General features: G+C 69.6%; 43 protein-coding genes, 4 tRNA genes and 1 pseudogene (1 of these 48 running past the window's edge). 41 read left to right on the top strand and 7 right to left on the bottom strand.

From position 1 onward, the window contains the following. Window positions 1-361, bottom strand: a pseudogene (locus tag KM933_RS17405) (hypothetical protein); the annotation flags it as partial. A gap of 252 nt (window positions 362-613) precedes the next feature. Here KM933_RS17405 and KM933_RS17400 point away from each other — a divergent pair. From KM933_RS17400 to KM933_RS17350, 11 genes are all read left to right on the top strand, one after another. After that, on the top strand, window positions 614-1,582 hold the full coding sequence (locus tag KM933_RS17400) for a complex I subunit 1/NuoH family protein (RefSeq protein WP_221353120.1): 969 nt from the start codon (window positions 614-616) through the stop codon (window positions 1,580-1,582). Between the two features lie 2 nt (window positions 1,583-1,584). Continuing rightward, window positions 1,585-2,265 carry a NuoI/complex I 23 kDa subunit family protein gene (locus KM933_RS17395; RefSeq protein WP_221353118.1) on the top strand — a complete coding sequence of 227 codons (681 nt, stop codon included), beginning with the start codon at window positions 1,585-1,587 and terminating at the stop codon, window positions 2,263-2,265. Then, window positions 2,262-2,933: an NADH-quinone oxidoreductase subunit J family protein gene (locus KM933_RS17390; RefSeq protein ID WP_221353116.1), complete on the top strand. Its 672-nt coding sequence runs from the start codon at window positions 2,262-2,264 to the stop codon at window positions 2,931-2,933. Before KM933_RS17395 ends, KM933_RS17390 begins: the two co-directional genes overlap by 4 nt. Next, on the top strand, window positions 2,933-3,367 hold the full coding sequence (nuoK, locus tag KM933_RS17385) for an NADH-quinone oxidoreductase subunit NuoK (protein ID WP_221353114.1): 435 nt from the start codon (window positions 2,933-2,935) through the stop codon (window positions 3,365-3,367). The genes KM933_RS17390 and nuoK overlap by 1 nt, the downstream gene beginning before the upstream one ends. Further along, window positions 3,364-5,358 (top strand): NADH-quinone oxidoreductase subunit 5 family protein, encoded by a 1,995-nt coding sequence (locus tag KM933_RS17380; RefSeq protein ID WP_221353112.1) that lies wholly within the window; start codon window positions 3,364-3,366, stop codon window positions 5,356-5,358. Before nuoK ends, KM933_RS17380 begins: the two co-directional genes overlap by 4 nt. A gap of 6 nt (window positions 5,359-5,364) precedes the next feature. Then, complete coding sequence (locus KM933_RS17375; protein ID WP_221353110.1) at window positions 5,365-6,951, top strand: NADH-quinone oxidoreductase subunit M; 1,587 nt, start codon at window positions 5,365-5,367, stop codon at window positions 6,949-6,951. Then, window positions 6,948-8,483, top strand: coding sequence for an NADH-quinone oxidoreductase subunit N (locus KM933_RS17370; RefSeq protein WP_221353108.1), 1,536 nt, complete (start codon window positions 6,948-6,950; stop codon window positions 8,481-8,483). Before KM933_RS17375 ends, KM933_RS17370 begins: the two co-directional genes overlap by 4 nt. Window positions 8,484-8,771: 288 nt before the next feature. Next, window positions 8,772-9,635 (top strand): zinc metalloprotease HtpX, encoded by an 864-nt coding sequence (gene htpX, locus KM933_RS17365; RefSeq protein ID WP_221353106.1) that lies wholly within the window; start codon window positions 8,772-8,774, stop codon window positions 9,633-9,635. 60 nt (window positions 9,636-9,695) lie between these two features. Next, a complete protein-coding gene (locus KM933_RS17360) occupies window positions 9,696-10,094 on the top strand; it encodes a YccF domain-containing protein (protein ID WP_221353103.1) in 399 nt (132 codons plus the stop codon). A gap of 13 nt (window positions 10,095-10,107) precedes the next feature. Beyond that, entirely contained in the window at window positions 10,108-11,298 is a 1,191-nt protein-coding gene (locus tag KM933_RS17355; protein WP_308013431.1) for a barstar family protein, read from the top strand. 69 nt (window positions 11,299-11,367) lie between these two features. Next, window positions 11,368-11,934: an SMI1/KNR4 family protein gene (locus KM933_RS17350; protein WP_221353101.1), complete on the top strand. Its 567-nt coding sequence runs from the start codon at window positions 11,368-11,370 to the stop codon at window positions 11,932-11,934. A gap of 94 nt (window positions 11,935-12,028) precedes the next feature. Here KM933_RS17350 and KM933_RS17345 read toward each other — a convergent pair whose 3' ends face one another. Both KM933_RS17345 and KM933_RS17340 read right to left on the bottom strand, forming a co-directional pair. Beyond that, on the bottom strand, window positions 12,029-13,264 hold the full coding sequence (locus KM933_RS17345) for an APC family permease (protein ID WP_221353099.1): 1,236 nt from the start codon (window positions 13,262-13,264) through the stop codon (window positions 12,029-12,031). 169 nt (window positions 13,265-13,433) lie between these two features. After that, the gene (locus tag KM933_RS17340) at window positions 13,434-13,922 is read right to left on the bottom strand and encodes a YajQ family cyclic di-GMP-binding protein (protein ID WP_099925456.1); all 489 of its coding nucleotides are present in this window, start codon (window positions 13,920-13,922) and stop codon (window positions 13,434-13,436) included. 202 nt (window positions 13,923-14,124) lie between these two features. Between KM933_RS17340 and KM933_RS17335 the strand changes: the two genes are divergently transcribed. Together KM933_RS17335 and KM933_RS17330 are read left to right on the top strand one after the other, a co-directional pair. After that, window positions 14,125-14,206: transfer RNA gene (locus KM933_RS17335), tRNA-Tyr, on the top strand. Window positions 14,207-14,741: 535 nt separating this feature from the next. Further along, window positions 14,742-14,954, top strand: a complete 213-nt coding sequence (locus tag KM933_RS17330) for a hypothetical protein (protein ID WP_055614634.1) — start codon at window positions 14,742-14,744, stop codon at window positions 14,952-14,954. An 83-nt stretch (window positions 14,955-15,037) separates the two neighbouring features. On the opposite strand, the gene KM933_RS17325 is transcribed toward KM933_RS17330, so the two are convergent. Beyond that, a complete protein-coding gene (locus KM933_RS17325) occupies window positions 15,038-15,694 on the bottom strand; it encodes an NAD(P)H-binding protein (RefSeq protein WP_221353097.1) in 657 nt (218 codons plus the stop codon). 30 nt (window positions 15,695-15,724) lie between these two features. Here KM933_RS17325 and KM933_RS17320 point away from each other — a divergent pair, with 30 nt between their 5' ends. Further along, a complete protein-coding gene (locus tag KM933_RS17320) occupies window positions 15,725-16,897 on the top strand; it encodes a hypothetical protein (RefSeq protein WP_308013430.1) in 1,173 nt (390 codons plus the stop codon). 229 nt (window positions 16,898-17,126) lie between these two features. On the opposite strand, the gene KM933_RS17315 is transcribed toward KM933_RS17320, so the two are convergent. After that, window positions 17,127-18,266: an amidohydrolase family protein gene (locus KM933_RS17315; protein ID WP_430727332.1), complete on the bottom strand. Its 1,140-nt coding sequence runs from the start codon at window positions 18,264-18,266 to the stop codon at window positions 17,127-17,129. Window positions 18,267-18,279: 13 nt separating this feature from the next. On the opposite strand from KM933_RS17315, the gene KM933_RS40285 reads away from it, so the two are divergent. The 10 genes from KM933_RS40285 (at window position 18,280) to KM933_RS17270 (ending at window position 24,084) form a co-directional block, all read left to right on the top strand. Beyond that, window positions 18,280-18,477 carry a hypothetical protein gene (locus KM933_RS40285; RefSeq protein ID WP_308013435.1) on the top strand — a complete coding sequence of 66 codons (198 nt, stop codon included), beginning with the start codon at window positions 18,280-18,282 and terminating at the stop codon, window positions 18,475-18,477. A gap of 221 nt (window positions 18,478-18,698) precedes the next feature. Continuing rightward, window positions 18,699-18,771 (top strand) — tRNA-Thr (locus KM933_RS17310). 46 nt (window positions 18,772-18,817) lie between these two features. Then, window positions 18,818-18,890: transfer RNA gene (locus tag KM933_RS17305), tRNA-Met, on the top strand. Between the two features lie 91 nt (window positions 18,891-18,981). Further along, entirely contained in the window at window positions 18,982-19,146 is a 165-nt protein-coding gene (gene rpmG, locus KM933_RS17300; protein WP_003956487.1) for a 50S ribosomal protein L33, read from the top strand. Window positions 19,147-19,245: 99 nt separating this feature from the next. Further along, complete coding sequence (locus tag KM933_RS17295; RefSeq protein WP_221353093.1) at window positions 19,246-19,698, top strand: MaoC family dehydratase N-terminal domain-containing protein; 453 nt, start codon at window positions 19,246-19,248, stop codon at window positions 19,696-19,698. Between the two features lie 5 nt (window positions 19,699-19,703). After that, window positions 19,704-20,132 carry a MaoC family dehydratase gene (locus KM933_RS17290; protein ID WP_221353091.1) on the top strand — a complete coding sequence of 143 codons (429 nt, stop codon included), beginning with the start codon at window positions 19,704-19,706 and terminating at the stop codon, window positions 20,130-20,132. A gap of 121 nt (window positions 20,133-20,253) precedes the next feature. Further along, entirely contained in the window at window positions 20,254-20,823 is a 570-nt protein-coding gene (locus KM933_RS17285) for a TetR/AcrR family transcriptional regulator (RefSeq protein WP_221353089.1), read from the top strand. A 212-nt stretch (window positions 20,824-21,035) separates the two neighbouring features. Next, window positions 21,036-22,487 carry an MFS transporter gene (locus tag KM933_RS17280; protein WP_221353087.1) on the top strand — a complete coding sequence of 484 codons (1,452 nt, stop codon included), beginning with the start codon at window positions 21,036-21,038 and terminating at the stop codon, window positions 22,485-22,487. A gap of 102 nt (window positions 22,488-22,589) precedes the next feature. Beyond that, window positions 22,590-22,967, top strand: a complete 378-nt coding sequence (locus KM933_RS17275) for a DUF3291 domain-containing protein (protein ID WP_221353085.1) — start codon at window positions 22,590-22,592, stop codon at window positions 22,965-22,967. A 61-nt stretch (window positions 22,968-23,028) separates the two neighbouring features. Beyond that, on the top strand, window positions 23,029-24,084 hold the full coding sequence (locus KM933_RS17270; RefSeq protein WP_221353083.1) for a UDP-N-acetylmuramate dehydrogenase: 1,056 nt from the start codon (window positions 23,029-23,031) through the stop codon (window positions 24,082-24,084). Window positions 24,085-24,263: 179 nt separating this feature from the next. Here KM933_RS17270 and KM933_RS17265 read toward each other — a convergent pair whose 3' ends face one another. Beyond that, a complete protein-coding gene (locus KM933_RS17265) occupies window positions 24,264-25,292 on the bottom strand; it encodes an adenosine deaminase (RefSeq protein WP_221353081.1) in 1,029 nt (342 codons plus the stop codon). A 128-nt stretch (window positions 25,293-25,420) separates the two neighbouring features. Beyond that, a complete protein-coding gene (locus KM933_RS17260) occupies window positions 25,421-26,647 on the bottom strand; it encodes a pyridoxal phosphate-dependent aminotransferase (RefSeq protein ID WP_221353079.1) in 1,227 nt (408 codons plus the stop codon). 340 nt (window positions 26,648-26,987) lie between these two features. Here KM933_RS17260 and KM933_RS17255 point away from each other — a divergent pair. From KM933_RS17255 to KM933_RS17175, 17 genes are all read left to right on the top strand, one after another. Next, window positions 26,988-27,060, top strand: a tRNA-Trp gene (locus KM933_RS17255). Window positions 27,061-27,168: 108 nt separating this feature from the next. Continuing rightward, on the top strand, window positions 27,169-27,456 hold the full coding sequence (secE, locus tag KM933_RS17250; RefSeq protein WP_055517385.1) for a preprotein translocase subunit SecE: 288 nt from the start codon (window positions 27,169-27,171) through the stop codon (window positions 27,454-27,456). A 77-nt stretch (window positions 27,457-27,533) separates the two neighbouring features. Beyond that, window positions 27,534-28,439, top strand: coding sequence for a transcription termination/antitermination protein NusG (gene nusG / locus KM933_RS17245; protein WP_221353077.1), 906 nt, complete (start codon window positions 27,534-27,536; stop codon window positions 28,437-28,439). 195 nt (window positions 28,440-28,634) lie between these two features. Continuing rightward, window positions 28,635-29,069: a 50S ribosomal protein L11 gene (rplK, locus tag KM933_RS17240; RefSeq protein ID WP_010986329.1), complete on the top strand. Its 435-nt coding sequence runs from the start codon at window positions 28,635-28,637 to the stop codon at window positions 29,067-29,069. 79 nt (window positions 29,070-29,148) lie between these two features. Then, entirely contained in the window at window positions 29,149-29,874 is a 726-nt protein-coding gene (gene rplA / locus KM933_RS17235) for a 50S ribosomal protein L1 (RefSeq protein ID WP_221353075.1), read from the top strand. A gap of 160 nt (window positions 29,875-30,034) precedes the next feature. Beyond that, on the top strand, window positions 30,035-30,934 hold the full coding sequence (locus tag KM933_RS17230) for an SCO4651 family lipoprotein (protein WP_221353073.1): 900 nt from the start codon (window positions 30,035-30,037) through the stop codon (window positions 30,932-30,934). 188 nt (window positions 30,935-31,122) lie between these two features. Then, entirely contained in the window at window positions 31,123-31,989 is an 867-nt protein-coding gene (locus KM933_RS17225; RefSeq protein WP_221353134.1) for an SCO4651 family lipoprotein, read from the top strand. A 319-nt stretch (window positions 31,990-32,308) separates the two neighbouring features. Next, complete coding sequence (rplJ, locus tag KM933_RS17220; protein WP_221353071.1) at window positions 32,309-32,839, top strand: 50S ribosomal protein L10; 531 nt, start codon at window positions 32,309-32,311, stop codon at window positions 32,837-32,839. A 110-nt stretch (window positions 32,840-32,949) separates the two neighbouring features. Then, window positions 32,950-33,333: a 50S ribosomal protein L7/L12 gene (rplL, locus tag KM933_RS17215; protein ID WP_221353069.1), complete on the top strand. Its 384-nt coding sequence runs from the start codon at window positions 32,950-32,952 to the stop codon at window positions 33,331-33,333. A gap of 645 nt (window positions 33,334-33,978) precedes the next feature. Continuing rightward, entirely contained in the window at window positions 33,979-37,467 is a 3,489-nt protein-coding gene (gene rpoB, locus KM933_RS17210; RefSeq protein ID WP_221353066.1) for a DNA-directed RNA polymerase subunit beta, read from the top strand. Between the two features lie 101 nt (window positions 37,468-37,568). Next, window positions 37,569-41,483, top strand: a complete 3,915-nt coding sequence (locus KM933_RS17205) for a DNA-directed RNA polymerase subunit beta' (RefSeq protein ID WP_221353064.1) — start codon at window positions 37,569-37,571, stop codon at window positions 41,481-41,483. Window positions 41,484-41,733: 250 nt separating this feature from the next. Then, entirely contained in the window at window positions 41,734-42,306 is a 573-nt protein-coding gene (locus KM933_RS17200) for a DUF1707 and DUF4190 domain-containing protein (RefSeq protein WP_430727331.1), read from the top strand. 367 nt (window positions 42,307-42,673) lie between these two features. Then, complete coding sequence (gene rpsL, locus KM933_RS17195; protein ID WP_003948652.1) at window positions 42,674-43,045, top strand: 30S ribosomal protein S12; 372 nt, start codon at window positions 42,674-42,676, stop codon at window positions 43,043-43,045. 2 nt (window positions 43,046-43,047) lie between these two features. After that, complete coding sequence (gene rpsG, locus KM933_RS17190; RefSeq protein ID WP_030345396.1) at window positions 43,048-43,518, top strand: 30S ribosomal protein S7; 471 nt, start codon at window positions 43,048-43,050, stop codon at window positions 43,516-43,518. Window positions 43,519-43,557: 39 nt separating this feature from the next. Continuing rightward, the gene (fusA, locus tag KM933_RS17185) at window positions 43,558-45,687 is read left to right on the top strand and encodes an elongation factor G (RefSeq protein ID WP_221353060.1); all 2,130 of its coding nucleotides are present in this window, start codon (window positions 43,558-43,560) and stop codon (window positions 45,685-45,687) included. Window positions 45,688-45,856: 169 nt separating this feature from the next. Then, window positions 45,857-47,050 carry an elongation factor Tu gene (gene tuf / locus KM933_RS17180; RefSeq protein WP_221353058.1) on the top strand — a complete coding sequence of 398 codons (1,194 nt, stop codon included), beginning with the start codon at window positions 45,857-45,859 and terminating at the stop codon, window positions 47,048-47,050. Window positions 47,051-47,290: 240 nt separating this feature from the next. Then, window positions 47,291-48,545 carry the 5' end (the start) of a glycosyl hydrolase 115 family protein gene (locus tag KM933_RS17175; protein ID WP_221353056.1) on the top strand. 1,925 nt of this gene lie beyond the right edge of the window, so the window shows 1,255 of its 3,180 coding nt (coding positions 1-1,255); its start codon is at window positions 47,291-47,293; its stop codon lies off the right edge, out of view.

Below are 48,545 nucleotides of genomic sequence, written 5' to 3'. Positions count from 1 at the left end.
CGGCGGCCGGCGACCGCCCCGCGCGGCGGACCCGTACGGCCGGGGACGGCTCGGCGAGCCAGACGGCGACACCGGCGCCCGCCCCGGCCGCGAAGCCACCCGCTACGGGCTCCGAGCCGACCTCTCCGAACGCGCAGTCGGCCACGGCCACCCCGGTGGCCGAGCCGACGACCCCCGGCCCGCCGCTGCGCGCGCGAAGCGCCGGCGGAGGCTCGGCGAGCCGGCGACGGCAGCCCCAGGACGCCACCGGCCCCGCCGGCCCCATCGACCCCGCCGGCTCCCCGGCTTCGGCGGAACCGGCTCCCTCCGCCGCACCGACCACTCCGGCCGAGGCAACGGCGTCGACCGGGACCGGGGGCACGACTGGGACCGGGAGCACGGCCGGGACCGGCAGCCCGGACGCCCCGTGGCACCGTGCCCGCCCGGCTTTCGACGAGCCCGAAGCGTCCCCGGCCGCCGAAAAGACCCCGGAGCCAGGGAACGCGCCGGAATCCGAGAAGGACCCGGTGCCGGAGGACAGCCCTCCGCACCCCCCGGCCGTCAGCGACCCCACCGAAGACCCTCCCGCCCCCCAGAGTCCTCCCGCCCCCCAGAGCCCTCCCGGAGGCCCGCAGTGAACGACGCTCTCGACGTCGCCCTGCGACTCCTCGTCGTCTTCGTCGTGTTCCTGACGTTCCCCCTTCTCGTGGGCCAGGCCGAGCACAAGGTGATGGCCCACATGCAGGGCCGTCTCGGCCCCATGTACGCCGGCGGCTTCCACGGCTGGGCGCAACTCGTGGCGGACGGCGTGAAGTTCGCGCAGAAGGAGGACGTGGTCCCGGCGGGCGCCGACCGCCGTGTCTTCCAGCTCGCCCCCGCCGTGGCCCTCCTCCCGTACCTCGTCGTCATCCTCGCCATCCCGATCGGCCCGGGCGAGGGCGCGGTCGGTGAGGTCGTCGACGCGGGCATCTTCTTCGTCCTCGCCGTGATGGGCGTGAGCGTCCTCGGCTCGCTCATGGCGGGCTGGGCCTCGGCCAACAAGTTCTCCCTCCTCGGCGGCCTGCGCACCGCCGCCCAGCTCCTCGCGTACGAACTCCCGATGCTGCTGACCGCCGCGTCGGTCGCGATGGCGGCCGGCACGGTCTCCCTCCCCGGCATCGTCGACGCCTTCGAGTGGTGGTGGCTGCCCTGGCAGATCATCGGCGCGATCGTCTTCTTCGTGGCGGGCCTCGCCGAACTCCAGCGCCCGCCCTTCGACATGCCGGTGGCCGACTCGGAGATCATCTTCGGCGCGTACACCGAGTACACGGGTCTGCGCTTCGCCCTGTTCCTCCTCGCCGAGTACGCCGGGATCGTCGTCCTGAGCGGCCTGACCACCGTGCTCTTCCTGGGCGGCTGGCACGGCCCGTGGGGCGAGGACGGTCTCGGCTGGGTCTGGACCCTGCTCAAGGCCGCGGTCCTCGCCTTCGTCGTCATCTGGCTGCGCGTCACCTACCCGCGCCTGCGCGAGGACCAGCTCCAGAAACTCGCCTGGACCCTCCTCGTCCCCCTCTCCCTCGCCCAGATCGCCCTCACGGGCATCGTCAAGGTGGTGATCGCGTAACCATGTCCCGCCCGTCGATCCCCGGTTCAGGCCTGGCCAAGGGTCTGGCTGTCACCCTGCGCACGATGACGAAGAAGACCGTCACCGCGCAGTACCCGGACACCCAGCCCGAACTCCCGCCCCGCTCCCGCGGCGTCATCGGCCTCTTCGAGGAGAACTGCACGGTCTGCATGCTGTGCGCCCGCGAGTGTCCGGACTGGTGCATCTACATCGACTCCCACAAGGAGACGATCCCACCCGCCGCTCCCGGTGGCCGCGAGCGCAGCCGCAACGTCCTCGACCGCTTCGCCATCGACTTCGCCCTCTGCATGTACTGCGGCATCTGCATCGAGGTCTGCCCGTTCGACGCCCTCTTCTGGTCCCCCGAGTTCGAGTACGCCGAGACCGAGATCCACGAACTCACCCACGAACGCGACAAGCTCCGCGACTGGATGTGGACCGTACCGGCCCCGCCGGCCCTCGACCCCGGTGCCGAGGAACCCAAGGAGATCGCCGCCGCCCGCAAGACCGCCGAGAAACTGGCCGCGGCAGAGGCACAGGTACAGGTACAGGTACAGGTACAGGCAGAAGCGCAGGCTGGGACAGCGGTCCAGGTCCAGAACAAGTCCCAGGGCCGGACCGAGCCAACCGACCCGCAGGGAACCGATCCGCAGGGAACCGACCCGCAGGGAGGCCCCTCGTGAGCCCCGCCGCGGCCGCCGCCACGGCGGCACGGGCCACGACCACCACCGCCGCCGAGACCCACGGCTTCCTCTCCCCGACCGGCGTCGAGATCGCCTTCCTCCTCGTCGGCCTGGTCACCTTCGGCGCCGCGGTCGTCACGGTCACCACGAAGCAGCTGGTGCACGCCGCCCTGTGGCTGGTGGTCGCCCTCGGCGGCCTCGCCGTCGAGTACCTCCTCCTCACGGCCGAGTTCATCGCCTGGGTGCAGGTCCTCATCTACGTCGGTTCCGTCGTCGTCCTCCTCCTCTTCGGTCTGATGCTCACCCGGGCCCCCATCGGCCGTTCCCCGGACGCCGACTCGGGCAACCGGTGGGTGGCCCTCGCCGTGGCGGTCGCCGCGGCCGCCGCCCTCGTCTGGGTCGTCGTCGACGCCTTCCGGACGACCTGGATCGACCTGGACGGTGCCGCCGCCGGCTCCACCGCGGTCACCGGCGCGAGCCTCTTCCAGAGCTGGGTGCTCCCCTTCGAGGCCCTCTCGGTCCTGCTGCTCGCCGCCCTGGTCGGCGCGATCGTCCTCTCCCGCAGGACGAAGGCGAAGGCGACGGCCACCCCGAGTCCGCCCGGCCCGCCGCGCCCCCCGGGCCCGCGCAGCGACGTCCCCCGGAGTGACAAGGAAGGCGCCCGCTGATGCACCTCGCCTACCCGGCCGTACTCTCCGCCCTCCTCTTCTGCACCGGTCTGTACGGAGTCCTGGCGCGCCGCAACGCGATCCTGGTCCTGATGTCCGTCGAGCTGATGCTCAACGCCGTCAACCTCAACCTCGTCGCCTTCGACGTCTGGCTCAGCAAGACCGCCCAGGACACCCTGCACTCCGGCCAGGCCCTGACCCTGTTCACCATCGCCATCGCCGCCGCCGAGATCGGCATCGGCCTGGCGATCGTCCTCGCCGTCCACCGCAACCGCGGCACCGCGAACATCGACGTGCTCCGCGACACCGCGGAGTCCGGTACCGCGGACACCGACGGGACCGACGGGACCGACGGGACCGACGAGTCCGACGACGACGCCGTCTCCGGGTCCGCCCGGAGCGAGCCGGCCGAGAAGGCTGAGGCCACCGCGTGACCACGACCACCCTCGCCGTCCTCGTCCCCCTCCTCCCGTTCCTGGGCGCCGCGGCCGGACTGTTCCTGGGCCGCTCGGCCGCCGGCTTCGTACGCCCCCTCGCCGTCCTGCCCTCCCTCGCCGCCCTCGCACTCGCCGTGGCCGTCGCCGTACGCCAGGGCGGCGGACGGGCCGTGGACGCGGCGACCGAGCTCACTCCCACCGGTTCGGTCCCCGTCGAACTCGCCCTGCACATCGACGGCTTCGCCGCCCTCGCCGCCGTCCTCGTCGGCCTGGTCGCGACCTGTGTGCAGATCTACTCGACGGGCTATCTGCGCGACGACCCGCGCTACCCCTCGTACGCCGCCCTCGTCTCCCTCTTCACCTCCGCGATGCTGCTCGTCGTCTACTCGGGCGACCTGATGGTGCTGCTGGTCGGCTGGGAGGTCATGGGCATCTGCTCGTACTTCCTCGTCGGCCACTACTGGGAGACCCCGGAGGCGCGCGCCGCCTCCATCAAGGCGTTCCTCGTCACCAAGCTCGGCGACGTCCCCTTCCTGATCGGCCTGTTCGCGCTCGCCGCCGACACCGGTTCGTTCCGCATCACGAAGGTCCTCGGCACCGTCGCGAGCGGCGGACTCGACCACCCGACCCTGATCGCCCTGCTGCTCCTCGCCGGTGTGGCGGGCAAGTCGGCGCAGTTCCCGCTCCACACCTGGCTGCCCGACGCGATGGCGGGCCCCACCCCCGTCTCCGCGCTGATCCACGCCGCGACGATGGTCGCCGCCGGTGTCTACTTCATCGCCCGGCTCCTCCCGGTCTTCGCCGCCTCCGCGGCGGCGCTGGTCGTCCTCGCCGTGCTGGCCGCCGTGACGATGGCCGGCTCGGCCCTCGCCGCGCTCGCCCAGGACGACATCAAGCGGGTCCTCGCGTACTCGACGATCGGCCAGCTCGGCTACATGACCGGCGCGCTCGCCGTCGGCGACCGCGGTGCCGCCGTCTTCCACCTCCTTGCGCACGGCGCCTTCAAGGCGCTGCTGTTCCTCGCGGCGGGCGTGATCATCCACGCGGCCGGCACCAACTCGCTGGCCGCCATGTCCCGGATGAAGGACCTGCGCGCCCGCGTCCCCGACGCCTACTGGACGATGACCGTGGCGCTCCTCGCGCTCGCCGCGATCCCGCCCTTCAGCGGCTTCTTCTCCAAGGAAGCCGTCCTCGGTGCCGCCGAGCACGCCGCCACCGGCCACGCCGAACACGTCCCCGGTGCCGCGGGCTGGATCGTCCTCGTCTCCGGTCTGGTGACGGCCCTGCTGACCGCCGCCTACGCGACGCGCCTGTGGCTGCTCGCCTTCCGCGGCCACGGCACCGAAGCCCCCGACCACGGCAGGCAGCCCGTCGCCATGAACTCCGTGCTGTGGGTCCTCGCCCTCCCGTCACTCGTCTTCGGACTCGCCACCGGCGTGCTGCCCGACTGGTTCGACGGCCGGGACCTCACCCCGACCCTCGCCACCGCCGTCCTCGGCACGGGTGTCGCCCTGGTGGGCGGCATCGTCACCTACGGGGCGTGGCGGCACACCACCGCCCTGTCGGGCCGCTTCCCCATGGGAGCGGTCGCGGCCCATCCGGGCGCCGACGGCGGCCTGGTCGAGGCCGAGGCCATCGCCAGTCACGAACCCGCGTACGGCAGTGCGGCCTCCGCGCCCGACCCGGCGGATCCCGGCCGGCTCCTGCTCGGCCCGCTGCACCGCCACGCGGCCGTCGGATTCCACCTGGACGCGGTGTACACGACGCTCCTCGTCCGCCCGGTCCGGGGCGCGGCCGCACTCGTCCGGTTCCTCGACCGCGAGGTCGTCGACACCTACGTACGCGGCGCGGGTGCCCTGCCCCGCTGGCTGGGGACGGCCGTCCGGCGCGCCCAGACCGGCAACGTGCAGACCTACGTCAGCGCGCTGTTCGCCGGCACCGTCGTCCTGGTGGTCGCCGTCCTCCTCGTCGCCACCGCGGGAGCGTGAGCAGGCGTGATCGATATCAACGAGTCCGTGATGCAGTTCCTTCTCGCGTTCGTCGTCGTCGCCCCGCTCCTCGGGGCCGCCGCGGCCCTCCTGCCGGCGCCGCCCGGACTGAAGGGGAAGTCTCCCGAGCAGGCCGTGCTGCGGCACGGCGTGACGGTCACCGGCGCCGTACTCATCGCCGCGATCGTCCTCGCGCTCGGCTTCGACCACGACACCCCGGCCACGGCACAGCGGATGCAGGCCACGACGGACATCAGCTGGATCCCCGCACTCGACGTGCGGATCCACCTCGGCATCGACGGCATCTCCCTCCCCCTCCTCGTGCTGACCGCGCTGCTGACCTTCCTGTGCGCGCTGTACTCCTACTTCCACCTGCCGTCGGGCCCGTCCCCCAAGGCGTTCGTGGCGCTCGTCCTCGTCCTGGAGTCCGGCACCCTCGCGACCTTCGCCGTCCTCGACCTGCTGCTGTTCTTCCTGGCCTTCGAGATGGTGCTCATCCCGATGTACTTCCTCATCGCCCGCTGGGGCGGTGAGCAACGCACCCGGGCGGCCTGGAAGTTCATCCTCTACACCCTGCTCGGTTCCGTCGTCATGCTGCTGGGCCTGCTCCTGATCGGACTCAGGGCGGGCACTTTCGACATGGTGGCACTCGCCACTGACAATCACCCCGAGCTGACCACGTCGGTGCAGGTCGTCGCCGTTCTGGCGGTCGGGATCGGGCTCGCGGTCAAGACGCCGATGTGGCCGCTGCACAGCTGGCTGCCGGACGCGCACACCGCCGCCCCGACCGTCGGCTCGGTCCTGCTGGCCGGCGTCCTGCTGAAGATGGGCACGTACGGGTTCGTCCGGATCCTGCTGCCCGTCGCGCCGGACGGCATGAGCACCTTCGCCCCGTACCTCGCCGCCCTCGCGGTCGTCGGGATCATCTACGGTTCGCTGGCCTGCCTGGCGCTCGCCCGGCAGGGCGCGAAGGGCGACCTCAAGCGTCTCATCGCGTACTCCTCGGTCGGCCACATGGGCTTCGTGCTCCTCGGCATCGCGTCGATGACCCCGACCGGCGTGAACGGCGCGCTGTTCGCCAACATCGCCCACGGCCTCATCACCGGCCTGCTCTTCTTCCTCGTCGGCGCGCTCAAGGACCGCACCGGCACGACCGACCTCGACACCCTCGCGCAGGAGACCGGCGCCGCGCTCTACGGCAGGGCCCCGCGCCTGGGCGGTCTGCTCGCCTTCGCCGCCGTCGCCTCGCTCGGACTGCCGGGCCTGGCCGGGTTCTGGGGCGAGATGCTCGCGCTGTTCGGCGCGTTCGACCCCGCCGACGGTCTCAGCCGGCCCGCGTTCCTGACCTTCATGGCGATCGCCGCGTTCGGCACCCTGCTCACCGCCGCGTACCTGCTCGTCGTGGTCCGCCGGGTCTGCATGGGCGCCACCTCGCAGCGGGAGAGCCCGGCACTCGCCGACGTCCGGCCGTACGAGTTCGCCGCCTGGACCCCGCTCGTCGTCCTCACCGTCGTCGCCGGGCTCTGGCCCAAGGTCCTCCTCGGCCTGACCGACCCGGCCGTGCAGCAGCTCCTCTCAGGAGGCACCCGATGAGCTCCCAGGTCCAGGTCCAGGCGCAGTCCCTGGTCCAGTCCGTCGACTGGCTCGCGATCGCGCCGCCCACCATCGCGGCGGTCGTCGCGCTCGTGGTGCTCGTCGCCGACCTCTTCCTGGGCGACCACAGGAAGGCGCTGCTCGGCTGGATCTCCGTCGCGGGGCTCGCCCTCGCCGGACTCGCGCTGCTGCCGCTGCTGGACGGCGACCGCTCCACGTTCTGCCTGACGGGCGACCCGGACGTGTGCAGCTACACGGCGGACCGGTTCACCCTGGTCGTCCAGTTCCTCGTCCTCGGCGGCGCGCTCCTCGCGGCCCTCCTGTCGATGACCGCGCTGAAGGACGCAGACAAGGACGCAGACAAGGAGCTCCCGGAGGGGGAGTTCTGGTTCCTGCTGCTCTCCTCGGCCGCGGGCGCGGCCCTGCTGCCCGCCTCGCGCGACCTCGCCACCCTGATCGTCGCCCTGGAGGTCGCCTCCCTGCCCGCGTTCGCCCTCGTCGGCATCAGGCACGGCGACCGCAGGTCCTCCGAGGCGGCCCTGAAGTTCTTCCTGTCCTCGGTCACCGCGACCGCCGTGAGCCTGATGGGCGTCAGCTTCGTCTACGCGTCGACCGGCACCCTGTACCTCACCGGGATCGCCACCGGCATCGAGGACGTCGACGGCCAGTTGCACACCCTCGCCCAGGCGGGCGTCGTCCTCACCCTCGTCGGCTTCGCCTTCAAGACGGCCGCCGTGCCCTTCCACTTCTGGGTGCCCGACACCTACGTGGGAGCGCCCCTCCCGGTGGCCGCCTACCTGTCGGTCGTCGGCAAGGCGGTGGGCTTCTCCGGCCTGATCCTGGTCACCGTGATCGCCCTCCCGTCGTACGCGGACGTCTGGGGCCCGGCACTCGCCGCCCTGGCCGCCCTCACCATGACGATCGGCAACGTCGGAGCCCTGCGGCAACGGCCCACGCGCGCGTACAGCGCGGTACGGCTCCTCGCCTGGTCCTCCGTCGGGCAGGCCGGCTACCTCCTGGTGCCGATCGCCGCCGCCGCGTACTCCGAGGACGCCGAGAAGGCCGTCGGCTCGACCCTCGCGTACGCGCTCATGTACGCCGCGGTGAACCTCGGGGCCTTCGCGGTGGCCGCCCTGGTGGCCCGCACGAAGCCGCTGAACCGGGTCGGCGACTACCGCGGCCTGTACGCCTCGCGCCCCCTGGCCGCGCTCGTCCTCGGTTTCTTCCTGCTCTGCCTGGCCGGTCTGCCGCCGGGCGTCATCGGCCTCTTCGCGAAGGTCACCGTCTTCTCGGCGGCCGTCGACGCGGGTCTCGGCTGGCTCGCCGTGGTGATGGCTGTCAACGTGGTGATCGCGCTCTTCTACTACCTGCAGTGGACGAGCCTGCTCTTCCGCGCCCCCGAGGGCGAGCCCGCGGCCCACCGCGTCCCGGCCCCCCTCACCGCGGCGATCGCCCTGACCGCAGTCCTGGGGGTCGCGCTCTCCGGAGCGCCGCAACTCGTCCTGCGCTTCTCGGACACCGGCCTCTTCTGACCACGACCCTCTTCCGGCCACCAGCCCCTTCCGGCCACCGGCCCTTTCCGGCACCTCTCCCGGAGCGTCCACGCGCGTGCACGGGAGACCGCCGCCCCGCGCGCGTGGGGCGGCGGTCGTCTCACCCCGACGGCCGACGCGCGGCGGCGTACGCACAAGGGAACTAGTGCTCCCCGCCTGGCGTTGACCACTGAGGGAGGGTCCACTGGACCGTGGAGTCACGGAATCCAGTGACGTCAGAGATCGACAAGCAAGGGTTCCCCTGCCGCACCATTTGGAGGGCGTACCGTGCACCGCCGGCACAACGGGCTCAGGACCGCCGTACTCCTCGGGGGACTGTCCGCCCTCATCATCGTCATCGGCAGTTTCTTCGGGCGCATGGGCCTCGTCGTCGCACTCCTCGTCGCGATCGGCACGAACGCGTACGCGTACTGGAACAGCGACAAACTGGCTCTACGCGCGATGCGCGCGCGCCCGGTGAGCGAGTTCGAGGCCCCGGCCCTCTACCGGATGGTCCGTGAGCTGTCCACCCAGGCTCGCCAGCCCATGCCGCGCCTGTACATCTCCCCGACGGAGGCACCGAACGCGTTCGCGACGGGCCGCAACCCGCGCAATGCCGCGGTGTGCTGCACCGACGGCATCCTGCGGCTCCTGGACGAGCGGGAACTGCGGGGCGTCATCGGCCACGAGCTGAGTCACGTCTACAACCGCGACATCCTCATCTCGTCCGTCGCGGGTGCCCTGGCCTCCGTCATCATGTTCCTGGTCAACTTCGCCTGGCTGATCCCGATCGGCCGCTCCAGCGACGACGACGGCCCGGGCTTCCTCGGCATGCTGATGATCATGATCCTCGGTCCGCTCGCCGCGTCCCTCATCCAGCTCGCCGTCAGCCGCTCCAGGGAGTACGAGGCGGACGCGTCCGGCGCCCAGCTCACCGGCGACCCGCTGGCCCTCGCGAGCGCCCTGCGCAAGCTGGAGGCGGGCACGAAGCAGCTCCCGCTGCCTCCGGAGCCGCGCATCGAGACGGCGAGCCACATGATGATCGCCAACCCCTTCCGCCCGGGCCAGGGAGTCTCCAGAATGTTCTCCACACACCCGCCGATGGCGGAGCGCATCGCCCGGCTCGAACAGATGGCAGGTCGCCACCGGTGAAGACAATCCTGAACGTCATCTGGCTGGTCCTGAGCGGCTTCTGGCTNCAGGTCGCCACCGGTGAAGACAATCCTGAACGTCATCTGGCTGGTCCTGAGCGGCTTCTGGCTGTTCCTCGGCTACATGTTCGCGGGCCTGCTGCTCTGCGTCACGATCATCGGCATCCCGTTCGGCGTCGCGTCATTCCGTATCGGCGTCTACGCACTGTGGCCGTTCGGCCGCACGACGGTGGAGCGCCACGACGCGGGCGCACCGTCCTTCGTCGTCAACATCCTGTGGCTGGTCCTCGCCGGCTGGTGGCTGGCGCTCGCCCACATCGTCACGGGTCTCATCCAGTGCGTCACGATCATCGGCATCCCCCTGGGCATCGCCAACTTCAAGCTGATCCCGGTCTCCCTGTTCCCCCTGGGACGCGAGATCGTGAGCACCGACCAGCCGTTCGCGTCGTCGGTCCGGTAGGGCGGCGCGGGGGGTGCGACCACCGAAGTACGCCCTGACGGCGTACGACGCCGACATCGGCGTCGACATCGGTATGGACATGGACACCGGGGACACCAGCGGCGCCGGGATCTGGGCCCTGTGCGCGGACGCCGAGGACCTCTTCGGCGATCCGCCGCCGCCCGCCCGCGGGACGTACGAACTCCTCGGCTGCACCCCCGGAGGAGCGCTGGACGAAGCCCGCACGCGCGCGCGTGCGGAAGGCTCGGCACCTCTCGGCACCCTCGTCCTGGAGATCCTCGACAAGGAGGGCCGACGGGTCGAGGAGTGGTCCCTGGAGGACGTACGCCTCCTCGGCGACCGCCCGTGCGCACGCGACCTGTCACGGCGCGACCTCACCGTCGAGGCACGCGAGTCCCCGCACAACCCGTTCGACCACCCCCGGCGTCCGCCGCTCTCCCCGGGCTACCGGCTGCTCGGCGCCGGGACGGCTGCCGGGACCGAGCCGTGGGGCGGCTGCCGGGACCTGGCACACGTCCCGGACGGACAGCCGGATCCCGCCGAACCGCCCGTGCGACTGCTCGGCTGCTCCCCGCGCGGCGCCCTCCGCACGGCCCTGGACGCGGGAGAGGAGGACCTCGGACACGCCAAGCTGGTACGCCTCGACCGGGCGGGCCACCCCGTCCAGTCGGCCGTCGAGGGCGAACTGGCCGCCTGGATCCCCTCGGCTCGGGGCCGCGGCCTGATGGACCTCACGCTGGAGCCCTGGTCGGAACGGCCGCCGACCGCGGCCGAGGAGGTCTGGGAACTGTGGGACGACGGCCGGCCCACCGGACCCGGTCGCTGGGCGGGATGCGGCACGGAAGGCCGCCGCCACTGGCTGAGCACGGCACTGGAACGTCACGACTTCGGCCGGCCCGACGCCGGCCCCGGTGGTACGTACCACCTCGACGGCCGCCACATCACCGACGAACCCGGCTTCTTCTGCGCGGTCGGCGAGGCGGTCAACGGACCGGGCGGCTACTTCGGCCGGGGCCTCGACGCCCTCGCTGACTGCCTACGTGGCCGCTGGGGCGCCCGGCTGCCCTTCACCCTGCTCTGGCACGACGCGGAGGTGGCCCGCACCTGCCTCGGCCTCGTCCCGCTCACCGGCCACCGCCCCTGCACGTTCGAGGAACTCCTCGCCTTCCTCGGGGAGGAGGGCGTCGGTGTCCGTCTCGTCTGAGGTCGTCCACAGGTCTGAGGTCGTCCACAGGCCCGCCCGATTGTCGGTGGGGCCCTGCATCATGAATGCATGACCGAGATCGAGCAATTGCTGGTACGTGTCTGTGCGCAGGCACACAACTCCCGGCCGTGGGGCTGGCCTTCGCTCCCCGAGCCCGTGGACGCGGCCACACTCGCCCGGGCCGAGTCCGCTCTCGGGTTCTCCGTCCCGCCGCTGCTCGCCGCCCTCTACCTGCGGATAGGGGACGGGGGCTTCGGCCCGGAGTACGGTCTGCTGCCCCTGCTCGACAGCCCGCCCTCGGGCGAACCCTCCGTCGTCGCGCAGTACCTCGCCCACCGCGAGGACGGCCGCAAGGACCCCGACTGGCCCTGGCCGGACGGCATCCTGCCGATATCGCACTGGGGCTGCGGCATGTACGCGTGCGTGGACTGCCGTGCCCCCGACGCCACGGTCCTCCTGTTCGAACCGAACGCCGGCGACGCCGACCACGCGTGGTACGTGGACGCCCCGACCCTCACGGCCTGGCTCGACGCCTGGCTGGACGGCACCGGCTGGTACGACGAACTGAACGACGGCACGGACCTGGAACCCTGGACCGACTTCCGGACCCGCACGGGAATGGCACGCACCTCTTAGAGGCGCGGAAAGCCCCGGGGCCGGCCCTCACCGAACCCGTACGCACCCACCCACTGCCCGCAGCAGGCAGTCCCTGCCCGCGAACGAGAAGGATTCAGCGCGGGGCGAGCCGCCGCCGCACCCCGTACGCGACCGCACCCGCCCCCAGCACACCGGTGCCCACGACCACGGACGTCCACGGCAGAGCGAAAGCCAGCACCACACACCCCACCAGCCCCACCGCGGGCAGGACCCGCGACACGACCGCCGCGGACAGGGTCCAGGCCGAGGCGTTGGCGATCGCGTAGTACACCAGCACGCCGAAGGAGGAGAAACCGATGGCGCCCCGCACGTCCACCGTCGCGGCCAGCACCGCGACCACCGCTCCGACGGCGAGTTCCGCCCGGTGGGGCACCTGGAAGCGTGGATGCACGGCGGACAGCCCGGTCGGCAGATGCCGGTCGCGGGCCATGGCCAGCGTCGTCCGCGACACCCCGAGGATCAGCGCGAGAAGGGAGCCGAGCGCCGCCACCGCGGCACCCACCCGTACGACGGGGACGAGCCCCGGCGCCCCGGCGGCGCTCACCGCGTCGGCGAGAGGTGCCGTCGCCTGTCCGAGTCCCCCCGTCCCCAGCACGGAGACGACCGCCACCGCCACCGCCGCGTACACGACCAGTGCGATACCGAGCGCGAGAGGGATCGCGCGCGGAATGGTGCGGGCCGGATCCCGTACCTCCTCACCGAGGGTCGCGATCCGCGCGTACCCGGCGAAGGCGAAGAACAGCAGTCCGGCAGCCTGAAGCACCCCGCCGGCTCCCTCGGAGACACTCACGTCGAGCCGCCCGGCACCGGCTTCCCCCGAGGTCAGACACACGACCACCACGGAAGCGAGGACCGCGAGCACCACCGCCACGATCGCCCGCGTCAGCCACGCGGACTTCTGGACGCCGCCGTAGTTCACCGCGGTCAGCGCCACCACGGCTCCCACGGCCACCGCGTGCGCCTGCTCCGGCCAGACGTACGCGCCCACCGTCAGCGCCATCGCCGCACACGAGGAGGTCTTGCCCACGACGAACGACCAGCCCGCCAGGTACCCCCAGAACGCGCCGAGCCGCTCCCGTCCGTACACGTACGTGCCGCCCGACGTGGGATACCGGGCGGCGAGGCGGGCCGAAGCGGTCGCGTTGCAGTAGGCGACCACGGCGGCGAGGCCCAGCCCGAGGAACAGCCCGGATCCCGCCGCCCGTGCCGCGGGCCCCAGCGCGGCGAAGATGCCCGCACCGATCATCGAGCCGAGGCCGATGACCACGGCGTCCCCGAGGCCGAGTGTCCGCCGCAGCTCCTGTGTCATGAGCCGCACCCTACTGACCGGCGCAACCGGACACCGTCGTGCCGGTGTCCTCACGGACAACAGCGGAGGAACACGAGAACAGGCACGCGAACAAGACGGAAGGGGCGGGCACCCGAGGCACCCGCCCCTTCCGGTACGCGCGGTCTGCGTCCGTCGAACAGCGGCAACGTCACCGGTAGTTGACGAACTGCAGGGCGAAGTCGAAGTCCTTGCCCTTGAGCAGGGCCTGGACGGCCTGCAGGTCGTCGCGGCTCTTCGAGCTGACGCGCAGCTCGTCGCCCTGGACCTGCGCCTTCACGCCCTTCGGGCCCTCGTCGCGAATGATCTTCGCGACCTTCTTCGCGTTGTCCTGGGAGATGCCCTCCTCGATCGAGGCGAAGATCTTGTACTCCTTGCCGGAGAGCTGCGGCTCACCGGCGTCCAGCGCCTTCAGCGAGATCCCGCGCTTGACCAGCTTGGTCTCGAACACATCGAGGATGGCCTTGACCCGCTCCTCGGAGTTCGCCTCCATGAGGATCTTCTCGCCGGACCAGGAGATGGAGGCGCCCACGTTCTTGAAGTCGTAGCGCTGCGAGATCTCCTTGGCGGCCTGGTTGAGGGCGTTGTCGACCTCCTGCCGCTCGACCTTCGAGACGATGTCGAAACTGGAGTCGGCCATGTCCTGTGGCTCCTTGTATCGGGGTGCGTAGTGGCGGCCGCCGAACCCGTGTCGGTCCCGGGCCGCATCCGCATAAGCCTAGCCATCCCCTCCCCTCCGGGCACCGTTCAACCGAGTGGCGAAGCACCCCCGGGCATCGGGTATCGTTTACGTCGTTGCCACAGAGCACCGCCGAAAGACGGTTCGAAGGGCAGCTACCCCCGGCGGTGTGCCCGAGCGGCCAAAGGGAGCAGACTGTAAATCTGCCGGCTTAGCCTTCCCAGGTTCGAATCCTGGCGCCGCCACACGGGAACCAAGGGCCTGTGACCTGCTTAAATAGCAGGTCACAGGCCCTTGGTCATGCCTGTGGGCAGAGGTCGCCGCCTCGCGGCCGAACGCGACATGTCGGGGTGCGTCGAGGGGAATTGCCTGCGCTTCGCCCGCGCAGCCCCCGCCGGGCGGAAGCTCTGGCGTTGGCAGCGTCGTCATGTGGCGTATGCACCCAGGACCGCCCCCTTCTGTGAGCGGCTGTGGTGTGTACCGCTGGACGAGCCGTTGCCTCCCTGTCCTCGGAGGGACTCAGGATATGACTACGGAACTGCCGCAATGAGTAAGAAACCGTGCTGATGGAAAATCATTCGGTCCAACGGTGCTCACGGTTCACGTTGCAGACGAGAGGCGCGGGGGACAGGGCTGACTGGTCAGCCCTTCGGGTTCGAATTCCGGCACCGCTGCGCTGAGAAAGGGTTCTTTCGTGTTCGGGTGCATCGCGGGCCGGATCGGCGCAGGGTGCGGACACGCCGACGGCCGAGTGCGCCGGTTTGTTCGTACGCTGGTTCCATGTCCTCACGTCGCCGCAACTGCCCCGAGTGCCGTCGCGAGATCGCCGTCGTCGCCGGGCGGTTCGCCCGGCACGACCCGCCGGGGGCGCGGGGGAGCGGGGAACTCGTGTCCTGCCCGGGGTCACGCAGACAGGCGGAACTCGGTGCGGCACAGCCGGCGCTGGACGGGTACGTCGTGGCGGAGTTCCCCGGCCAGCTCCCGCTCTTCTGACCTTCGGCTCTGCTGAGTTTTCGCTCTTCGGGCCTTCGGGTCTTCGGGCCTTCGGGTCTTCTGAACCGCGGCCTTCGGGTCGGCTAGTTCCCCGCCACCGACTTCACCGCCACCGACACCGGTGTCGAGCCGCTGATCAGCTCCAGGGTCAGTCCGGCCGTCGCCGGGGTGTCCACCAGCTCCGCGAGGACCGCGGCGACGTCGTCGCGCGGCACGGCGCCCCGCCCCGTGGCGGCCTCCAGGCGGATGAGGCCCGTGCCCGCGTCGTTCGTCAGCATGCCGGGGCGCAGGATCGTCCAGTCCAGGCCCCGGTGGGCCTGGACGTACGCGTCGGCCTCGCCCTTGGCGCGCTGGTACGCGTCGAAGACGTCGTCCCCGGGATGCTCCGGATCCGCGCCCATCGACGACACGACCACATGGCGTCGCACCCCGGCCCGGGCCGCCGCGTCCGCGAAGAGCACGGCGGCGCCCCGGTCCACGGTGTCCTTGCGGTCCACTCCGCTGCCCGGACCCGCACCCGCCGCAAAGACCGCCGCGTCCGCGCCCCGCAGATGCGCGGCGACCTCGGTCTCCGAGGCGGACTCCAGATCGCAGACCACCGGCTCGGCGCCGGCCGCCCGCAGATCGTCGCCCTGCTCGGCTCGGCGGATGATTCCCGCCACCTCGTCACCACGCGCGGAGAGCAACCGCTCCAGCCGCAGCGCGATCTGACCATGACCTCCAGCGATGACAATGCGCATGTTTCCGACCGTACGCCCATCGGGGCACACGTGCCGCACAACCCTGTGGACGACTCGTGGGTCTCACTGATGATCATGCTGTACGAGGGGGACGCCGCCAGGCGTCATAAGGAGACCGTCATCACCACCACGAGCACGAACCCCACCACCCGTAAGAGCCCTGCGATACGCAGGACCCTCACCGCGGCCGGCTGCGCCACCGTCCTGCTCGCCGGCGTGGCCGCCTGTGGCACGGTCGAGAACCTCACCGCCGGCCAGAAGGTGGACCGGGCCGTCGAGGGCCTCGGCGGGAAGAAGTCGCTCGGCTTCGAGCTGAGCCTCGACGCCAAGCCGTCCGCGCTGGTGAAGCTGGCCGGCGGCGCGGGGCCGGACGACGCGATGCCGGCCGAGCTCGCGGAGTTCCTCAGCGGGGTACGGGTCAAGGTGTCCGTCGAGTCGCGCAAGCCGCTCGCCGACTCGGGTGAGAAGGACATCGTGGGCACGGGGATGGAGTTCTCGGGGCCCGACGGCGTCCTGGCCGAGTACCGCATGGTCGGCGACCGCGCGTACTACCGCGTCGACATGAAGGCGCTCGGCGAGGCCGTGGGCTTCCCCCTGCCCACCGCCGACGAACTCCCGGAGGGCGGGAAGGAGTTCGCGCCGGTACTCGAAGGCAAGTGGGCCGAGGTCGACAGCCGCGAACTCGAACGCGCCGCGCAGGACGCCTCCGGCAAGGACGGCAAGGACTCCGAGGGCGGTGCCGCCGACGAGATCGACAGCAGGACCCAGCAGAAGATCCTCAAGGCCGTGCGGTCGGTCGTCGCCCGCGAGGTCACCTTCAGCGAGAAGGAGGGCTCCGACGGCGTCGAGCAGATCGTCGCCAGGGCCTCGTTCCGCGACCTGCTCACCGGTGTCATCGGCAAGCTGCGGCCGCTGGCCGACGACCTCCCGGCGGGCGCCGAACTGCCCACGGACAAGGACCTCAAGAAGGTCCCGGACAAGAAGGTCGCCGTCGACTTCTCCCTGAAGAACGGCGACCTGACCCGCGTCTCCGTCGACCTCGCCACCCTCGCGGACGACGCGAAGGGGAGCAGGCTGCCGCTGGTCATCACGTTCGGGAAGGCCGGCGACATCAGCGCCCCGTCGGGCGCCACGAAGCTGCCCACGGGAGAGTTCGGCCGCGCGGGCAACCCGTTCACCAGCGGCCTGATGGGCGGTTTCTGACGCACCGCCCGCCCCCTCGCACACCTCGCGCGCGTGGAGGCAAAAACTCCTCCACGACTTCCTTCACGCGCGCGTGGCCGGTGCGTACGCTCCACGCGCGCGTGCCGGTGCGTACGTGTCGACGCCGCGTCAACCGCGCCATGACGCCCCGCCCCCGCCCCCGCCCCCGCGTACGGTGTACGCGTCGCCTGCGTCACGATGTCCCGCCCGCGCGTACGCGCCGACCGCCTCACGACGCCCCGCCGGTCCGTCCCTGCCGGGGCAGGTCCAGCGCCACGGCCGCCGCCGAGCCGCAGTACTCCCGCACCGCGCTCGTCCGTGCCACCACCCGCCCCCGGTGCACCACGATCCGGCTGTACGCCAGCGACAGCGCGGCGTCGAGCCGGTCCCCGCGCACCGCGAGCAGCTCCGCCGGAAAACCGGCCTCCACCCGCACCTCGGGCAGCCCGAGCGCCGCCCGGGCCGACGAACTCACCGCCCCGTACGCGTCGGCGGCCCGCAGTCCGTACCGCGAGGCCAGCAGGTACGCCGCTTCCAGCGGATCCCCGCGTCCCACCGGGTTCGACACGTCCCTGAGGGCGCCGCTGCCGGCCGCGACCCGTACCCCGGCCGCCCGCAGCAGCCGTACCGGGGCCGTACCGCGGCGGTCCACGCCGGAGCAGCCGCCCTGGGGCAGGCAGACGACGGTCACCCCGGCCGCGGCGAGCTGGTCGGCCGACCGTGCGGCCACCTCGGAGGGGAGCCGGCCCAGACCCGCGCAAGGGCCGAGCGTCACGCCGGGCCGCAAGCCCCCCGCCATCGCCGCGAGCCGCGCCAGTCGCGCCGGATCGTCACCGTCCGTATGCAGATCGACCGGGCATCCCTGCTCCGAGGCGACCTCCAGGACCGCCTCCGTGTAGCCCGCCGGATCGGGGTCCAGATCCGGGCAGCCGCCCACCACGGAGGCGCCCATCTTCACCGCGTCCCGCAGCATCGCCAGCCCTTCGGCCCCGGCGAGCCCGGTCAGTACCCGGGGCATCGCCACGACCGTCAGTTCGACCAGTCCCCGCAGCGCGCGCCGTGCCTGCAGCACCGCCCCCATCGACTCCAGCCCCTGCACATCGCCCACCCGTACATGCGAGCGAAGGGCGGTTGCCCCGTGCCCGAGCTGGAGGAGCGCGGCCTCGGTCGTACGGCGCTGGACCTCCCGCGCCGCGTACGGGGCCGGGCCCCCGCCGTCGGCCGACAGGGCCGTGTCGCTGTGGGCGTGGGGCTCGGCCGGAGCCGGCAGCAGCAGGTGGCCGGAGAGGTCCATGCGCGCGGTGCGCGCCGTGAGGCTGCCCGCCGTGCCGACTGCCTCGATCCGGCCGCCGGACAGCCGCACGTCCACGGTGCGGCCGTCGGTGAGCCGCGCGCCGCACAGCAGCAGCCCGGAGCCGTCGCTGCGTCCGGACGACCCCGACGGGGACGACCCCGACGGACCCGGGAGCCCCGACGAGGAGGACGACGGGCCCGAAGGACCCGATGGGCCCGAAGGACCCGATGAACCCGACGAGAAGCGGTACGGCTGCGGCTGGCTGTCGGGCATCGCACTCCTGTGACTGGGGAGCCGCGCGGGAGACGCAAGATCACGCAGCGTGAGTCGAGCCTAGGGCGACGATCCGCGCGCATCGAGGAGGAGCGAAATAGTCGTACCGGTGTGGTCAGCGGTGTCCGTGGGGCCGGTGGAACGGGTTCGTACGGGCCCGGGAACGGGCCGGGGCAGGAGCCGCGAAACGGATTTGGGCGATCGGCGGCCGAGCGTGTAATGTCTTCATCGCTCGCCCCAATAGCTCAGTCGGTAGAGCGTCTCCATGGTAAGGAGAAGGTCTACGGTTCGATTCCGTATTGGGGCTCTGGTGTGAAAGGTTCCCGTCGCAGGGCGGGAACTGATCGCATCGCAGCGGTGTAGCTCAGTCGGTAGAGCAAGCGGCTCATAATCGCTGTGTCACCGGTTCAAGTCCGGTCACCGCTACTGACGGTAGCCGATTGCGGGGTCGGTCCTTCGATCGGTTACTCTGTTATGCGTTAATCCATGTCCCATCCGTCCGTCAAGGAGCACTCACGTGGCTGCCACCGACGTCCGCCCGAAGATCACGCTGGCCTGCGTGGAGTGCAAGGAGCGGAACTACATCACCAAGAAGAACCGGCGTAACAACCCGGACCGACTGGAGATGAAGAAGCACTGCCCGCGTTGCAACTCGCACACCGCGCATCGCGAAACGCGATAACACCAGGCTCGTTCACGAGGCCGTCCCCTTCTTTCGGGGGGCGGCCTCGCGTCGTTGACACCAGCTGCGAACCAGCGCGATTCAGGAGGTGCCGAGCCGATGGCGCTCGACCAGTCCTTCGTGGGGCGGTCCTACCCGCCCACCGATCCGTACGAAGTCGGCCGGGAGAAGATCCGCGAGTTCGCGGAGGCGGTGGGGGACGCGAACCCCGCCTACACGGACCCCGAGGCCGCCAAGACCCTCGGCCACCCCGATGTGATCGCTCCGCCGACGTTCGTGTTCGCGATCACCTTCAAGGCCGCGGGACAGGTCATCAGGGACCCCCAGCTCGGCCTGGACTACAGCAGGGTCGTGCACGGCGACCAGAAGTTCGTCCACCGGCGTCCGGTGCGCGCGGGTGACCGGCTCACGGTCACGTCCACCATCGAGGCGATCAAGTCGATGGCGGGCAACGACATCCTGGACATCCGCGGCGAGGTCCACGACGAGGCGGGCGAGCACGTGGTGACCGCCTGGACCAAGCTCGTGTCCCGCGCGGCCGAGGAGGCGTGAAACAGATGACCGCGAAGATCTCGTACGAGGACGTCGAGGTCGGCACCGAGCTGCCGGCCCAGTCCTTCGGCGTGACCCGCGCCACGCTCGTCCAGTACGCGGGCGCCTCCGGGGATTTCAACCCGATCCACTGGAACGAGAGGTTCGCCAAGGAGGTCGGTCTCCCGGACGTCATCGCGCACGGCATGTTCACGATGGCCGAGGCGATCCGGGTGGTCACCGACTGGACCGGCGACCCTGGTGCGGTCGTCGAGTACGGCGTCCGCTTCACCAAGCCCGTCGTCGTCCCGAACGACGACGAGGGCGCCACGATCGAGGTCAGCGGCAAGGTCGCCGCCAAGCTCGACGACAACACCGTGCGCGTCGACCTCGTCGCGACGAGCGCGGGCCAGAAGGTGCTGGGCATGTCCCGGGCCGTCGTGCGGCTGGCCTGACCGGGAGCGGCCAACGGCGGCAGGAGCAAGGGGCGTCCGCCATTGCGGACGCCCCTTACTCGTATCGCTCGTACCGACTGCCCCCTTGACGTAGTTAGTGATTGGACACTAACTTCATTGCATGGTCAGGATGAGCGCAGAGGAACGGCGTGAGAGCGTCATTCGCGCGGCGATGAGCGAGTTCGCCCGGAGCGGCTACCACGGCACCTCCACCGAGGCGATCGCCAAGCGCGTGGGGGTCTCGCAGCCGTACCTCTTCCGGCTCTTCCCCGACAAGAAGGCGATCTTCCTCGCGGCCGCCGAGCGTTGCCTGGAGGAGAGCCGGCGCACGTTCGCGGAGGCATCCGACGGACTGGAGGGCGAGGAGGCCCTGCACTCCATGGCGAACGCGTACACGAGGGTCATCGCCGAGGAGCCGGAGCGGCTGCTCATGCAGATGCAGATGTACGTCGCGGTGGCGGCGGCCGAGCAGGCCGGTGACCACGAGCTCGGCGAGGCGGTGCGGGCCGGCTGGATGCGGCTGTGGGACACCGCCCACCTGCCGCTCGGCGCCGACGTGAGCGAGACCACGACCTTCATGGCCTATGGAATGCTCATCAACTGCCTGGTCGCCATGGGCTTTCCGCCTCGGCACCGGGTGTGGGAGGGGCTCTACCCCTCGGCGAGGACCAAGGGTCGACTCGAACACTGAAGCGCCGAGAACACCGGAACGCCCGGACGGTGGAACGCCCGGACGCCGGGACCTCCGGACGCCGGGACCTCCGGACGCCGGGTGCCCGGAGGTCGTCGGGTGTCCGGATGTCGGGCCTCTCGGGACCAAGGCGGTGGACACCGCCTTTTCGTGAGCTCGAAAATTAGTGATCAATAACTAACCGAACCCTATGACCACCCACTGGGGGAGCGATGTCACAGCAGCTGCCGTCACCGGCCGAACGTCGCGGGGGAGCCGTCTGGGCCCTCGTCATCACCGGTGTCGCCGGATTCATGGCGGCCCTCGACAACCTCGTCGTCACCACCGCCCTGCCCTCGATCCGACAGGACTTCGGGGGAGAGCTCGACGACCTGGAATGGACCGTGAGCGCCTACACGCTCACCTTCGCCGTACTGCTGATGTTCGGCGCGGCCCTCGGGGACCGGTTCGGCCGTCGCCGGCTCTTCCTCGTCGGCATCACCGTCTTCACCGGAGCGTCCGCCGCGGCGGCCATGGCGCCCGGCATCGACGCGCTGATCGCCGCCCGCGCGGTGCAGGGCGTCGGCGCGGCCATCATGATGCCGCTGACGCTGACCCTGCTCACGGCCGCCGTTCCGGCCGCCAGGCGCGGAACGGCGTACGGCATCTGGGGTGCCGTCAACGGTCTCGCGGTCGCCTCGGGACCGCTCATCGGGGGCAGCCTCACCGAACACCTGTCCTGGCAGTGGATCTTCTGGCTGAACGTCCCGCTGGGCCTCGCCCTGCTGCCGCTCGCCCGGCTGCGCCTCTCGGAGTCGTTCGGCACCGGCGCCCCGCTCGACATCCGCGGCACCCTGCTCGCCAGCGGCGGCCTCTTCGGGATCGTGTACGGGCTGGTCCGCGCGCCCGTCGTCGGGTGGAGCGACGGCCTGGTGCTGCTGGCCCTGTTCGCGGGCGCGTCCCTGCTCGCCGGCTTCGTGTTCCACGGCATACGCGCCAGGAACCCGATGCTCCCGATGCGGCTCTTCCGCAGCCGCGCCTTCGCCGGCATCAACGCGGCCAGCCTGCTGATGTTCCTCGGCATGTTCGGTTCGATCTTCCTGCTCAGCCAGTACCTGCAGGGCGTGCTCGGCTACTCGCCCACCGAAGCGGGCCTGCGCATGCTGCCGTGGACCGGTATGCCGATGCTCGTCGCACCCCTCGCGGGTTATCTGTCGGACCGGATCGGCGGTCGCCCGGTCGTCGCGACGGGCCTGTTCCTGCAGGCCGCCGGGCTCGGCTGGTTCGCTCTCGTGGTCGAGGCCGACACGTCGTACGCCGCGCAGCTGCCCGCCCTGGTCATCAGCGGCATCGGGATGTCCCTGTACTTCGCCCCCGCCTCCAGCTTGGTCATGTCCAGTGTCCTGCCGCAGGAGCAGGGGATCGCGTCCGGCGCGAACAACGCGCTGCGTGAGGTCGGCGGGGCGCTCGGCATCGCGGTGATGGCCTCGATCTTCTCCTCCCGGGGCGGCTACGAGAGCGCGCAGACCTTCGTGGACGGCCTCCGGCCCGCCCTGTGGGTCGGCGCCGCCGCGGTGGCCGTGGCGGGCGCCGCCGCGCTGTACATACCGGGGCGCCGACGGACGGCCGCGCCGGGGAAGGGCGCGGCGGCACCCGCACCGGTACCGGAGACGGCCGCGCACTGAGTCCGGAATCCCGCCTCCCGGCTCCGCCCCTCCCACCCTTCCCGCACCTTCTGCGCCCCCCACGCCTCTCGCACCTCTCGCACCTTCCGAAAGGAGACCGTTGTGCCCACTCTTCCCTGGACCGTGCCGAACACCCCGCCCCAGGACGCCGATGTGCACGTCTTCGCCTCCCGTTTCGAGACCCGCACCCTCTGGGGGGCGCTGAGGTTCCTCGCCGGGACACCGGGTGTCTGGCGGCAGGTGAGCAGGGCGCCCGGGGCGTACGGGGCCACCCTGAAGGCCGCGCCCTTCAAGCGGACCTTCTGGACCCTGTCCGCCTGGGAGTCGCCCGCCGCGCTCAAGGCATTCGCCCGCTCCGGCACCCACGCGCCGACCGCCCGGGGCCTCGGCACGCAGATGCGGGACGCGAAGTTCGCGACCTGGACCGTACGGGCGGACGAACTCCCGCTGAGCTGGCCGGAGGCGCTGCGCCGGCTGTGACCGCGGTCCGCAGGGAACGGCCCCGCCCCGACCGGCGGGACCGTTCTCGTACCCTGGGCACGTGCAGGAACTCCAGGACGCCCCCCTCGCCCCGTTGACCACCTTCCGGCTCGGCGGCCCCGCCGCCCGGCTGATCACCGCGACGACCGATGCCGAGGTCATCGCCGCGGTCCGTGAGGCCGACGACTCCGGGACCCCGCTGCTGCTGATCGGCGGCGGATCCAATCTGGTCATCGGCGACAAGGGCTTCCCGGGAACCGCCGTGCGCATCGCCACGCGCGGCTTCGCGCTGGACGGTACGAAGCTGGAGCTGGCCGCCGGCGAGGTGTGGACCGACGTGGTCGCCCGCACCGTCGAGGCGCGTCTCGCGGGCATCGAGTGCCTCGCCGGGATCCCGGGCTCCGCCGGTGCGACACCGATCCAGAACGTGGGCGCGTACGGCCAGGAAGTGTCGTCGACGATCACCGAAGTGATCGCGTACGACCGGAAGAGCCGTGAGACGGTCACGATCTCGAACGCGGAGTGTGCCTTCTCGTACCGCCACAGTCGCTTCAAGAGCGAACCCGAGCGCTTCGTGGTGCTGCGCGTCCGCTTCGGGCTGGAGGACGCCGCCGGGCTGTCGGCACCCGTCAAGTACGCGGAGACGGCGCGCGCGCTCGGCGTCGGACCCGGTGACCGGGTGCCGGTGGACGCGGCGCGCGAGACGGTCCTGAAGCTGCGGGCGGGGAAAGGGATGGTGCTCGACCCCGAGGACCACGACACCTGGTCCGCCGGTTCGTTCTTCACCAACCCGGTCCTCACCCACGAGGAGTTCGCCGTCTTCCACGCGCGCGTGGCGGAGCGGCTGGGCCGGGGCGTGGTCCCGCCCGCCTACCCCGCCGGTGACAAGCACACCAAGACCTCGGCGGCCTGGCTGATCGACAGGTCCGGGTTCACCAAGGGGTACGGTTCCGGCCCCGCGCGCATCTCGACCAAGCACACGCTGGCCCTGACCAACCGCGGCGGGGCGACCACGGAGGACCTTCTCGCGCTCGCCCGCGAGGTCGTGGCGGGCGTTCACGAGACCTTCGGGATCACACTCGTCAACGAACCGGTGACGGTGGGCGTCAGCCTCTAGGGCTCCAGGGCTCCAGGGCTCCACGGGTTCGAGGCTCCGGGGCTCCGGGATTCCACGGCTCGCGGCGCGCCGCGCCGCCGACCGGCAGGCGCGCCGGGGCCGGCGCCGGGACCGGCCCCGGTCCCTCCGGAAGCGGCCGTCGGCTTCGGCCCGCTCGGCAGCGGTACCGACCGGGCCGATCAGACGACCGGGGCCGCCAGCCAGTCGTCGATCCCGGACAGCAGTTTCTCCCTGGTGTCGTGCGGGGCCGCCGAGCCCCGTACGGACTGGCGCGCCAGCTCGGCCAGCTCGGCGTCGGTGAAATCGTGGTGGTCGCGCGCGATGTCGTACTGGGCGGCCAGCCGCGAACCGAACAGCAGCGGGTCGTCCGCGCCGAGCGCCAGGGGCACGCCCGCCTCGAACAGGGTGCGCAGGGGGACGTCCTCCGGCTTCTCGTAGACCCCCAGGGCGACGTTCGAGGCGGGGCAGACCTCACAGGTGACGCCCCGCTCCGCGAGCCGTTTCATCAGCCGCGGGTCCTCTGCGGCCCGCACCCCGTGCCCGATCCGCGAGGCGTGCAGGTCGTCCAGGCAGTCGCGCACGGACGCCGGGCCCGCCAGCTCCCCGCCGTGCGGCGCCGCCAGCAGACCGCCCTCCCGGGCGATCGCGAAGGCCCGGTCGAAGTCGCGGGCCATGCCCCGGCGCTCGTCGTTGGAGAGCCCGAACCCGACGATGCCGCGGTCCGCGTATCGCACGGCCAGACGGGCCAGCGTACGGGCGTCCAAGGGGTGCTTCATCCGGTTCGCGGCGACCAGGACCCGCATCCCGAGCCCGGTCTCGCGCATGGTCGTGTCCACCGCGTCCAGGATCACCTCCAGCGCCGGGATCAGACCGCCCAGGCGCGGCGCGTACGACGTCGGGTCGACCTGGATCTCCAGCCACCCCGAGCCGTCCTTGAGGTCCTCCTCGGCGGCCTCGCGCACGAGCCGCAGGATGTCCTCGGGATCCCTGAGGCACGACCGCGCCGCGTCGTACAGGCGCTGGAAACGGAACCAACCGCGCTCGTCCGTCGCCCGCAGGCTGGGCGGCTCGCCGCTCGTCAGCGCGTCGGGCAGGTGGATTCCGTGCTTGTCGGCCAGTTCCAGCAGGGTGGTGTGCCGCATCGATCCGGTGAAGTGCAGGTGCAGATGAGCTTTGGGCAGCTCAGCGACCTTACGTACGTGCTCCATTCAAGGATCCTGCCGCACGCCGCCACCGTACCGGTAGCGCTTTCCCTGAACGTGGTCTTGCTCGCACGAAGAAACGGGCCGCCTCCCCGGAGGGAAGCGGCCCGCAGTACGTACTGACGCGGACGGAATCAGTCCTTGGCCTCCGCCAGGAGCTTCTGGATCCGTGAGACGCCCTCGACGAGATCCTCGTCACCCAGCGCGTACGACAGCCGCAGATAGCCCGGCGTGCCGAACGCCTCGCCCGGTACGACCGCCACCTCGACCTCGTCCAGGATCAGGGCGGCCAGCTCCACGGAGTCCTGCGGGCGCCTGCCGCGGATCTCCTTGCCGAGGAAGCCCTTCACCGAGGGGTACACGTAGAAGGCGCCCTCGGGCTCCGGGCAGAGCACGCCGTCGATCTCGTTCAGCATCCGCACGACGGTCCGGCGGCGCCGGTCGAAGGCCTCGCGCATCTCGGCGACGGCCGTCAGGTCGCCCGAGACGGCGGCGATCGCCGCGGCCTGGGCGACGTTCGACACGTTGGACGTGGCGTGCGACTGGAGGTTCGTCGCGGCCTTGACCACGTCCTTCGGGCCGATGACCCACCCGACCCGCCAGCCGGTCATCGCGTACGTCTTCGCGACGCCGTTGACGACGATGCACTTGTCGCGCAGCTCCGGCACGGCCGCCGGCAGCGAGGTGAACGTCGCGTCCCCGTAGACCAGGTGCTCGTAGATCTCGTCCGTCAGCACCCACAGACCGTGCTCGACGGCCCAGCGGCCGATCGCCTCGGTGTCCGCGGGGCTGTAGACGGCGCCCGTGGGGTTGGAGGGCGACACGAAGAGGACGACCTTGGTCCGCTCGGTGCGGGCCGCCTCCAGCTGCTCGACCGAGACGCGGTAGCCCGTGGTCTCGTCCGCGACGACCTCGACCGGGACACCGCCGGCCAGCCGGATCGACTCGGGGTACGTCGTCCAGTACGGGGCCGGGACGATGACCTCGTCACCCGGGTCGAGGATCGCGGCGAACGCCTCGTAGATGGCCTGCTTGCCGCCGTTGGTCACCAGGACCTGGGAGGCGTCCACCTCGTAACCGGAGTCGCGCAGCGTCTTGGCGACGATCGCCGCCTTCAGCTCGGGGAGGCCGCCGGCCGGCGTGTAGCGGTGGAACCTCGGGTTCTTGCATGCCTCGATCGCGGCCTCGACGATGTAGTCCGGGGTCGGGAAGTCGGGCTCGCCGGCGCCGAAGCCGATCACCGGACGCCCGGCGGCCTTGAGGGCCTTGGCCTTGGCGTCCACGGCGAGGGTGGCGGATTCGGAGATCGCGCCGACTCGGGCGGAGACCCGGCGCTCGGTGGGAGGGGTTGCAGCGCTCATGGGCCCATCGTTCCAGACCGGAAACATCCGCGGCACACTGGTTTCACGGACTGGGCACGACCGGCCGGAAGACGCCCCGGAGCCGCGCCCCCGTGTGCCCCGGAGCTGCGTCCCCGTGTGCTCCGGAGCCGTGCCCCGGTGTGTCCCCGAGCCGCGCCCCGGTGTGTCCGGAGCCGCGTCCCGGGAGGTGCCGCGGCACGGCCGGAGTCCGCGTGGACGCTTTCTGTTCGACGCCCGGCCGCCGACCACGTACACTCTCACCTCGTTGGCCTTCACCGGCCGCGCCGTCCCGGTGCACACCGAGCATCCGGGCGGATGCGGTACGTTGTGGGGGAAGCAGAGGGTCGTAGCTCAATTGGTAGAGCACTGGTCTCCAAAACCAGCGGTTGGGGGTTCAAGTCCCTCCGGCCCTGCTACACACTCCTTTCACCAGGATGTGTGCACAGGTACGTACTGCATCGCACCGCCGTGCGGCTCACACCGGCGCGGCACGGCCACGACCCGGAATCAGGTGAGGACGAGTGACGGACGCCGTGGGCTCCATCGACATGCCTGATGCCCAGGACGAGGCGCCGGAGTCCCAGAAGAAGGGCCGCAAGGGCGGCAAGCGTGCCAAGAAGGGCCCGCTGAAGCGCCTCGCCCTCTTCTACCGCCAGATCGTCGCGGAGCTCCGCAAGGTCGTCTGGCCGACCCGCAATCAGCTGACGACGTACACCACCGTGGTGATCGTGTTCGTGGTCATCATGATCGGTCTGGTGACTCTGATTGACTTCGGACTCGACAAGGCCGCCAAGTACGTCTTCGGCTGAGCCAAGCGCGAAGGGCGCCGTACCCGGCGCCCGCTTTCGCGTGTTCCACCCCCATGATCCAGGAAGAAGCAGCCACCGTGTCTGACCCGAACCTGAACGACGCCATCGAGCCGCGCGGACAGGACGCCGAGTCCGTTGACGACGAGCTCGACATCGTCGAGGGCGCGGACGTCGAGGACGAGGTCGAGGCTGCCGACGCCGCCGCGGACGAGTCCGGCGAAGAGGCTGCCCCGGACGTCGAGGACGAGTCCGACGTCGCCCTCGGGGAAGACGCCGAGGACGTCGAGGACGACACCGACGCCGCCGTCTCCGAGGAGACCGGGGAAGACGACGCGGAAGAAGAGGAAGCGGAGGAGACCGAGCCGGTCGACCCCGTCCTCGCCCTCCGCGAGGAGCTGCGCACGCTGCCCGGCGAGTGGTACGTCATCCACACGTACGCCGGATACGAGAACCGCGTGAAGACCAACCTCGAACAGCGGGCCGTCTCGCTGAACGTCGAGGACTTCATCTTCCAGGCCGAGGTGCCGCAGGAAGAGGTCGCGCAGATCAAGAACGGCGAGCGCAAGACCATCAAGCAGAACAAGCTCCCCGGCTACGTGCTGGTGCGCATGGACCTGACGAACGAGTCCTGGGGTGTCGTGCGCAACACCCCCGGCGTCACCGGCTTCGTGGGCAACGCCTACGACCCGTACCCGCTGACGCTCGACGAGATCGTCAAGATGCTCGCCCCCGAGGCCGAGGAGAAGGCCGCCCGCGAGGCCGCGGAGGCCGAGGGCAAGCCGGCTCCGTCCCGCAAGCTCGAGGTCCAGGTGCTGGACTTCGAGGTGGGCGACTCGGTCACCGTCACCGACGGCCCGTTCGCGACGCTGCAGGCGACCATCAACGAGATCAACCCCGACTCGAAGAAGGTCAAGGGCCTCGTCGAGATCTTCGGCCGCGAGACCCCGGTCGAGCTGAGCTTCGACCAGATCCAGAAGAACTAGCCGTTCTTCCGGACCGCATACCTCCGACCAGGTCAGACGGGCTCCCACCGGAGTCACTCCCCCGCTTGCGGGGGACCGTCTGACCTGCTCGGTTTTTGGCCGCACACCGATACCCGTTATCGTGGTGCGGTATGCCTCCATCCGGACGATCCGAAATGGACGGCTGGAAACTCTCACTAGGACCCGGAGAGAGCAATGCCTCCCAAGAAGAAGAAGGTCACGGGGCTCATCAAGCTCCAGATCCAGGCCGGCGCGGCCAACCCGGCTCCGCCGGTCGGCCCCGCGCTGGGCCAGCACGGCGTCAACATCATGGAGTTCTGCAAGGCCTACAACGCCGCGACCGAGTCGCAGCGCGGCTGGGTCATCCCGGTGGAGATCACGGTCTACGAGGACCGCTCCTTCACCTTCATCACCAAGACCCCGCCGGCCGCGAAGATGATCCTCAAGGCCGCCGGTGTCGAGAAGGGCTCGGGCGAGCCGCACAAGACCAAGGTCGCCAAGATCACCCAGGCGCAGGTCCGTGAGATCGCCACGACCAAGCTGCCCGACCTGAACGCCAACGACCTGGACGCCGCGTCGAAGATCATCGCCGGTACCGCCCGTTCCATGGGCATCACGGTCGAGGGCTGATCCCCACCTTCGCGGAACACCACCGTGGGAGGGCCTGCTCGGCCCCTACCACGACTCCTCAGAGCACACAGGAGCAGTAGTGAGCAAGCGCAGCAAGTCTCTCCGCGCTGCGGACGCCAAGATCGACCGGGAGAAGCTGTACGCCCCGCTCGAGGCCGTCCGTCTCGCCAAGGAGACCTCCACCTCCAAGTTCGACGGCACCGTCGAGGTCGCCTTCCGTCTGGGTGTCGACCCGCGCAAGGCCGACCAGATGGTCCGCGGCACCGTGAACCTCCCGCACGGCACCGGCAAGACCGCCCGGGTCCTGGTCTTCGCGACCGGTGACCGTGCCGAGGCCGCGACCGCCGCAGGCGCCGACATCGTCGGCTCCGACGAACTCATCGACGAGGTGGCGAAGGGGCGGCTGGACTTCGACGCCGTCGTCGCCACCCCCGACCTCATGGGCAAGGTCGGCCGCCTGGGCCGTGTCCTCGGCCCGCGTGGTCTGATGCCGAACCCGAAGACGGGCACCGTGACCCCGGACGTGGCCAAGGCCGTGACCGAGATCAAGGGCGGCAAGATCGAGTTCCGCGTCGACAAGCACTCGAACCTGCACTTCATCATCGGCAAGGCGTCGTTCGACGACACCCAGCTGGTGGAGAACTACGGCGCCGCGCTCGACGAGATCCTTCGTCTGAAGCCGTCGGCCGCCAAGGGTCGCTACATCAAGAAGGCCGCGATCAGCACCACGATCGGCCCCGGCGTTCCGGTCGACCCGAACCGCACCCGCAACCTCCTCGTCGAGGAGGACCCGGCCGCCGTCTGAGCCCCGAGCTCCCCGGCAGCCGCGTCACGGACGCGATCTCCGGACGGGCCCCGCAACCTTTCGAGGCGCGGGGCCCGTCTCTGTCTCCGGTTCCGTTTCCGGGCCGGGTGTCAGTGCCCTGCGCTAGCGTGCGAGGCACGGAAATCGCATAGGGGGACGAATGATGAGCTCGATCGTGCGCCGGGTGACCGTCTCGACGGCGGTCGCCGCCGCCCTGACCGGGGTCGCGGCCTGTAGCGGCTCGGACTCCGGCGGGGGGTCGGAGGAAACCGGCCGGGGGGACGGCGGATCGAGGATCCTGGCGAACCCGATCGCGGCCCTGCGTTCCGTGGAGAAGAGCACCGACAGGGCGGACTCCGCCAAGGTCGAGTCCACCACGACCATGGGCACGATGATGTCGATGGAGGCGGACGGCGTCCTCGGCTGGTCCGACGGCCTCACCGGCAAGCTGACGATCACGTACACCGGCGGCACGATGGCCGACCAGATGCGGCAGCTGGGCACCACCTCGATGGAGGCCCGCTACCTGCCGGACGCCTACTACGCGAGGATGGGCGACAAGTTCGCCGAGCAGTCCGGCGGCAAGCACTGGATCAAGTACGCGTACGACGACCTGGCGGACCTCGCCGGCGGATCGGGCGCGTACATGAAGGACCAGATGCAGAACACCACGCCGAACCAGTCGGTGAAGCTCCTGCTGGCCTCCGGGGACGTCGAGAAGGTCGGCCGGGAGAAGGTGCGCGGCGAGGACACCACGCACTACTCGGGCACGGTCGAGGTCGCGGACCTCGCGGGCAGGGACACGAACCTCTCCGCGGACCAGCTGGCCGGTCTGAAGCGCCAGCTGGAGCAGGCCGGTGTGACCACCGAGACGATCGACATCTGGGTGAACGACGAGAACCTGCTCGTCAAGAAGTCCGAGAAGGGCGAGCTGGCGACCGGCTCGATGTCCTCCACGGCGTACTACAGCGACTACGGGGTGAAGGTCTCGGCCGAGGAGCCCGCGGCGGGCGACACCGCCGACTTCAAGGACCTCGTGCGGACCCCGTCCGCGAGTTGAGAGCCGCCCGGGAGGCCCTCCGGGCGGCCACCGGAAGGCCGCTCCGGGCAGTCACAGGCGTCACGCAGGCACCGTGACAACTCGCAGGACCGCCCGGATCCCGCTGGGATACGCTCGCGCCCTGTCTGTGAGGCGCTCATCTGTTCTCTGTCGCTCACCTGTTCGCTGGGGGAATCGTGAAAATCGCTGTGCGTGGGGCCGGACGCCGGCGCGGGTCCGTACGTCATGGGGCGACGGGTGCGGTGGTGGCCGCTCTCGTCCTCGGCGGGGGCGCCGTCGGCTGTTCGAAGGAGTCCTCCGGGGGTGAGTCGCCGAAGATGACGCCCGTCGCGGCCGTCGCCAGGGCGGCGAAGAAGACGGAGGACATCACCTCCCTCAGCTACCGGATGACCGGCAGGACCCCGGAGGACGGGCGCGTGGAAGCCGAGGCCCGGATGCGCAGGGAACCCGACCTCGCCATGAGCATGAAGATGACCGTCCTCGACCAGGGAGCGGACGGCACCGTCGAGATCCGCCTGGTCGACAAGGTGATGTACATCGGCGGGGGTCTCGCGGCCGCCATGAAGATAGACGGCAAGAGCTGGATCAAGTTCGACCTGTCCGCGCTGGACGACGAGGCGCTGGGCGGCGGAGCCCCGGGCGCGGGAGCGGCCGACAGGGACCCGGCGCAGGAGGCCACCTTCCTCACCGGCGCCGAGGACGTGAAGAAGGTCGGCGAGGAGAAGGTGGACGGCGTCGGGACCACCCGCTACCAGGGCACGTTCACCCTCGACGAGTTCCGGGCGTCCCTGAAGGACGAGAGCAAGGCCACCCGCGGGAAGCGGGAGAAGAGCCTGGAGCAGTACGAGGCGATGGGCGTGGACGCGCTCACCATGGACGTCTGGGTCGACGGCGAGGACCACACCAAGCAGTTCCGTATGCGGGGCGACGCCGACAAGGGCAGGCTCGACATGACCATCACCTTCCTCGACCACGACAAGCCCGTGACGGTCGAGGCCCCGCCGGCCGAGGACGTCACGGACCTGGCCGGGATGAGGGGCGACCTGGAGGGCTGACGTCCCCGACACCCCGCCGGACCGGTGCGGCGGACCGGCCGGGGCACGGATTTGCTTGACAGCGCCCCGTTCACGTAACCTTCCACAGAAGCCAAAGACCGCTGGTCGTCGCCGTGCTCTCGCAAGAGGATCCGGTGACCGAAGGATCCGCTGAATTGCGGACGACCCGCGTAGGTGACTGTGGATGAGCTCCCGGACAGTCCCGTACTCCGTACGGATTCCGCCCGGTAGAGCCACGCCCCGTGCGCCTGCGCCGGGGCGTTTCGTTTTCCCAGTCTCCTTGCGAGCGGTCCTCATCACCCGGAAGGAGGCCACGCTTATGGCAAGGCCCGACAAGGCTGCCGCGGTAGCCGAGCTCGCGGACCAGTTCCGCAGCTCGAACGCCGCCGTGCTGACCGAGTACCGGGGTCTCACCGTGGCGCAGCTCAAGACGCTGCGCCGTTCGCTCGGTGAAGACGCCCAGTACGCCGTGGTGAAGAACACGCTGACCAAGATCGCGGCCAACGAGGCCGGGATCTCCACGCTCGACGACCTGTTCAACGGTCCGACGGCGGTTGCCTTCATCTCCGGTGACCCGGTGATGTCGGCGAAGGGTCTTCGTGACTTCGCCAAGGACAACCCGAACCTCGTCATCAAGGGCGGTGTCCTTGACGGCAAGGCGCTGTCCGCCGACGAGATCAAGAAGCTTGCGGACCTCGAGTCCCGCGAGGTTCTGCTCGCCAAGCTGGCGGGCGCCATGAAGGGCAAGCAGTCCCAGGCTGCCGCGCTCTTCCAGGCGCTTCCCTCGAAGTTCGTCCGCACCGCGGAGGCGCTTCGTGCCAAGCAGGCCGAGCAGGGCGGTGCCGAGTAACTCGGCTCGCTTGTTGACCGCCGCCTGAGGCGACGGTCGTAGCGGGCCGAACGTACGCCCGCCTCACCAGTACATCCCGGCACCTGCCGAATTAGTGGAAGGACGCCATCATGGCGAAGCTGTCCCAGGAAGAGCTGCTCGCGCAGTTCGAGAACCTCACCCTCATCGAGCTCGCCGAGTTCGTGAAGGCCTTCGAGGAGAAGTTCGACGTCACCGCTGCCGCCCCGGTCGCCGTCGCCGCCGGTGGCGCCGCTGCCGCCCCGGCCGAGGCCGAGGCCGAGCAGGACGAGTTCGACGTCATCCTCACGGGTGCCGGCGAGAAGAAGATCCAGGTCATCAAGGTCGTGCGTGAGCTGACCTCGCTGGGTCTCAAGGAGGCCAAGGACCTCGTGGACGGCGCCCCGAAGCCCGTTCTCGAGAAGGTCGCCAAGGAAGCCGCCGAGAAGGCCGCCGAGTCCCTCAAGGGCGCCGGCGCCTCCGTCGAGGTCAAGTGACCCGACGAGTCCGCGAGGACTCCTGCGGGCCGGTACAGCGGCTGAACTAGCGCTGTAACGCTGACGCACCGAAGAGCGATCACCCAACTGGGTGGTCGCTCTTCGGCGTTCGAGGGGCCGTGCGGCGGCAGCCTTGCGAGGCCGGTCGCGGCGAGTATGGTGATCTTCGTCCGTGCCGCCGGCCGCCTGTGACGGGCAGTGGAACACGATGCGGGCCGGGGTGCGGAACGGGTGCGAGTGGCGACGGCAGCACCCGGTTCGGCATGGGGGGCCTTGACGAACCGCACGCAGCGCGCAATTCTCAGGACGCGTCGTCACAACGATCCGGATCCGAGGCATGGATCGACGGCGAAGAGGGCAGTATCGATGTGCATCGAGGGCGCGGCTTGCAGCAGGGGTTGAGAGCAACGAGGGTCTTCAAAAACCCGCACTGGACATCAGTGGGCCTAGTGGCTACACTGACCCTTTGCGCTGCCTGTTAGCTGCCTCCTGCCCGTCACCAGGGGCATACCCTCGCTTGAGCATTGTGGATGGAACCGACTCCGACCTGGCCCTTTGTGACCGGTTCGGGAAACGATCCGCCCCTGTGCCCCGCTTGGGACCGGTACGCGCGTAGTGAGTCCGAGCCCTCGGAAGGACCCCCTCTTGGCCGCCTCGCGCACTGCCTCGACCGCGAATACGAACAACGGCGCCAGCACCGCCCCGCTGCGCATCTCCTTTGCAAAGATCAAGGAGCCCCTCGAGGTTCCGAACCTTCTTGCGCTGCAGACCGAAAGCTTCGACTGGCTGCTCGGCAACGACGCGTGGAAGGCTCGTGTCGAGGCGGCTCTGGACAGTGGACAGGACGTCCCCACCAAGTCCGGTCTCGAAGAGATCTTCGAGGAGATCTCTCCGATCGAGGACTTCTCAGGGTCGATGTCCCTGACGTTCCGCGACCACCGTTTCGAGCCTCCGAAGAACTCCATCGACGAGTGCAAGGAGCGCGACTTCACGTTCGCCGCCCCGCTCTTCGTCACCGCCGAGTTCACCAACAACGAGACCGGCGAGATCAAGTCCCAGACCGTCTTCATGGGCGACTTCCCGCTCATGACGAACAAGGGCACCTTCGTCATCAACGGCACCGAGCGTGTCGTGGTGTCGCAGCTGGTCCGTTCGCCGGGTGTCTACTTCGACTCCTCCATCGACAAGACGTCCGACAAGGACATCTTCTCCGCGAAGGTCATCCCCTCCCGGGGCGCCTGGCTGGAGATGGAGATCGACAAGCGCGACATGGTCGGTGTCCGCATCGACCGCAAGCGCAAGCAGTCCGTCACCGTCCTCCTCAAGGCCCTCGGTTGGACGACCGAGCAGATCCTGGAGGAGTTCGGCGAGTACGAGTCCATGCGCGCCACCCTGGAGAAGGACCACACCCAGGGTCAGGACGACGCGCTGCTCGACATCTACCGCAAGCTGCGCCCGGGCGAGCCCCCGACCCGTGAGGCCGCGCAGACGCTGCTCGAGAACCTCTACTTCAACCCCAAGCGCTACGACCTCGCGAAGGTCGGCCGCTACAAGGTGAACAAGAAGCTGGGCGGCGACGCCCCGCTGGACGCCGGTATCCTGACCGTCGAGGACATCATCTCGACGATCAAGTACCTGGTGAAGCTGCACGCCGGTGAGACCGAGACGGTCATGGGCGACAACAACGCCTCGATCGTCGTCGAGACCGACGACATCGACCACTTCGGCAACCGCCGTCTGCGCAACGTGGGCGAGCTCATCCAGAACCAGGTCCGTACGGGTCTGGCGCGTATGGAGCGAGTCGTCCGCGAGCGCATGACGACCCAGGACGTCGAGGCGATCACGCCGCAGACCCTGATCAACATCCGGCCGGTCGTCGCCTCCATCAAGGAGTTCTTCGGCACCAGCCAGCTGTCGCAGTTCATGGACCAGAACAACCCGCTGTCGGGTCTCACCCACAAGCGCCGCCTGTCGGCGCTCGGCCCGGGTGGCCTCTCGCGTGAGCGGGCCGGCTTCGAGGTCCGTGACGTGCACCCCTCGCACTACGGCCGCATGTGCCCGATCGAGACCCCCGAAGGCCCGAACATCGGCCTGATCGGCTCGCTCGCCTCCTACGGCCGGGTCAACGCGTTCGGTTTCGTCGAGACGCCGTACCGCCGGGTCACCGACGGTGTCGTCACCGACGAGGTCGACTACCTGACCGCCGACGAGGAGGACCGCTTCGTCATCGCGCAGGCCAACGCCGTGCTCAACGACGACATGCGGTTCAACGAGGCCCGCGTCCTGGTCCGCCGCCGTGGCGGGGAGGTCGACTACGTCCCCGGTGACGACGTCGACTACATGGACGTCTCGCCGCGCCAGATGGTGTCGGTCGCGACCGCCATGATCCCGTTCCTGGAGCACGACGACGCCAACCGCGCCCTCATGGGCGCGAACATGATGCGCCAGGCCGTGCCGCTGATCACCGCCGAGGCCCCCCTCGTCGGTACGGGCATGGAGTACCGCTGCGCCGTCGACGCCGGCGACGTCATCAAGGCCGAGAAGGCCGGTGTCGTCCAGGAGGTCTCCGCGGACTACATCACCGTCACCAACGACGACGGCACGTACACCACCTACCGGGTGGCCAAGTTCTCCCGCTCGAACCAGGGGACCTCGGTCAACCAGAAGGTCGTCGTGGACGAGGGCGACCGGGTCGTCGAGAACCAGGTTCTCGCCGACGGTCCGGCCACCCAGGAAGGCGAGATGGCGCTGGGCAAGAACCTGCTCGTCGCCTTCATGCCGTGGGAGGGCCACAACTACGAGGACGCGATCATCCTGTCGCAGCGCCTCGTGCAGGACGACGTCCTCTCCTCGATCCACATCGAGGAGCACGAGGTCGACGCCCGTGACACCAAGCTCGGCCCCGAGGAGATCACCCGGGACATCCCGAACGTCTCCGAGGAGGTCCTCGCCGACCTCGACGAGCGCGGCATCATCCGCATCGGTGCCGAGGTCGTCGCCGGTGACATCCTGGTCGGCAAGGTCACGCCCAAGGGCGAGACCGAGCTGACCCCGGAGGAGCGCCTGCTGCGCGCCATCTTCGGCGAGAAGGCCCGTGAGGTCCGTGACACCTCGCTGAAGGTGCCGCACGGCGAGATCGGCAAGGTCATCGGCGTCCGCGTCTTCGACCGTGAAGAGGGCGACGAGCTGCCGCCGGGCGTGAACCAGCTGGTCCGCGTCTACGTGGCGCAGAAGCGCAAGATCACGGACGGTGACAAGCTCGCCGGCCGCCACGGCAACAAGGGCGTCATCTCCAAGATCCTCCCGATCGAGGACATGCCGTTCCTGGAGGACGGCACGCCCGTCGACATCATCCTCAACCCGCTGGGTGTCCCGTCCCGGATGAACCCGGGGCAGGTCCTGGAGATCCACCTCGGCTGGCTCGCCAGCCGCGGCTGGGACGTCTCCGGCCTCGGCGAGGAGTGGGCGCAGCGCCTCCAGGCCATCGAGGCCGACAAGGTCGACCCGGGCACCAACGTCGCCACCCCCGTCTTCGACGGTGCGCGCGAGGACGAGCTCGCGGGTCTGCTGCAGCACACGATCCCGAACCGCGACGGTTCGCGCATGGTGCTGCCGACCGGCAAGGCGCCGCTGTTCGACGGCCGCTCCGGCGAGCCGTTCCCGGAGCCGATCTCGGTCGGCTACATGTACATCCTCAAGCTGCACCACCTGGTCGACGACAAGCTGCACGCCCGGTCGACCGGTCCGTACTCGATGATCACCCAGCAGCCGCTGGGTGGTAAGGCCCAGTTCGGTGGCCAGCGCTTCGGTGAGATGGAGGTGTGGGCGCTGGAGGCTTACGGCGCCGCGTACGCCCTCCAGGAGCTCCTGACCATCAAGTCCGACGACGTGACCGGTCGCGTGAAGGTCTACGAGGCCATCGTCAAGGGCGAGAACATCCCCGAGCCCGGCATCCCCGAGTCCTTCAAGGTGCTCATCAAGGAGATGCAGTCGCTCTGCCTCAACGTGGAGGTGCTGTCCTCGGACGGCATGTCCATCGAGATGCGCGACACGGACGAGGACGTCTTCCGCGCCGCGGAGGAGCTCGGTATCGACCTGTCCCGGCGCGAGCCGAGCAGCGTCGAAGAGGTCTGACGGGTCTGGCCGGGGCTCGCTGAACACGAGCCCCGGCTAACCAACCCCGGACCCCAGTCAGACCAGTGAAGAATCGACCCCGAAAGAGGGATTGACGACAAGTGCTCGACGTCAACTTCTTCGACGAGCTGCGGATCGGCCTTGCTACCGCTGACGACATCCGTCAGTGGTCCCACGGCGAGGTCAAGAAGCCGGAGACCATCAACTACCGCACCCTCAAGCCCGAGAAGGACGGACTCTTCTGCGAGAAGATCTTCGGTCCGACCCGGGACTGGGAGTGCTACTGCGGCAAGTACAAGCGCGTCCGCTTCAAGGGCATCATCTGCGAGCGCTGCGGCGTCGAGGTCACTCGCGCCAAGGTGCGTCGTGAGCGGATGGGTCACATCGAGCTTGCCGCTCCCGTCACCCACATCTGGTACTTCAAGGGCGTTCCGTCGCGTCTTGGCTACCTGCTCGACCTCGCTCCGAAGGACCTCGAGAAGGTCATCTACTTCGCCGCGTACATGATCACGTACGTCGACGACGAGCGCCGTACGCGCGACCTGCCCTCGCTGGAGGCGCACGTCTCCGTCGAGCGCCAGCAGGTGGAGAACCGCCGCGACTCCGACCTGGAGGCCCGCGCCAAGAAGCTCGAGACCGACCTGGCCGAGCTGGAGGCCGAGGGCGCCAAGGCCGACGTGCGCCGCAAGGTGCGCGAGGGCGCCGAGCGTGAGATGAAGCAGCTGCGCGACCGTGCGCAGCGCGAGATCGACCGTCTCGACGAGGTGTGGACCCGCTTCAAGAACCTCAAGGTCCAGGACCTCGAAGGCGACGAGCTGCTCTACCGCGAGCTGCGGGACCGCTTCGGCACGTACTTCGACGGTTCGATGGGTGCCGCGGCGCTGCAGAAGCGCCTGGAGTCCTTCGACCTGGAGGAGGAGGCCGAGCGCCTCCGCGAGATCATCCGTACCGGCAAGGGCCAGAAGAAGACCCGTGCGCTCAAGCGCCTCAAGGTCGTCTCCGCGTTCCTGCAGACCAGCAACAGCCCCAAGGGCATGGTGCTGGACTGCGTGCCGGTCATCCCGCCGGACCTCCGCCCGATGGTGCAGCTGGACGGTGGCCGCTTCGCGACCTCCGACCTGAACGACCTGTACCGCCGTGTGATCAACCGCAACAACCGCCTGAAGCGGCTTCTCGACCTCGGCGCGCCCGAGATCATCGTGAACAACGAGAAGCGCATGCTCCAGGAGGCCGTGGACGCCCTCTTCGACAACGGTCGTCGCGGTCGCCCGGTCACCGGTCCCGGCAACCGTCCGCTGAAGTCCCTGAGCGACATGCTCAAGGGCAAGCAGGGCCGTTTCCGCCAGAACCTCCTCGGCAAGCGCGTGGACTACTCCGCGCGTTCCGTGATCGTCGTCGGTCCGCAGCTCAAGCTGCACCAGTGCGGTCTGCCGAAGGCGATGGCGCTGGAGCTCTTCAAGCCGTTCGTGATGAAGCGCCTGGTGGACCTGAACCACGCGCAGAACATCAAGAGCGCCAAGCGCATGGTGGAGCGCGGCCGCACCGTCGTGTACGACGTCCTCGAAGAGGTCATCGCCGAGCACCCGGTGCTGCTGAACCGTGCTCCCACCCTGCACCGCCTCGGCATCCAGGCATTCGAGCCGCAGCTGGTCGAGGGCAAGGCCATCCAGATCCACCCGCTCGTCTGCACCGCGTTCAACGCGGACTTCGACGGTGACCAGATGGCCGTGCACCTGCCGCTCTCCGCGGAGGCGCAGGCCGAGGCGCGCATCCTGATGCTGTCCTCGAACAACATCCTCAAGCCCGCCGACGGCCGTCCGGTGACGATGCCGACCCAGGACATGGTCCTCGGTCTGTTCTTCCTCACCACCGACGGCGAACTGCGGGACGTCAAGGGCGAGGGCCGGTCGTTCGGCTCCACGGCCGAGGCGATCATGGCGTTCGACGCCGGCGAGCTCTCGCTGCAGTCGCGCGTGGACATCCGCTTCCCGGTGGGCACCATCCCGCCGCGCGGCTGGACCCCGCCGGCCCGCGAGGAGGGCGACGACGCCGTCGGCGAGCGGGAGTGGCAGCAGGGCGACACGTTCCGCCTGAACACCACCCTGGGCCGCGCGCTCTTCAACGAGCTGCTGCCCGAGGACTACCCCTTCGTCGACTACGAGGTCGGCAAGAAGCAGCTCTCCGAGATCGTCAACGACCTCGCCGAGCGGTACCCCAAGGTCATCGTGGCGGCGACGCTCGACAACCTGAAGGCCTCCGGCTTCTTCTGGGCGACCCGTTCCGGCGTCACCGTGGCCATCTCCGACATCGTCGTCCCCGACGCGAAGCGCGAGATCGTCAAGGGGTACGAGGACCAGGACGAGAAGGTCCAGAAGCAGTACGAGCGCGGTCTGATCACCAAGGACGAGCGCACGCAGGAGCTCATCGCGATCTGGACCAAGGCGACCAACGAGGTCGCCGAGGCGATGAACGCGAACTTCCCGAAGACCAACCCGGTCTCCATGATGGTGAACTCCGGCGCGCGCGGAAACATGATGCAGATGCGTCAGATCGCCGGTATGCGCGGTCTGGTGTCGAACGCCAAGAACGAGACGATCCCGCGTCCCATCAAGGCGTCCTTCCGCGAGGGCCTGTCCGTCCTGGAGTACTTCATCTCCACGCACGGTGCCCGTAAGGGTCTGGCGGACACCGCCCTGCGTACCGCCGACTCGGGTTACCTCACCCGTCGTCTGGTGGACGTCTCGCAGGACGTCATCATCCGCGAGGAGGACTGCGGCACCGACCGCGGCCTGCGCCTGTCGATCGCCGAGCGCGGCGCCGACGGCGTCCTGCGCAAGGCGGAGAACGTCGAGACCAGCGTGTACGCACGTGCGCTGGCCGAGGACATCACCGTCGACGGGCGGGTGCTGGCCCCGGCCAACACCGACCTCGGCGACGTCCTCATCGACGAGCTGGTCAAGCACGGCATCGAGGAGGTCAAGACCCGCTCGGTCCTGACCTGCGAGTCCGCCGTCGGCACCTGCGCCATGTGCTACGGCCGTTCGCTGGCCACCGGCAAGCTGGTCGACATCGGTGAGGCGGTCGGCATCATCGCCGCCCAGTCCATCGGTGAGCCCGGTACCCAGCTGACGATGCGTACCTTCCACACCGGTGGTGTGGCCGGTGACGACATCACCCAGGGTCTGCCCCGTGTCGTCGAGCTCTTCGAGGCCCGTACGCCCAAGGGTGTCGCCCCGATCTCCGAGGCCTCCGGCCGCGTGCGGATCGAGGAGACCGAGAAGACCAAGAAGCTCGTGGTCACCCCGGACGACGGCAGCGACGAGACGGCGTTCCCGATCTCGAAGCGCGCCCGTCTCCTGGTCAGCGAGGGCGAGCACGTCGAGGTGGGCCAGAAGCTCACCGTGGGTGCCACCAACCCGCACGACGTGCTGCGCATCCTGGGTCAGCGTGCCGTCCAGGTCCACCTGGTCGGCGAGGTCCAGCGGGTCTACAACTCGCAGGGCGTGTCGATCCACGACAAGCACATCGAGATCATCATCCGGCAGATGCTGCGCCGTGTGACGATCATCGAGTCGGGCGACGCGGAGCTGCTGCCCGGCGAGCTCGTCGAGCGGTCGAAGTTCGAGACCGAGAACCGTCGTGTGGTCCAGGAAGGCGGCCACCCGGCCTCCGGCCGTCCGCAGCTGATGGGTATCACCAAGGCCTCGCTCGCCACCGAGTCGTGGCTGTCGGCGGCGTCCTTCCAGGAGACGACCAGGGTGCTGACGGACGCGGCGATCAACGCCAAGTCCGACTCCCTGATCGGCCTCAAGGAGAACGTCATCATCGGTAAGCTCATCCCGGCCGGTACGGGCCTGTCCCGCTACCGCAACATCCGGGTCGAGCCGACCGAGGAGGCCAAGGCCGCGATGTACTCGGCCGTCGGCTACGACGACATCGACTACTCGCCGTTCGGCACGGGCTCCGGCCAGGCCGTTCCGCTGGAGGACTACGACTACGGTCCGTACAACCAGTAGGCGGGTCGCCCGAGCCGGTTGACCGGCTAGGGCGCTCGGGTCGGAAGGGCGGCCACCCCCTCGGGGGTGGCCGCCCTTCGGCGTTTCCGGCCGGCCGCCCGGGACCGGGGCCGCCCCCTTCGGCAGGGTCGGGAACCGTACAGGCCCCTGTGGCGTCGGGAATTCCTGACATGGGTGGTGCGGGAACCCGCGCCCGTATTGCCGCGTTGAAGCATGATGAAGAGCCAGTCCGTCCGGGGGAGGTGCTTCCGTGTCGTACCCGTCGCCGTGGCAGCCGGGTCAGGGGTGGAACCAGCCGCGCCCCTGGCCGGATCAGGCCGGTCAGTCCGGTCAGTCCGGTCAGTCGATGCTTGCCTCGACCGCCGACCGTGAGCGCGCCGTGGACGTGCTCAGAGCCGGGTTCGCCGAGGGCCGGATGCAGCAGTCCGAGTTCGAGAAGCGGGTGGCGCGGGCGTACGCGGCCCGTACGGTGGGCGAACTGACTCTGCTGGTGTCCGACCTCCCGCAGGGGCCCATGGCGCTTCCAGCGGTCACCGGACCCGTACCCGGACCCGTACCACGGGCGTTCCTGCCCGCGCCGGCACCGCCCAAGACGAACGACAAGGCCGTCGGAGCGGCGATCTGCGGTGGGCTCTGCCTGGTGACGGGCGGGTTCACCGGGGTTCCCGCGGTGATCCTGGGGCACACGGCCCGCTCCGAGATGCGGCGTACGGGCGAAAGTGGCGAAGGTCTCGCGATGACCGGGCTGGTCCTCGGCTGGCTGTCCATCGCGGGGTGGGCGCTGATGCTGACCCTGTTGTTCGTGGCGGCTCTGGTGGGCTGACCTGGCCCGGGGGCGCCCCGGGGGTGTCCCCGCAGTGCCCTGGGAGTGCCCTGAGGGTGTCCCGCGGGCGTCCTGGCGGGGACCGCCGCGGAGGCGGTGGGTTGGCATGAGCCGCTCAGGGGAAGGGGTGCGGCCCATTTGTTTTGACCGCAGCCTATGAGGTAGGTACGCTCAGACCTTGTGCCTGGGGTGTGCCCTGGCTCCCGTGCGTGCCTTCAACCGCACTAGGGGAGTCGTCACCGGCCACCGCAATCTGCGCCCCTCCTGCCTCGCGGCGGGAATCCGCAGTATTCGACACACCCGACCGCGTGGGTCGGAGATGTTCCAGGTTAGCTTCACCATTCGGCACACAGAAACCGGAGAAGTAGTGCCTACGATCCAGCAGCTGGTCCGGAAGGGCCGGCAGGACAAGGTCGAGAAGAACAAGACGCCCGCACTCGAGGGTTCGCCCCAGCGGCGCGGCGTCTGCACGCGTGTGTTCACGACCACCCCGAAGAAGCCGAACTCGGCCCTGCGCAAGGTCGCGCGTGTGCGTCTGACCAGTGGGATCGAAGTCACCGCTTACATTCCGGGTGAGGGACACAACCTGCAGGAGCACTCGATCGTGCTCGTGCGCGGCGGCCGTGTGAAGGACCTGCCGGGTGTTCGCTACAAGATCATCCGAGGTTCCCTGGACACCCAGGGTGTCAAGAACCGCAAGCAGGCCCGCAGCCGCTACGGCGCCAAGAAGGAGAAGTAAGAATGCCTCGTAAGGGCCCCGCCCCGAAGCGCCCGGTCATCATCGACCCGGTCTACGGTTCTCCTCTTGTCACCTCCCTGATCAACAAGGTGCTGCTGAACGGCAAGCGCTCCACCGCCGAGCGCATCGTGTACGGCGCCATGGAGGGCCTGCGCGAGAAGACCGGCAACGACCCGGTCATCACGCTGAAGCGCGCGCTGGAGAACATCAAGCCCACGCTTGAGGTCAAGTCCCGCCGTGTCGGTGGCGCCACCTACCAGGTGCCGGTAGAGGTCAAGCCCGGCCGCGCGAGCACCCTGGCGCTGCGCTGGCTGGTCGGCTACTCCCGCGCCCGTCGCGAGAAGACCATGACCGAGCGTCTGCTCAACGAACTTCTCGACGCGTCCAACGGCCTCGGTGCCGCTGTGAAGAAGCGCGAGGACACCCACAAGATGGCCGAGTCCAACAAGGCCTTCGCGCACTACCGCTGGTAGTCGCTCCCCCCATCGAGACCGAGAGAAGACCGAAGCCTCATGGCTACCACTTCACTTGACCTGGCCAAGGTCCGCAACATCGGGATCATGGCCCACATCGACGCGGGCAAGACGACCACCACCGAGCGGATCCTCTTCTACACCGGCGTCAGCTACAAGATCGGTGAGGTCCACGACGGCGCTGCCACCATGGACTGGATGGAGCAGGAGCAGGAGCGTGGCATCACGATCACCTCTGCTGCGACCACCTGTCACTGGCCGCTCGAGGACGACGACTACACCATCAACATCATCGACACCCCCGGGCACGTCGACTTCACGGTCGAGGTGGAGCGTTCGCTCCGCGTCCTCGACGGTGCCGTCACCGTGTTCGACGGTGTGGCGGGTGTCGAGCCGCAGTCCGAGACGGTGTGGCGTCAGGCCGACCGTTACGGCGTGCCGCGCATCTGCTTCGTGAACAAGCTCGACCGGACCGGCGCGGAGTTCCACCGCTGCGTCGACATGATCAAGGACCGCCTCGGTGCGCAGCCCCTGGTCATGCAGCTCCCGATCGGTGCCGAGGCCGACTTCAAGGGCGTCGTGGACCTGGTCCGCATGAAGGCGCTCGTGTGGTCCGCCGAGGCGGCGAAGGGCGAGATGTACGACGTCGTCGACATCCCGGCCACGCACACCGAGGCCGCCGAGGAGTACCGCGGTCTGCTGATCGAGGCCGTCGCGGAGAACGACGAAGAGATCATGGAGCTGTACCTGGAGGGCCAGGAGCCCACCGAGGAGCAGCTGTACGCCGCGATCCGTCGCATCACCATCGCGTCCGGCAAGTCCAGCGACACCACGGTCACCCCGGTGTTCTGCGGCACCGCGTTCAAGAACAAGGGCGTCCAGCCCCTGCTCGACGCGGTCGTGCGCTACCTGCCGACCCCCCTCGACGTGGAGGCCATCGAAGGCCACGACGTCAAGGACCCCGAGGTCGTCGTCAAGCGCAAGCCGTCGGTCGACGAGCCGCTCTCCGCGCTCGCGTTCAAGATCATGAGCGACCCGCACCTGGGCAAGCTCACCTTCGTCCGGGTGTACTCGGGCCGCCTGGAGTCCGGCACCGCCGTGCTGAACTCCGTCAAGGGCAAGAAGGAGCGCATCGGCAAGATCTACCGCATGCACGCGAACAAGCGTGAGGAGATCGAGGCGGTGGGCGCCGGCGACATCGTCGCCGTGATGGGCCTGAAGCAGACCACCACCGGTGAGACGCTGTCCGACGACAAGAGCCCGGTGATCCTGGAGTCCATGGACTTCCCGGCGCCGGTCATCCAGGTCGCCATCGAGCCCAAGTCCAAGGGTGACCAGGAGAAGCTGGGTGTCGCCATCCAGCGTCTCGCGGAGGAGGACCCCTCCTTCCAGGTTCACTCGGACGAGGAGACCGGCCAGACCATCATCGGTGGTATGGGCGAGCTGCACCTGGAGGTGCTGGTCGACCGTATGCGCCGTGAGTTCAAGGTCGAGGCCAACGTCGGCAAGCCGCAGGTCGCCTACCGTGAGACGATCCGCAAGGCCGTCGAGCGCGTGGACTACACCCACAAGAAGCAGACCGGTGGTACCGGTCAGTTCGCCAAGGTGCAGATCGCGATCGAGCCGATCACCGAGACCGACGGTCCGGCGTACGAGTTCGTGAACAAGGTGACCGGTGGCCGTATCCCGCGGGAGTACATCCCGTCGGTGGACGCCGGTGCGCAGGAGGCCATGCAGTTCGGCATCCTCGCCGGGTACGAGATGACGGGTGTCCGCATCACGCTTCTCGACGGCGCCTACCACGAGGTCGACTCCTCCGAGCTGGCGTTCAAGATCGCCGGTTCGCAGGCCTTCAAGGAGGCCGCCCGCAAGGCCAGCCCCGTGCTCCTCGAACCGATGATGGCCGTCGAGGTCACCACGCCCGAGGACTACATGGGCGAGGTCATCGGCGACATCAACTCCCGCCGTGGCCAGATCCAGGCCATGGAGGAGCGTGCCGGTGCCCGCGTCGTGAAGGGCCTCGTGCCCCTCTCGGAGATGTTCGGCTACGTCGGCGACCTCCGCAGCAAGACCTCGGGTCGCGCAAGCTACTCGATGCAGTTCGACTCCTACGCCGAGGTTCCCCGGAACGTCGCCGAGGAGATCATCGCGAAGGCCAAGGGCGAGTAACGCACGCCGTTTGCACGCTTTAGGCTTGACACCGACCGCAGGGCCTCCGAACCGGCAGAGGACGAGAGATCGTCCCGGCCGGGGAGGATCCCGGCGGGCGGCACCCCAGCAAAGATCATCCTGGCGCCGATGAGTAAGGCGTACCAGAACCACTCCGCAGGAGGATTCAGTGGCGAAGGCAAAGTTCGAGCGGACTAAGCCGCACGTCAACATCGGCACCATCGGTCACATCGACCACGGTAAGACGACCCTCACGGCCGCCATTACCAAGGTGCTGCACGACGCGTACCCGGACCTGAACGAGGCCTCGGCCTTCGACCAGATCGACAAGGCTCCCGAAGAGCGCCAGCGCGGTATCACCATCTCCATCGCGCACGTCGAGTACCAGACCGAGACGCGTCACTACGCCCACGTCGACTGCCCCGGTCACGCGGACTACATCAAGAACATGATCACGGGTGCGGCGCAGATGGACGGCGCCATCCTCGTGGTCGCCGCCACGGACGGCCCGATGCCGCAGACCAAGGAGCACGTGCTCCTGGCCCGCCAGGTCGGCGTTCCGTACATCGTCGTCGCCCTGAACAAGGCCGACATGGTGGACGACGAGGAGATCCTGGAGCTCGTCGAGCTCGAGGTCCGTGAGCTCCTCTCCGAGTACGAGTTCCCGGGCGACGACCTGCCGGTCGTCAAGGTCTCGGCGCTCAAGGCCCTCGAGGGCGACGAGGAGTGGGGCAAGTCCGTCCTCGAGCTGATGAAGGCCGTCGACGAGTCCATCCCGCAGCCCGAGCGTGACGTCGACAAGCCGTTCCTCATGCCCATCGAGGACGTCTTCACGATCACCGGTCGCGGTACGGTCGTCACCGGCCGTATCGAGCGTGGTGTCCTCAAGGTCAACGAGACCGTCGACATCGTCGGTATCAAGCAGGACAAGACCACCACCACGGTCACCGGCATCGAGATGTTCCGCAAGCTGCTCGACGAGGGTCAGGCCGGTGAGAACGTCGGTCTGCTCCTCCGTGGCATCAAGCGCGAGGACGTCGAGCGCGGCCAGGTCATCATCAAGCCCGGCTCGGTCACCCCGCACACCTCGTTCGAGGCGCAGGCGTACATCCTGTCCAAGGACGAGGGCGGCCGTCACACGCCGTTCTTCAACAACTACCGTCCCCAGTTCTACTTCCGCACCACGGACGTGACCGGCGTCGTGACCCTCCCCGAGGGCACCGAGATGGTCATGCCGGGCGACAACACCGAGATGACCGTCGAGCTCATCCAGCCCGTCGCCATGGAAGAGGGCCTGAAGTTCGCCATCCGCGAGGGTGGCCGGACCGTGGGCGCCGGCCAGGTCACCAAGATCAACAAGTAAGTCTTCCTTACCTGTTGGGCTTGATGCCTGGTAGCTCCAGCACCAGCTGAGCTCCTGAAGGGGCCCGTACGACTCCGGTCGTACGGGCCCCTTCGCTGTGCCAGCCCTCTTACCGAACGCGTCGAAATGATTCGTCACGAAACTGTTCGGCGGTGACGACCCGTTCCCCTCAGCAGTCCCTCCCGCCACCGTTTGTCATACGGCACGTGCGACACACGTGACACGTTCGAGGGGTGGGGCATGTCTGGTGAGATCAGCCGTAGAGCTGCGCTGGGAACGCTGGGAGCTCTCGGAGCGGGGACCGGGCTGACGGCGCTGCCGGGGATGCCCGGGGTCGCGAGGGCGCAGGACGTCCCGTGGACCGCGGCGGCGCGGGACGTCTCGTGGACCGCGACGGATCCGGGCGCGTACCTCTCCTTCTCGCCGCGGTCGGACGCCTTCCGGCTGGTGGGTGCCCCGGTCGTGGTCGACGCCGACGACCACCCCGGAGTCGTACGGGCGGCCGGCGACCTGCGCGACGACATCGAGCGGGTCACCGGGACGCGGCCGGGTGACACGGTCGCCCGCGAGGCCGTCCTGGTGGGGACGATCGGGCGCAGCCCGCTGATCGACGGGCTGATCGAGGCCGGGAAACTCGACGTCGACGGGGTCCGGGGCGCGTGGGAGACCTCGCTCCAGACCGTGGTCGACCAGCCGATGCCGGGCGTGGAGCGGGCGTTCGTCGTCGCCGGCAGCGACCCGCGCGGCACGATCTTCGGGGCGTACGACGTCTCGTACGGGCTCGGGGTCTCGCCCTGGTACTGGTGGGACGACGTACGGCCGGTCCGGCGCAGCGAGGTGTACGTGCTGCCGGGGCGCTTCAGCCAGGGCACACCGGCGGTGAAGTACCGCGGCGTCTTCATCAACGACGAGAACCCGGCGCTCGGGACGTGGGCACCCGCGTACTTCGGACCGGGCAAGGCGCCAGGACACCCCGGCGGCTTCACCGCGGACTTCTACGCCAGGGTCTTCGAGGTGCTGCTGCGGCTGAAGGCGAACTACCTGTGGCCGGCGGTGTGGGGGCGGGCGTTCGCGGAGGACGACCCGGAGAACCACCGGCGGGCCGCCGAGTACGGGATCGTCATGGGCACCTCCCACGAGGCGCCGATGATGCGGGGCATCGAGGAGTGGAACCGGCATGCCGTGCCGGCCGTGCGCGACAGCGCGGGGAACGTCGTGACGCCCGGCCGGGACCCGTACGGCGGCACGGGAGAGTGGTCGTTCCGGCGGAACGCGGCGGCCGTCAAGGCGTACTGGCGCGACGGCATCGAGCGCATGGTCGAGCAGGGCTTCGAGGGCGTCGTCACGCTCGGCATGCGCGGGAACGGGGACACGAGCCTGCCCGACGGCGACGGCATCGAACTGATGCAGGAGATCATCGAGACCCAGCGGGCGATCATCGAGGACGTCACCGGCCGCGAGGCGTCCCGGACCCCGCAGGTGTGGACGCTCTACA

This window comes from Streptomyces beigongshangae, from assembly GCF_019710745.1.
Taxonomy (GTDB): domain Bacteria; phylum Actinomycetota; class Actinomycetes; order Streptomycetales; family Streptomycetaceae; genus Streptomyces; species Streptomyces beigongshangae.
Note: the sequence above shows the minus strand (reverse complement) of the source record. Positions and strands in the feature narration are given on the sequence as shown.

Coding starts and splice junctions, on each gene's coding strand:
- KM933_RS17395 (WP_221353118.1), top strand. CDS start 1,585: ATGTCCCGCCCGTCGATCCCCGGTTCAGGCCTGGCCAAGGGTCTGGCT.
- KM933_RS17370 (WP_221353108.1), top strand. CDS start 6,948: ATGAGCTCCCAGGTCCAGGTCCAGGCGCAGTCCCTGGTCCAGTCCGTC.
- KM933_RS17330 (WP_055614634.1), top strand. CDS start 14,742: ATGTCCTCACGTCGCCGCAACTGCCCCGAGTGCCGTCGCGAGATCGCC.
- KM933_RS17265 (WP_221353081.1), bottom strand. CDS start 25,292: ATGGAGCACGTACGTAAGGTCGCTGAGCTGCCCAAAGCTCATCTGCAC.
- KM933_RS17345 (WP_221353099.1), bottom strand. CDS start 13,264: ATGACACAGGAGCTGCGGCGGACACTCGGCCTCGGGGACGCCGTGGTC.
- rplL (WP_221353069.1), top strand. CDS start 32,950: ATGGCGAAGCTGTCCCAGGAAGAGCTGCTCGCGCAGTTCGAGAACCTC.
- nuoK (WP_221353114.1), top strand. CDS start 2,933: ATGCACCTCGCCTACCCGGCCGTACTCTCCGCCCTCCTCTTCTGCACC.
- rplK (WP_010986329.1), top strand. CDS start 28,635: ATGCCTCCCAAGAAGAAGAAGGTCACGGGGCTCATCAAGCTCCAGATC.
- KM933_RS17325 (WP_221353097.1), bottom strand. CDS start 15,694: ATGCGCATTGTCATCGCTGGAGGTCATGGTCAGATCGCGCTGCGGCTG.
- KM933_RS17285 (WP_221353089.1), top strand. CDS start 20,254: ATGGTCAGGATGAGCGCAGAGGAACGGCGTGAGAGCGTCATTCGCGCG.
- KM933_RS17290 (WP_221353091.1), top strand. CDS start 19,704: ATGACCGCGAAGATCTCGTACGAGGACGTCGAGGTCGGCACCGAGCTG.
- KM933_RS17350 (WP_221353101.1), top strand. CDS start 11,368: ATGACCGAGATCGAGCAATTGCTGGTACGTGTCTGTGCGCAGGCACAC.
- KM933_RS17230 (WP_221353073.1), top strand. CDS start 30,035: ATGATGAGCTCGATCGTGCGCCGGGTGACCGTCTCGACGGCGGTCGCC.
- rpsG (WP_030345396.1), top strand. CDS start 43,048: ATGCCTCGTAAGGGCCCCGCCCCGAAGCGCCCGGTCATCATCGACCCG.
- rplJ (WP_221353071.1), top strand. CDS start 32,309: ATGGCAAGGCCCGACAAGGCTGCCGCGGTAGCCGAGCTCGCGGACCAG.
- KM933_RS17340 (WP_099925456.1), bottom strand. CDS start 13,922: ATGGCCGACTCCAGTTTCGACATCGTCTCGAAGGTCGAGCGGCAGGAG.
- KM933_RS17280 (WP_221353087.1), top strand. CDS start 21,036: ATGTCACAGCAGCTGCCGTCACCGGCCGAACGTCGCGGGGGAGCCGTC.
- KM933_RS17295 (WP_221353093.1), top strand. CDS start 19,246: ATGGCGCTCGACCAGTCCTTCGTGGGGCGGTCCTACCCGCCCACCGAT.
- fusA (WP_221353060.1), top strand. CDS start 43,558: ATGGCTACCACTTCACTTGACCTGGCCAAGGTCCGCAACATCGGGATC.
- KM933_RS17260 (WP_221353079.1), bottom strand. CDS start 26,647: ATGAGCGCTGCAACCCCTCCCACCGAGCGCCGGGTCTCCGCCCGAGTC.